42 protein-coding genes are annotated in these 41,620 nt (G+C 69.6%); 16 read left to right on the top strand and 26 right to left on the bottom strand.

Annotated features, from left to right (window positions below):
* Positions 1-41: 41 nt before the first annotated feature.
* The 5 genes from E1218_RS14370 to rarD all read right to left on the bottom strand — a co-directional run bounded on the left by E1218_RS14370 (position 42) and on the right by rarD (position 5,505).
* Positions 42-1,556 (bottom strand): phospholipase D-like domain-containing protein, encoded by a 1,515-nt coding sequence (locus E1218_RS14370; RefSeq protein WP_132320206.1) that lies wholly within the window; start codon positions 1,554-1,556, stop codon positions 42-44.
* A gap of 87 nt (positions 1,557-1,643) precedes the next feature.
* The gene (locus E1218_RS14365; protein ID WP_233712223.1) at positions 1,644-1,799 is read right to left on the bottom strand and encodes a cupin domain-containing protein; all 156 of its coding nucleotides are present in this window, start codon (positions 1,797-1,799) and stop codon (positions 1,644-1,646) included.
* Between the two features lie 34 nt (positions 1,800-1,833).
* Positions 1,834-2,316 (bottom strand): RrF2 family transcriptional regulator, encoded by a 483-nt coding sequence (locus tag E1218_RS14360; RefSeq protein WP_132320204.1) that lies wholly within the window; start codon positions 2,314-2,316, stop codon positions 1,834-1,836.
* An 80-nt stretch (positions 2,317-2,396) separates the two neighbouring features.
* Complete coding sequence (locus E1218_RS14355) at positions 2,397-4,451, bottom strand: PhoX family protein (RefSeq protein WP_132320202.1); 2,055 nt, start codon at positions 4,449-4,451, stop codon at positions 2,397-2,399.
* Positions 4,452-4,587: 136 nt separating this feature from the next.
* Positions 4,588-5,505, bottom strand: coding sequence for an EamA family transporter RarD (gene rarD, locus E1218_RS14350; RefSeq protein WP_132320200.1), 918 nt, complete (start codon positions 5,503-5,505; stop codon positions 4,588-4,590).
* Between the two features lie 108 nt (positions 5,506-5,613).
* On the opposite strand from rarD, the gene E1218_RS14345 reads away from it, so the two are divergent.
* Complete coding sequence (locus E1218_RS14345) at positions 5,614-6,366, top strand: sugar phosphate isomerase/epimerase family protein (protein WP_132320198.1); 753 nt, start codon at positions 5,614-5,616, stop codon at positions 6,364-6,366.
* A 122-nt stretch (positions 6,367-6,488) separates the two neighbouring features.
* The gene (locus E1218_RS14340) at positions 6,489-7,250 is read left to right on the top strand and encodes a D-Ala-D-Ala carboxypeptidase family metallohydrolase (RefSeq protein ID WP_233712222.1); all 762 of its coding nucleotides are present in this window, start codon (positions 6,489-6,491) and stop codon (positions 7,248-7,250) included.
* Here the strand turns inward: E1218_RS14340 and E1218_RS14335 are convergent.
* Together E1218_RS14335 and E1218_RS14330 are read right to left on the bottom strand one after the other, a co-directional pair.
* Entirely contained in the window at positions 7,234-7,890 is a 657-nt protein-coding gene (locus E1218_RS14335) for an HAD family hydrolase (RefSeq protein ID WP_132320196.1), read from the bottom strand. The two genes, E1218_RS14340 and E1218_RS14335, sit on opposite strands and share 17 nt — an antisense overlap.
* Entirely contained in the window at positions 7,887-9,038 is a 1,152-nt protein-coding gene (locus E1218_RS14330; RefSeq protein WP_132320194.1) for a lactate 2-monooxygenase, read from the bottom strand. Before E1218_RS14330 ends, E1218_RS14335 begins: the two co-directional genes overlap by 4 nt.
* A 138-nt stretch (positions 9,039-9,176) precedes the next feature.
* Here E1218_RS14330 and E1218_RS14325 point away from each other — a divergent pair, with 138 nt between their 5' ends.
* Entirely contained in the window at positions 9,177-10,370 is a 1,194-nt protein-coding gene (locus tag E1218_RS14325) for an MFS transporter (RefSeq protein ID WP_132320192.1), read from the top strand.
* A gap of 27 nt (positions 10,371-10,397) precedes the next feature.
* Positions 10,398-11,645, top strand: a complete 1,248-nt coding sequence (locus E1218_RS14320) for a DUF445 domain-containing protein (protein WP_132320190.1) — start codon at positions 10,398-10,400, stop codon at positions 11,643-11,645.
* Between the two features lie 21 nt (positions 11,646-11,666).
* Here the strand turns inward: E1218_RS14320 and E1218_RS14315 are convergent, their stop codons facing one another.
* The 4 genes from E1218_RS14315 to E1218_RS14300 form a co-directional block, all read right to left on the bottom strand.
* The gene (locus E1218_RS14315; protein ID WP_132320188.1) at positions 11,667-12,233 is read right to left on the bottom strand and encodes a hypothetical protein; all 567 of its coding nucleotides are present in this window, start codon (positions 12,231-12,233) and stop codon (positions 11,667-11,669) included.
* A gap of 90 nt (positions 12,234-12,323) precedes the next feature.
* Complete coding sequence (locus E1218_RS14310; protein ID WP_132320186.1) at positions 12,324-13,283, bottom strand: GlxA family transcriptional regulator; 960 nt, start codon at positions 13,281-13,283, stop codon at positions 12,324-12,326.
* 83 nt (positions 13,284-13,366) lie between these two features.
* The gene (locus tag E1218_RS14305) at positions 13,367-14,446 is read right to left on the bottom strand and encodes a 2-oxoacid:ferredoxin oxidoreductase subunit beta (RefSeq protein WP_132320184.1); all 1,080 of its coding nucleotides are present in this window, start codon (positions 14,444-14,446) and stop codon (positions 13,367-13,369) included.
* A complete protein-coding gene (locus E1218_RS14300) occupies positions 14,443-16,437 on the bottom strand; it encodes a 2-oxoacid:acceptor oxidoreductase subunit alpha (protein WP_233712221.1) in 1,995 nt (664 codons plus the stop codon). The genes E1218_RS14305 and E1218_RS14300 overlap by 4 nt, the downstream gene beginning before the upstream one ends.
* A gap of 272 nt (positions 16,438-16,709) precedes the next feature.
* Between E1218_RS14300 and E1218_RS14295 the strand changes: the two genes are divergently transcribed.
* Together E1218_RS14295 and E1218_RS14290 are read left to right on the top strand one after the other, a co-directional pair.
* Positions 16,710-17,534, top strand: coding sequence for a hypothetical protein (locus tag E1218_RS14295; protein ID WP_132320182.1), 825 nt, complete (start codon positions 16,710-16,712; stop codon positions 17,532-17,534).
* A 10-nt stretch (positions 17,535-17,544) separates the two neighbouring features.
* On the top strand, positions 17,545-17,901 hold the full coding sequence (locus tag E1218_RS14290) for an NADH-quinone oxidoreductase subunit A (protein WP_132320180.1): 357 nt from the start codon (positions 17,545-17,547) through the stop codon (positions 17,899-17,901).
* A gap of 5 nt (positions 17,902-17,906) precedes the next feature.
* On the opposite strand, the gene E1218_RS14285 is transcribed toward E1218_RS14290, so the two are convergent.
* Positions 17,907-18,800, bottom strand: coding sequence for an ornithine cyclodeaminase family protein (locus tag E1218_RS14285; RefSeq protein WP_202866007.1), 894 nt, complete (start codon positions 18,798-18,800; stop codon positions 17,907-17,909).
* A 43-nt stretch (positions 18,801-18,843) separates the two neighbouring features.
* On the opposite strand from E1218_RS14285, the gene E1218_RS14280 reads away from it, so the two are divergent.
* From E1218_RS14280 to E1218_RS14270, 3 genes are all read left to right on the top strand, one after another.
* Complete coding sequence (locus tag E1218_RS14280; protein WP_202866006.1) at positions 18,844-19,854, top strand: dipeptidase; 1,011 nt, start codon at positions 18,844-18,846, stop codon at positions 19,852-19,854.
* 4 nt (positions 19,855-19,858) lie between these two features.
* Positions 19,859-20,293, top strand: coding sequence for a serine hydrolase (locus E1218_RS14275; protein WP_202866003.1), 435 nt, complete (start codon positions 19,859-19,861; stop codon positions 20,291-20,293).
* A 761-nt stretch (positions 20,294-21,054) separates the two neighbouring features.
* Entirely contained in the window at positions 21,055-22,464 is a 1,410-nt protein-coding gene (locus tag E1218_RS14270) for a S8 family peptidase (RefSeq protein WP_165949267.1), read from the top strand.
* A 544-nt stretch (positions 22,465-23,008) separates the two neighbouring features.
* Here the strand turns inward: E1218_RS14270 and E1218_RS14265 are convergent.
* The 3 genes from E1218_RS14265 to E1218_RS14255 all read right to left on the bottom strand — a co-directional run bounded on the left by E1218_RS14265 (position 23,009) and on the right by E1218_RS14255 (position 25,215).
* Entirely contained in the window at positions 23,009-23,491 is a 483-nt protein-coding gene (locus E1218_RS14265) for a GNAT family N-acetyltransferase (protein ID WP_165949266.1), read from the bottom strand.
* Between the two features lie 179 nt (positions 23,492-23,670).
* Positions 23,671-24,441, bottom strand: a complete 771-nt coding sequence (locus E1218_RS14260; RefSeq protein ID WP_132320170.1) for a GntR family transcriptional regulator — start codon at positions 24,439-24,441, stop codon at positions 23,671-23,673.
* 198 nt (positions 24,442-24,639) lie between these two features.
* Positions 24,640-25,215 (bottom strand): hypothetical protein, encoded by a 576-nt coding sequence (locus E1218_RS14255; protein WP_132320168.1) that lies wholly within the window; start codon positions 25,213-25,215, stop codon positions 24,640-24,642.
* Positions 25,216-25,559: 344 nt separating this feature from the next.
* On the opposite strand from E1218_RS14255, the gene E1218_RS14250 reads away from it, so the two are divergent.
* Positions 25,560-25,796 carry a hypothetical protein gene (locus E1218_RS14250; protein WP_132320166.1) on the top strand — a complete coding sequence of 79 codons (237 nt, stop codon included), beginning with the start codon at positions 25,560-25,562 and terminating at the stop codon, positions 25,794-25,796.
* A gap of 214 nt (positions 25,797-26,010) precedes the next feature.
* Here E1218_RS14250 and E1218_RS37950 read toward each other — a convergent pair whose 3' ends face one another.
* From E1218_RS37950 to E1218_RS14225, 7 genes are all read right to left on the bottom strand, one after another.
* Positions 26,011-28,926, bottom strand: coding sequence for a helix-turn-helix transcriptional regulator (locus E1218_RS37950; RefSeq protein ID WP_132320164.1), 2,916 nt, complete (start codon positions 28,924-28,926; stop codon positions 26,011-26,013).
* Positions 28,927-29,039: 113 nt separating this feature from the next.
* Positions 29,040-29,201, bottom strand: a complete 162-nt coding sequence (locus E1218_RS36070; protein ID WP_165949265.1) for a hypothetical protein — start codon at positions 29,199-29,201, stop codon at positions 29,040-29,042.
* A 15-nt stretch (positions 29,202-29,216) separates the two neighbouring features.
* A complete protein-coding gene (locus tag E1218_RS37760; protein ID WP_267900302.1) occupies positions 29,217-29,345 on the bottom strand; it encodes a hypothetical protein in 129 nt (42 codons plus the stop codon).
* A gap of 238 nt (positions 29,346-29,583) precedes the next feature.
* A complete protein-coding gene (locus E1218_RS14240) occupies positions 29,584-29,802 on the bottom strand; it encodes a hypothetical protein (RefSeq protein ID WP_132320162.1) in 219 nt (72 codons plus the stop codon).
* A gap of 215 nt (positions 29,803-30,017) precedes the next feature.
* The gene (locus E1218_RS14235) at positions 30,018-30,725 is read right to left on the bottom strand and encodes a GntR family transcriptional regulator (protein WP_132320160.1); all 708 of its coding nucleotides are present in this window, start codon (positions 30,723-30,725) and stop codon (positions 30,018-30,020) included.
* A 7-nt stretch (positions 30,726-30,732) separates the two neighbouring features.
* Positions 30,733-31,272 (bottom strand): cysteine hydrolase family protein, encoded by a 540-nt coding sequence (locus E1218_RS14230; protein WP_132320158.1) that lies wholly within the window; start codon positions 31,270-31,272, stop codon positions 30,733-30,735.
* Positions 31,272-32,735, bottom strand: a complete 1,464-nt coding sequence (locus E1218_RS14225) for a purine-cytosine permease family protein (protein WP_132320156.1) — start codon at positions 32,733-32,735, stop codon at positions 31,272-31,274. The genes E1218_RS14230 and E1218_RS14225 overlap by 1 nt, the downstream gene beginning before the upstream one ends.
* 82 nt (positions 32,736-32,817) lie before the next feature.
* Between E1218_RS14225 and E1218_RS14220 the strand changes: the two genes are divergently transcribed.
* From E1218_RS14220 to E1218_RS14205, 4 genes are all read left to right on the top strand, one after another.
* Positions 32,818-33,663, top strand: a complete 846-nt coding sequence (locus E1218_RS14220) for an alpha/beta fold hydrolase (RefSeq protein ID WP_202866001.1) — start codon at positions 32,818-32,820, stop codon at positions 33,661-33,663.
* A 4-nt stretch (positions 33,664-33,667) separates the two neighbouring features.
* Positions 33,668-34,228: an NADH-quinone oxidoreductase subunit B gene (locus E1218_RS14215; RefSeq protein ID WP_233712220.1), complete on the top strand. Its 561-nt coding sequence runs from the start codon at positions 33,668-33,670 to the stop codon at positions 34,226-34,228.
* On the top strand, positions 34,225-34,980 hold the full coding sequence (locus E1218_RS14210) for an NADH-quinone oxidoreductase subunit C (RefSeq protein WP_132320152.1): 756 nt from the start codon (positions 34,225-34,227) through the stop codon (positions 34,978-34,980). The genes E1218_RS14215 and E1218_RS14210 overlap by 4 nt, the downstream gene beginning before the upstream one ends.
* 276 nt (positions 34,981-35,256) lie before the next feature.
* On the top strand, positions 35,257-36,207 hold the full coding sequence (locus E1218_RS14205; protein WP_132320150.1) for a complex I subunit 1/NuoH family protein: 951 nt from the start codon (positions 35,257-35,259) through the stop codon (positions 36,205-36,207).
* Here E1218_RS14205 and E1218_RS14200 read toward each other — a convergent pair.
* The 4 genes from E1218_RS14200 to E1218_RS14185 are packed head-to-tail and all read right to left on the bottom strand — an operon-like array spanning position 36,204 to position 39,649.
* A complete protein-coding gene (locus tag E1218_RS14200; RefSeq protein WP_132320148.1) occupies positions 36,204-37,421 on the bottom strand; it encodes an ABC transporter permease in 1,218 nt (405 codons plus the stop codon). The two genes, E1218_RS14205 and E1218_RS14200, sit on opposite strands and share 4 nt — an antisense overlap.
* A complete protein-coding gene (locus E1218_RS14195) occupies positions 37,418-38,083 on the bottom strand; it encodes an ABC transporter ATP-binding protein (RefSeq protein ID WP_132320146.1) in 666 nt (221 codons plus the stop codon). The genes E1218_RS14200 and E1218_RS14195 overlap by 4 nt, the downstream gene beginning before the upstream one ends.
* On the bottom strand, positions 38,080-39,111 hold the full coding sequence (locus E1218_RS14190; protein WP_132320144.1) for a peptidoglycan-binding protein: 1,032 nt from the start codon (positions 39,109-39,111) through the stop codon (positions 38,080-38,082). Before E1218_RS14190 ends, E1218_RS14195 begins: the two co-directional genes overlap by 4 nt.
* A 19-nt stretch (positions 39,112-39,130) precedes the next feature.
* Positions 39,131-39,649, bottom strand: coding sequence for a hypothetical protein (locus E1218_RS14185; RefSeq protein WP_132320142.1), 519 nt, complete (start codon positions 39,647-39,649; stop codon positions 39,131-39,133).
* 111 nt (positions 39,650-39,760) lie between these two features.
* Here E1218_RS14185 and E1218_RS14180 point away from each other — a divergent pair, with 111 nt between their 5' ends.
* Both E1218_RS14180 and E1218_RS14175 read left to right on the top strand, forming a co-directional pair.
* On the top strand, positions 39,761-40,417 hold the full coding sequence (locus E1218_RS14180) for a response regulator transcription factor (RefSeq protein WP_132320140.1): 657 nt from the start codon (positions 39,761-39,763) through the stop codon (positions 40,415-40,417).
* Positions 40,414-41,620 (top strand): sensor histidine kinase (locus E1218_RS14175; RefSeq protein ID WP_165949264.1); only part of this gene is annotated, 1,207 nt, incomplete at its 3' end. The genes E1218_RS14180 and E1218_RS14175, both read left to right, overlap by 4 nt.

Here is a 41,620-nt window from a genome sequence, read left to right as displayed (position 1 = left end):
GCCCTCGACGCCCTCTGCGACCTGGTGGCCACCCGCTCGGTCTAGAACTCGTTCTGTTTGCGCATGGCGCGGGGGCGGCCGTCGGGGTCGTAGAGGTGGCGGGCCATCCAGCCGGCCCAAACGGACTGGAGGCGGGTGACCGGTTCTGGGTGGTGGGCGCGGATCCGGCCCAGGGGCCGGGGGGTTTGGTGGCCGGAGGCGTGCCACTTGTCGAGCGCGGCGGCGGTTCGGTGCCACTGGGCGAACCCGGTGACGGGGTCCAGGTCCGGTGTGTCGGCGCAGAGGTGTTCGGACCAGAGTTCCCTGCGGAGGGCGCGGGCCAGGGACTCGGAGTCGACGGCGCAGGTGAGTTCGCTGTCGTTCGTCCAGGAACGGCGGTTGAAGTTGTCCGAGCCGACGGTCAGCCACTGGTCGTCGATGATGCAGACCTTCGCGTGCACGTAGATCGGTACGCCGTCCTCGTTCTCCAGGTCGTAGACCGCTACGCGGTCCGACTCCAGCAATCGCAACGCCTCCAGTTGGGCGAACCGGGCCGGCGGACCGCTGATCCGGCCGTCCTGGTCCGGGTACCGCGGTACGACGGCGATCACCCGCAGTTCCGGTGATCGCTCCAAGGCCTTCCGCACCCCGTCAGTGACAGCAGACGACCACAGATACTGGTCTTCCACGTAGATCAGCGACCGAGCCCGCGAGAGCGCCTTCAGGTAACCCCGCGCCACGCTGTGCTCCCCGCGCGGGGCGAACGGGAACCCAGGATGCTTGTGCGCGTACGTCCGCAGCACCTGCACCGTCTGCGGCCCGGCCGGCGGCGGATCGGGAAAGGACTCCGGCAGTTGCTCCGGGTGCCGCGGCATCCGGGACAGCCGCTGGATCAGCATCCGGTACGGCGTCCGCCGATCGAGCGGATGCGGATCGTCCCAGCGCTCGACGAAGCACCGGAGCAGATCGCCGACCGCGGGTCCACGCACCTCGAGCATCACGTCGTGCCACGGCGCCCGGGACCCGTATCGCGGATCCATCGGGGCCGTCTGCGGATCACCCCGGTGCCGGGCGTCGTCGCGCCGGCCGTGACAGAGATCGATCCCGCCGACGAACGCCACGTCGGCCTCGGGCCGGTCGCGGTGCCGGATCACGAACAGCTTCTGGTGATGCGACGCCAGCCGGCGGACCCGCTGGTCGAGCAGGACCTCGCCGCCGGCCTCGTTCAACTCCGTCCCGAACCGCTGGTTCTCCTGCGAACTGAAGTTCAGGTGGTCCGAGTGGGACCGCCACAACAGCGCCCGCACCTCGACACCCTTCCGGGCCAGATCGCACAACATCGACCCGATGCCGGGCCCGTCCTCGATCAGCGCCTCGTCCGGATCACCGCGCCAGTCGGTGAAGTAGATCCGGTCGCCGGACCGCAGTACGCGCAGTTCGTCGTACAGCCGCTGGAAGTAGGTCGCACCGTGCACCAGCGGCCGGACCAGGTTGCCCTCGATCCACGGCCCGCCGACGTCGATGTCCGTCGCCGGGTTGCCGCGCTCCTCCGCGGTCAGGAACCAGTCGTGCCCCATGACCGCACTGTTCCCGGAATCCGGAAGGTCATGAGGTGCGACGACGCCCAGCCCGGCGACGTGCGACGGACCGGGCACACTCGGTGGTCAACGCGCCTGCCAGGCCGCGCTTTCGACGTAGTGGTTGTCGTAGAGGTCGCTGGTCCGGCCGAGCTCGGCGGCGTCGGTCTCGCCGGCGGCCTCTAACGCGTGCGGCGTGTTCGGCGGTACGACGAGGAAGTCGCCCTGGGCCGGCGTGATCACGTCCGGCGGAAAGGTTGAGGTGGCAGCGAAGCGGTCAGGACCTGAGGTTGGCGAACCGGTTGCGCGCGTTGGCGGGCGCCTCGGGAGTCGTCTCCACCACGCGTCCGGCGATGTCCGCGATGGTCTGGCCCGCCAGCTCGCGGCGGTAGGCGAGCTCCGCGCTCCGCATCGCCTGGGAGACCAGGCAGGTCTTGGTGTAGTCCGCCTTCGGGTCGGCGCCAGGGCCGGCCTTGAGGATCTGCGTGCACCGGAACGCCTCGTCGGGCCCGTCGATGGCGACGACGATGTCGAGCAGGGTGATGTTGCGCGGGTCGCGGGCGAGCTGGAAGCCGCCCTTCGGCCCGGAGACCGAGGTGAGGATGCCGGCCCGGGTGAGCGCCTGGAGCTGCTTGTTCAGGTACGCCGTGGGCAGGTCGTAGAAGGCGGCGAGGTGTCTGGCGGTCACCGGCTGACCCGGCATCCAGCTGAGGTTCACGCAGCTGTGCATCGCCCACTCGACGCCCTCGTTCATCCTCATAATCTGGATACTAAACGTCCAGGATAAACAGCGCAAGAGGGCCCGGCACCTACTCGGTGCCGGGCCCGCTCAGCGGTTGGTCAGCTGCCGACGCGGCCGCCGTCCTTGCGCCAGACGCAGGAGATCGCCGGACGCGGGTACTTGTGGGTGTGCGGCCAGGTCGAGGTCGGCTTCTCGAAGGTCGCGTCGTCGGTCTCGCCCGGGTGCTGGACGGCGACGAACGCGGTCCTGTCGTCGTCGGAGATGAGCGGGCCACAGGCCTCGGCGGCGAACGGGACGGACAGGAACTGCTTGACCTGACCGCGGTTCGGGCCGGCCACCGGGACGGTGAAGATGCCGTCGTTGGAACCGAGCACGTTGCCGTCGGTGGAGATCCACAGGTTGCCGGAGCCGTCGAAGGCGACGTTGTCCGGGCAGGAGATCGGGCTCACCTTGGTCTTGTCGAAGCCGCCGAAGTACGTCTCCTGCGCGGCCGGGTCGCCGCAGACCAGGAACAGGTTCCAGAAGAAGCCGGTCTTGGCCGCGTCGTCGCCCTCCTCGCTGAGCTCCAGCACGTAGCCGTTCCGGTTGCCCGACTTCTCCACCAGCGGTCCGTCCAAGGTGTCGCGGACGAACGACTTGGCCAGCGGGTTGGCCTCGTCGACCCCGAAGATGCCGCCCCGATTCGAGTTGTTGGTCAGCGCGGCGTAGACCTTGCCGTTGACCGGGTTGCGCTCGATGTCCTCGGGCCGGTCCATCCGGGTCGGGCTGACCTTGTCGGCCGCGAGCCGGGTGTTGATCAGCACGTCGGCGACGCTCATCCCGGGGACGAACGACTCCTTGTCCGAGGTCAGCGGGATCCACTGGCCGGTGCCGTCGTACAGGCCGTCGGCGGAGCCGTCGCCGGTGAACCTGGCGACGTACAGCGTGCCCTCGTCGAGCAGGCCGAAGTTCGCCTTCCGGTTCTTCTCGTCGTACCTGCCGGTCGAGACGAACTTGTAGATGTACTCGCCGCGCTCGTCGTCACCGGTGTACGCCGCGATCCGGCCGTCGGCGGTGATGGTGACGGTGGCGCCCTCGTGCTTGAGGCGGCCGAGCATGCTGCGCTTCTTCGGCGTCGACTTCGGGTCGTAGGGGTCGACCTCGACGATCCAGCCGAACCGGTACGCCTCGGTCGGGGTCTTGGCCAGGTCGAACCTCGCGTCGACCGTGCTCCAGCCCTTCTGCGTCGTCTTCGTGGTCGGTACGCCGTACCGCTTGAAGCTGGTGGTGTGCTCGGCGGCGACAGCGCCGGAGACGTCGAAGTAGCCCTGGAAGTTCTCCTCGCCGGACAGGATCGTGCCCCACGGGGTGATACCGCCGGCGCAGTTGCCGATCGTGCCGAACGCCTTCTTGCCGACCCGGGCGTCGGCCGCCGCCGGGCCGGTGACCTCGAACTCGGTGTCCACGGTGATCCGGCGGTTGTACTTCGGCAGCTGCTTGTCCCGGCGCCATTCGCCGCTGCGGCCGACCCGCTCGATGCCGACCACGGCCATGCCGTGCGCGGCCATCGCGATCTTCTTGGTGGTGGCGTCGTCGTACCTGCCGGTCGGGAACATCAAGTACTCGTCGGTGTACTCGTGGTTGCAGACGAGCAGCGCCTTCCGCTCGTCGCGAAGCGGCACGATCATCGTGTAGTCGTTGTTGTAGCCGAACTGCTTGGCCTGCGCCTCAGGCGTCTGCTTGTTGACGTCGAACTTCGGCGCGCCGGGCAGGACGGGGTCGCCCCAGCCGATGATGACGGCCTGCTCGTAACCCCGCGGGATGACGATGTCGTCCTTGCGGTTCGGCGGTACGACGCTGTGCGTCAGCCCACCACGCGGGCCGAAGCCGGGGAGCGTGCCGTCCGGGCCGGCGGCGGAGGCCGGCTGCTCGGCGGCGGCCGGGAGGTTCACGGCCAGCGTGCCGATCCCGGCGGCGGCGACACCGGCCGCACCGACCTTGAGCACCTTGCGCCGCGAGAAGGCCGACCGCATCACGGTCTGGATGTGCTCGTTGCCGGAGGTGTTCGGCTCGGCGTGGTCACACTGGTTGGCGCACTTGAGCGCGCAGGTGCGGAAGCTGCGGGATCCGTGGCGGGTGCCGATCTGACTGATCAGCGGCAGGAACTTGGTCACTCGAAGGCTCCGGCTTTCTCACGTGAAGAATGCTGTGGACGCCGTGAGGCTAAGGAACCGAAGCGGGAACGGGGTGAAGGTCAGATGAACGTCACACGGCGTAGGTTGACCTCAGTAGCAAGGAGACATCGAACAGTCACACTGCGGAGGCAGTCAGCGCCGCCCGTTCCAGCGACTGGATCCGGCGCCGGTGCGCCATGCTGTCCCAGGTGAAGATCGCCAGCGCGAGCCACACCAGCCCGAAGCCGGCCCAGCGCATCGGCGACATCGCCTCGTGGAAGAGCAGCACCGCCAGCGCGAACTGCATGCTCGGCGTGATGTAGTTCAGCAGCCCGAGCGTGGTCATCGACACCCGGGTCGAGGCCGCGCCGAACAACATCAGCGGGACCGAGGTGATCGGCCCGGCCAGCAGCAGCACGACCAGGTACCAGACGCCGTGGTCGGTGACCGTCGACTGGCCCTGCACTCCGAGGACGACGATCGCCGCGAGCGCGACCGGTGCGACGGTGGCCGTCTCGATCGCCATCCCCTCGATCGCCCCGGCGCCGGCCTGCTTCTTCGCCAGCCCGTACAACCCGAACGAGAAGGTCAGGATGAGCGCCACCCACGGCGGCCGGCCGTTCTCGAACGTCAGCCCGATCACCGCGACGAAGGCGATCGCCAGCGCCGTCCACTGCACGGTCCGCAGCCGCTCCTTGAGCACCAGGACGCCGAGCAGGACGGTGAACAGCGGCGTGATGAAGTAGCCGAGCGAGGTCTCCACGATCCGGTCGTTGTGCACACCCCAGATGTAGGTGCCCCAGTTCACCGAGATCAGCGCCGCGGCCGCGATCAGCCGCCACCGCCGCCGTGGATCCCGCAGGACCGTCTTCACACGCCCGAACTTCCGCAGTACGACGACCAGCAGGGCGATCGTCACCATCGACCAGAGGACGCGGTGGGCGAGCACCTCGATCGCGCCGGAGTTGTCCAGCAACTTCCAGTACAGCGGGAAGAGACCCCAGACCAGGTACGCGGCGAGGCCGTAGACGAACCCTCTCCGCTGCTCTGGCACAACCACACACTATGCCTCCGGAACAGTGGCATCCAAGCTGTTTGCTCATGACGTGAGATGCGCTGGCGTGATGCGGTTGGATAGAGGGGTGGACACGAGGAGGCGCACGTGGGTGTGAGGACCGGTCTGGTCTCGGTGACGTTCCGCCAGTTGACGGCCGACGAGGTGGTGGACGTCGCTGTCGGGGCCGGGCTCGCGGCGGTCGAGTGGGGCGGCGACGTGCACGTGCCGCTCGGGAACCTGAACACCGCGAAGCGGGTGAAAGCCCTGTGTGACGACCGTGGACTGTCGATCGCGGCGTACGGGTCGTACCTGCGGGCCGGCAGTGTCGACCGCGAGGAGATGCGCTCCGCCGTCGCCACCGCCGCCGCCCTCGGCGCGCCCAGGATCCGCGTCTGGGCCGGCAACGTCGGTACGGCGGACGCCGGGGTGGGGGACCGGATGGCGGTCACCCGCGGCCTGGCCGAGCTCGCCGACGTGGCGGCCGGCTCCGGGATCGAGATCGCGATGGAGTACCACCGGAACACGCTGACCGACGAGGTCGACTCGACCATCACCCTGCTGCTCGACGTCGGTGCACCGAATCTCAAGACCTACTGGCAGCCGCCGGTCGACCTGAGCGACGCCGAGTGCCTCGACCAGCTCGAGGCGCTGATGCCCTGGCTGACCACCGTTCACGTGTTCTCCTGGTGGCCGGCCAGCAACCGGCTTCCCCTGGCCGGGCGGGAGTCCCTGTGGCGCCCGGTGCTCAAGCGCCTGGCGGCCGAGGACCGCGAGATCAATGCCCTCCTGGAGTTCGTCGCCGACGACTCCCCGGAACGCCTGGCCAAGGACGCGGCCGACCTGCACTCCTGGATCTGACCCCGGCCGGCACCGTCCGCTCGCCTGCCGTTGTCAGAAAGTTTCGCTGAAGGCTGGTCAAGGGGTGGATTGTGCCGCAATGCTGACTCGGACAGGTTCCTTCACCGCCCCGGAGGTGTCCGATGTCCCGACTGTTCAGCAAACCTCTTCCCAGAATCCTCGCGATCCTCGCGTTGTTCGCGGCCATGCTGGGCGCGACCGTGACCACCCAAGTGGTCACCGCGACCAAGGCCCACGCCGACGGCTGCTACACGTGGGGCCGCACGCTCTCCCAAGGCGCCAGCGGCGAGGACGTCCGGCAGTTGCAGATCCGGGTGGCCGGTTGGCCCGGGTACGGCGGTCACCTCGCGACGGACGGTGCGTTCGGGCCGGCCACCAAGGCGGCTGTCCAGCGGTTCCAGTCGGCGTACGGGCTGGCGGCCGACGGAATCGCCGGGCCGGCCACCTTCAGCAAGATCTACGCGCTGCAGGACGACGACTGCACGCCGATCCACTTCACCTACAGTGAGTTGGACGACGGCTGTGGCGGCTCCGGGTTCGACGGCGGGCCACTGAGCGAGGCGGCCACGAAGGCCAACGCCTTGCAGACCATGTGGCAGCTGGAGGCGATGCGGCACGCGCTCGGCGACCAGCCGCTGATCGTCACCAGCGGGTTCCGCAGCATCTCCTGCAACAACGCTGTCGGTGGTGCGAGCAACAGCCAGCACCTGTACGGCCGGTCGGCCGACCTGGTCGGCTCGCACTCGCTCTGCACGCTGGCCAAGCAGGCCCGGAACCACGGTTTCGGTGGCATCTTCGGTCCCGGCTACCCGGGCCACAACGACCACACGCACGTGGACATCCGGACGAGCAACGTCTGGGACGCGCCTAGCTGCGGGGTCTGACCAGGTCGGGCAAGGTGACTCCGGCGGCCCGGTCCAGGTGGTGCGCGGTCAGTCCCGCCTGCCGGGCCGCCAGGACGTCGAGCTCGAGGTTGTCGCCGATCATCAGCGTGTCGGCCGGGTCCGCACCGAGTGCCTCGCAGGTCCTGAGGTACACCTGCGGATCCGGCTTGCTCGCGCCCAGCGACTCCGACGTGCAGACGACGTCGACCTCGTCGGCGAGACCGATCGCGGTCAGCTTGGCGTTCTGCTGCAGAGTGCTCCCGTTGGTCAGCACGCCGATCCGCCAACCGTTGCTATGAGCAATGTCCAGGGCAGGGCGGGCGTCCGCGAACGCGATCCAGTTCTCCTGGTAGTGCCGGAGGTACCCGGTGTAGATCTCGTCCAGCTCGGCGTCGCCTTCGGGGACCGGGTGGTCGATCAGCGGCAGGAAGCTACGCAGCCGCTCGCGGCGCTGACCCTGGTGCGTGGTGTCCCCGTTCAGCCAGCGGTCGAAGCAGTGTTGCTCGATGATGAACCACCGCGCGACCAGCTCGTCCGACGGCGTACCGCCCAGCTCCGGGATCCAGCTGTGGATCCCGGCCGTCGCGGAGCCGACGTGGTCGAAAAGGGTGTCGTCCAGGTCGAAGATGACGGCTTTCATGCGCGGACCAGCGAGTCGCGGTTCAGCTCCCGGTGGTTCGCGTACCCGGACAGGGCCAGGGTGAGGTCCAGCTCGGCCAGGAAGCAGCGCAGTACGTGCTCGACGCCGGCCTGACCGGCGAGCGCGAGACCGTACAGCAGCGGGCGCCCGAGCAGCACCGCCTCGGCCCCCAGCGCCAGCGCCTTGGCCGCGTCCGAGCCGGTGCGGACGCCCGAGTCGAAGAGCACGGTCAGCTGCTCGCCGACCGCCTCGGCGATCGCGGGCAACGCGTCCAGGGACGCGATCGCGCCGTCCACCTGGCGGCCGCCGTGGTTCGACACCACGATGCCGTCGACCCCGTGCTCGGCCGCGAGCTTGGCGTCGTCGACCGCGGTGATCCCCTTGAGCACGATCGGACCGTCCCAGTTGTCGCGCAGGAACGACAGTTCGTCCCAGCCCAGGCCGATGTTCGGGAACATTTGCGCCCAGTGCATCACCGCCGCGGCCGGGTCCTCCGTGACCGGCTTGACCAGCTTCGCCTGGAACGCCGGGTCGCTGAAATAGTTCGCCAGCCCGTCGCCGTTGAGGAACGGCAGGAAGCCGCGGTCCAGGTCGGCCGGCCGCCAGCCGAGGGTGCCGGTGTCGAGGGTGACGACCAGGACGCCGTACCCGCTGGCCGTCGCGCGCTGCAGGAAGCTCAGGCAGACGTCGCGGTCGGTCGGCCAGTAGAGCTGGAACCACTTGCTGGCGGCCTCGATCTGCTCGAAGGCGTGGCTCGCCTGCGTCGAGTGCGTGTAGGTCAGCCCGAGAGCGTCGGCGGCCCGGGCGGTCGCCAGTTCGCCGTCGGGGTGCGCCAGCGTCTGCACGCCGATCGGCGCGATCAGCACGGGCGCGGGCATCGGCGTACCGAGGACGGTGCAGGACAGGTCGCGGTCGGTGCTGCCCCGCAGCATCCGCGGCACCAGTCGCCAACGGTCGAACGCGGCCAGGTTCGCCCGCGCGGTCGCACCACTGCCGGCGCTCGGCACGATGTATCCCATCGCCTCCGCCGACAGCTTCCCGGCCGCCTGGGACTCCAGCCGGGCCAGGTCGGTGGTGATCTCCGGCCTGGTCCCTTGCAACATGCCCTGCAGGTAGATGCCCAGCTGGTGGTCTCCGAAGTTGCCCATGCCGGATCCTTGCATGGTGGCGATCCGCCAGGCCATCACAACCGGGCCGGTCGCGCGGCGCCTACGCTCAACGCCCGCAGCGGCAGCGGATTGTGATGGCCTGGCGGACCGATGTGACAATCAGGTGTGACAACTTCGGTGACTCCTGACAGTGGTCTGACGGCGCGGCACGTCGGGCTCGCGTTGTTCGCGCTGGCGACCGGCGGGTTCGCGATCGGCACCACCGAGTTCGTCACCATGGGCCTGCTGCCGCAGATCGCCGACGGGGTGGACATCTCGATCCCGACCGCCGGTCACGTCATCTCGGCGTACGCGATCGGGGTGGTGGTCGGGGCGCCGGTGATCGCGGCGCTCGGGGCGCGGACCGGGCGGAAGCGGCTGCTGCTCGGGCTGATGGCGGTGTTCGTGCTCGGCAACGTGCTGTCGGCCGTTGCCGACGGCTACGAGTTCCTGATGGCCGCGCGCTTCCTGACCGGGGTGCCGCACGGCGCGTTCTTCGGGATCGGTGCGGTGGTCGCCGCCTCGATGGTACCGGCCGGCCGGCGTGCCTGGGCGGTCTCGATGAGCATGGTCGGGCTGCCGGTCTCCAACATCATCGGCGTCCCGGTGACCACCCTGCTCGGCCAGAGGCTCGGCTGGCAGGTGCCGTTCCTGGCCGTCGGCGGGCTCGGGCTGCTGACGCTGGTGGCGGTCTGGTTCTGGGTGGCGCCGCAGCCGGTGGGCAGCGACGTGAACGTCCGCAGCGAGTTGAGCGCGCTGTCCCGGCCGCAGGTGTGGATGGCGCTGCTGGTCGGCATGGTCGGCTTCGGCGGCATGTTCGCGACGTACTCCTACATCACCCCGACGATGACGGAACTGGCCGGTTTCTCCGAGGCCGCGGTCACTGTCGTGCTGGCCGTGTACGGCGTCGGCATGACCTGCGGCACCGTCGTCGGCGGCCGGCTCGCCGACCGGGCCCTGATGCCGAGCCTGTACGGCGGCCTGATCGCGATCGCCGTCGTCCTGGCTACGTTCGGGTGGCTCGCGCAGACGAAGCCGGGTGCGCTCGCCGCGGTGTTCGCGATGGGATTGTCGGCGAGCATCCTGGTCCCGGCGCTGCAGACCCGGCTGATGGACGTCGCCCACGAGGGCCAGTCGCTGGCCGCGTCGCTGAACCACTCGACGCTGAACGTCGCGAACGCCCTCGGCGCCTGGCTCGGCAGCGTCGTACTCGCCGCCGGCTACGGCTACGAGTGGCCCAGCCGCGTCGGCGCCGCGCTCGCCGTCGCCGGCCTGGCCCTCGCCCTGATCTCCGGACTCATGGACCGCCGAGGTACTCGCCTCACAGCCTGATCACCGGTCACTTGGTTAGATCGGTGTATGGCGACCTTGACGTTGAGCGCTGCTGACGAGGTACGGCGGCGCGGGCTGCGGCAGATGCGGTCGGTGGCGTTGTCGTTGCTGGTCCTCGCGGCCGTCGTCTACGTGGTCACGCTGCACCGCGACGGTGGCTGGGGGTACCTGAACGCGGCCGCCGAGGCCGCGATGGTAGGTGCGCTGGCGGACTGGTTCGCGGTCACCGCGCTGTTCCGCCGGCCACTCGGCCTGCCGATCCCGCACACCGCGATCGTGCCGACCCGCAAGGACAGCCTGGCCGAGAGCCTGGAGCAGTTCGTCACCGAGAACTTCCTCTCCGAGCAGGTGGTGGCCGGGAAGATGGCGACCGCCGAGGTCAGCCGCCGGGCCGGCGAGTGGCTTGCCTCCGGCAACCATGCCGAGCGGATCGTGGCCGAGGGCGCTCGGACGATCGGCGCGGCCCTGCCGAAGCTCGGTGACGAGGACGTGACCGCGTTCGTCCGCGGGTCGCTGCTGCCGCGGTTCGTGCAGGAGCCGCTGAGCCCGATCGCCGGCCACTTCCTGCGGTCGGTCGTCGACGACGGTGCGCACCACGCGCTGTTCGACCTGCTCATGGTCGAGGCCCACGACTGGCTGCGCGACAACCGGGACCTGCTGGCCGAGGTCGTCGGTCCGCGCGCGCCGCGGTGGTCACCGCAGTGGGTCGACCGGCTGGTGATCGACCGGATCCACCGGGAGGCGCTGGCCTGGCTGGCCGACGTCCGGGACGACCAGTCGCACGCGGCCCGGAAGGCGATCGACCGGCTGCTCGGGCAGTTGGCCGAGGACCTCCAGCACGATCCCGAGGTGATGGACCGGTTCGAGGCGTTCAAGGCCCGGATGCTGACGCATCCCGACATGGGCTCCAGCCTGACCGCGGTGTGGGACGCCGTCCGGACCGCGCTGATCGACTCGATCAACGACCCGGCCAGCACGCTGCGGGTGCGCGGGACCAAGGCGCTGCAGGATCTGGGGCAGCGGCTCCAGGACGACGAAGACCTGCGGTCGAAGGTGGACGCCCGTGCCGCCGAGGCGGTCGGCTACGTCATCCGCACCTACGGCAGCGAGATCGTCTCGGTCATCTCCGACACCATCGAACGCTGGGACGGCCGCGAGGCCGCGGCCCGGATCGAACTTCACGTCGGCCGCGACCTGCAGTTCATCCGGATCAACGGCACGGTCGTCGGTGCCCTCGTCGGCCTGATCATCCACACGGTCAGCGAACTGCTCTGACGTTGCGGTCCTCGGTGTCGGTCATCGGGTCACCGCCGTCACGAGGAGGGCCGTGCCGACGGCCAGGTCGATGACGCCGCAGTACTCCGCCCAGGAGCGGGCGACGACCGTGTTCGCGCGGAAGTGGTAGGAGTCCCACGCGCCGTGGAGCAACCAGCCCAGGCCCGCGACGGCGATCGCGGTCCCCGACTCGGTGGCGACGACGACGATCGTGAGCGCACCGAAGAAGACCGTCCCGGCGGTCTCCAGCGTGAAGGCCGGCTCGGCGTACCGGCGCCGGACGACCGCCCACACCCACAGCACGACCAGCACCGCGACCATCCCGACGCCGGGCTCGACGGACCACACGCCGGCGGCGTCGAGACCGTGGAACGCCGACGCGACCGCGCTGAGGACGGCGAACGCGACCCACGCCGTCCAAGGCCTCCCGATCGCGTACGCCATCACGTAGATCCCGGCCATCGTCGCGACCGCCGGGCCGAAGAACTCGGCCTCCCGGTCGAGCGCGACGATCAGCGCGAGCGCGGCCGCGACGGTGACCAGGGCCAGTCCGGTCGGCCACCTGGCCGCCAACCCCCTGTTCGTCATGGCCCCGATCCTGCGGAATACCGGCGCGGAGGTAGCTGCGCAGCCGTGATCGCGTCCGGATCCGTGGGGAAACGGACCGGATTCCTGCGGTCAGCCGGCCTGTTGCCGCCGGTACGTCGACGGCGGCACGCCGTACCGGTCGAGGAACGCCTGCCGCAGCGACTCGGTCGACCCGAACCCGCACTGTCGCGCGACCGCCGCGAGTGGCGCCTCGGCCGACACCAGCAGTTGCGCGGCCGCCTCGGTCCGGACGCCGCGGACGTACTGCGCCGGCGTCGACTGCACGTGGGTCAGGAACAACCGCGACAGGTGCCGCTCGCTGACTCCGGCGAACCGGGCCAGCGCGGGCGTGGTCAGGTCGGTGGCCAGGTGGCTGTGGATGTGGTCGCGGATCCGGCGGACGAGCAGGTCGCCGCTCAGCCGGGTCGCCACGAACATGCTCATCTGGGACTGACCGCCCGGCCGCTGCAGGTAGGCGACCGTGCCCATCGCGACCCCGCGGGCCAGCGCCTCGCCGTGGTCCTCCTCGATGAACGACAGCGTCAGGTCGAGCGCGCTGGTGACTCCGCCCGACGTCGCGACCCGGCCGTCCCGGATGTAGATCGGGTCGGCGTCGACCTGGATCTCCGGGTAGTTCGCCGCGAGCCGGTCGGCGTACATCCAGTGCGTCGTCGCGCGCCGGCCGTTGAGCAGACCGCTCTCCGCGAGGACGGTCGCTCCCGTGCACGCCGACGTGACCCGGCGGGCCAACGCGGCGAGACGCCGTACGTGGCCGACCAGTCGCGGGTCCGCCGCGGCCCTCTCGTGCCCGAGTCCGCCGGACACCACCAACGTGTCGAACGGCTCGTTGAACCGCTCGAGCGCGTCGTGCGCCTGTAGTTGCAGGCCCGAGTCACAGGTGACGGCGTGCGCGCCCAACGACAGCAGCACGACCTTGTACGGCGGACTCGCGCCGATCCGGTTGGCGATGTCCAGACACGAGGTCACACAGGCGACGTCCAGCAACTCGACACCGTCGTACGCCACCACCAGGACCACCCGGTCGTCCATCCGCTCACGATAGACGCACTACCCGTAGGCGGAGGACCCGGACGCCTTCGAGAAGGTCGTCCGGGTCTACCTGAGCTGAGAACTCAGTCGACGGTCCAGGTGTCGGAGCCGGTGACCAGGGCCTGCAGGTCGCCGGTGCCCTGGGCTTCCTGGGCGGTGGTGATCTGCTGACGGACCAGGTCGTCGTACGCCGGCCGGTCGACCTTCCGGAAGACGCCGATCGGGGCCTGGTGCAGGACGCCGCCGTCGGTCAGCCGGGACAGCGCGAACGCGTACGCCGGGTCGTCGGTGTGCGCGTCGTGAACGACCAGGTCGGCCTCGCCGTTCGGGAGGTCCGCGACCTCACGCACGGCCAGCGAGGCGAAGCCGTCGCGGACCACGCCGAGGTGGCCGTCCTTGCCGAAACGGATCGGCTCGCCGTGCACCAGCGGGATGATCGCGTCGTCCCGGGTCTCCGGGTTCTTGAACGCGTCGAACGCGTTGTCGTTGAAGATCGGGCAGTTCTGGTAGATCTCCACGAACGCCGTGCCGCGGTGCTCCGCGGCCTCCCGCAGGACCTGGGTCAGGTGCTTGCGGTCGGAGTCGACCGTCCGGGCCACAAACGTCGCCTCGGCCCCGAGCGCCAGCGACACCGGGTTGAACGGGTTGTCGACCGAGCCCATCGGCGTCGACTTGGTCACCTTGCCCGGCTCCGACGTCGGCGAGTACTGGCCCTTGGTCAGGCCGTAGATCCGGTTGTTGAACAGCAGGATCTTCAGGTTCACGTTCCGCCGGAGCGTGTGGATCAGGTGGTTGCCGCCGATCGACAGCGCGTCGCCGTCACCGGTCACCACCCAGACGCTCAGGTCCGGCCGGGCCACCGCGAGACCGGTCGCGATCGCCGGCGCGCGCCCGTGGATCGAGTGCATGCCGTACGTCGACAGGTAGTACGGGAACCGCGACGAGCAGCCGATCCCGGACACCATCGCCACGTTCTCGCGCTTGATCCCGAGCTCCGGCAGGAACCCCTGGAAGGCGGCGAGTACGGCGTAGTCCCCGCAGCCGGGGCACCAGCGGACCTCCTGGTCCGACACGTACTCCTTGCGGTTCTGCGGCTCGGTCGCGGCCGGGACGCCGTGCAGACCGTTCGGCAGGCTCGGCATGCCGAGCTCGACCGTGCTCATCGTGTTCCCCTTGTCTTCAGCTCCGTCGTGAGGTGGCCGTTCGAGTCGACCAGTGCCTCGCCGTGCTTCAACGCCGCCGCGGCCTCACCGAGGTGGCGGGCGTCGTCGTCGATGCCCTCGGTCTCCTCGACCAGGTTGCCGATCACCTCGGCCAGCTCGGCCGCCCCCAGCGGCATCCCGCGGACCTGGGCGTAGGACACCACGTCGACCAGGTACTTGGCCCGCAGCAGCATCGCCAGCTGGCCCAGGTTCATCTCCGGGACCAGGACCTTCTCGTACCGGCCGAGCACGTCACCGAGGTTCGGCGGGAACGGGTTCAAGTACCGCAGGTGGGCCTGCGCGACCTTGCCGCCGACCTTGCGGACCCGGCGGACACCGGCGCCGATCGGACCGTACGTCGACCCCCAGCCGAGCACCAGCACCTTCGCCGCGCCGTCCGGGTCGTCGACCTCGAGCGGCTCGATCGAGCGGGCGATGCCGTCCACCTTCGCCTGCCGGGTGCGGATCATCAGGTCGTGGTTGGCCGGGTCGTAGGAGATGTTGCCGGTCTTGTCCTCCTTCTCCAGGCCACCGATCCGGTGGTCCAGTCCCGCCGTTCCCGGAATGGCCCAGGCGCGGGCCAGGGTCTCCGGGTCGCGCAGGTAAGGGAGGTACGCCGGCTCGCCCTTGTCGTTGGTCGCGTTCGGCTCGAGGGTGAAGTCCGGGTCGATCGTCGGCAGGTCCTCGATCACCGGGATCTGCCACGGCTCCGAGCCGTTCGCCAGGTAGCCGTCGGACAGCACGATCACCGGCGTCCGGTAGGTCACCGCGATCCGGGCGGCCTCGACCGCGATCGCGAAGCAGTCCGCGGGGGACCGGGCCGCGAGCACCGGCAGCGGGGCCTCGCCGTTGCGGCCGAACATCACCTGCAGCAGGTCGGCCTGCTCGGTCTTGGTCGGCATGCCGGTCGACGGGCCGGCGCGCTGGATGTCGCAGATCACCAGCGGCAGCTCGAGCATCACGCCGAGGCCGATCGTCTCCGACTTCAGGCTGATGCCCGGGCCGGACGACGTGGTCACGCCGAGCGCGCCGCCGAACGACGCACCGAGGGCGGCGCCGACACCGGCGATCTCGTCCTCGGCCTGGATCGTCGTGACGTTGAACCGCTTGAGCTTCGACAGCTCGTGCAGCACGTCCGAGGCCGGGGTGATCGGGTAGGCACCGAGCACCAGCGGCAGGCCTGAGCGCTGGGCGCCCGCCACCAGGCCGTACGCGAGCGCGAGGTTGCCGGAGATGTTGCGGTAGGTGCCGGTGTCCATGCTGGCCGGCTTCACCTCGTACCGGACCGAGAACTCCTCGGCGGTCTCACCGAAGTTGTAGCCGGCCCGGAAGGCCGCGATGTTCGCGTCCCGGATGTCCGGCTTGCCGGCGAACTTGGTCTTCAGGAACGTGATCGTCGACTCGACCGGCCGCTGGAACAGCCAGGACACCAGGCCGAGGGCGTACATGTTCTTCGCCCGGGAGGCGTCCTTGCGGGACAGCCCGAACTCCTTGACCGACTCCACCGTCATCCCGGTGAGGTTCAGCGGTACGACGTGGTAGGCCTCGAGCTCACCGGTCTCCAGCGGGTTCTCGTCGTACCCGATCCGCTTCAGGTTCCGTGCGGTGAAGTCGGCGGTGTCGACGATCAGGGTGGCGCCGCGCGGCACGTCGCGCAGGTTCGCCTTGAGTGCGGCGGGGTTCATCGCGATCAGCACATCGGGCGCATCACCGGGCGTCAGGATGTCGTGGTCGGCGAAGTGGAGCTGGAACGACGACACTCCCGGCAGTGTTCCGGCTGGTGCCCGGATCTCTGCTGGGAAGTTGGGCAACGTCGACAGGTCATTGCCGAACGAAGCCGTTTCCGCTGTGAACCTGTCCCCCGTGAGCTGCATCCCGTCGCCGGAGTCGCCGGCGAAGCGGATCACCACGCGGTCGAGCTGCTTGACCTCGATGGTCACTGTTCTGTTCATCTCCAAGTCGAAGCTTGGGTCGGCCGGCCGCTTTCGTGGACGACAGGTCGATCCCCCCAGTTCAGGGCGACAACCCCAATATTAGTTCGCCCTTAGTACGGAACCATGCGGAAGCCCCGGTGGTCCACAGCCTGGGACGCTGTGTTGAAACGTGGACGTCCTCGGCTAGGGGAAACCCTCAGGTGTCACCCTCCGCAGCAGTGCGCTTGCGATCCGCAATCAGAACCGGCAGGGTGTCGTGAGCACGCTGTGATCCACTGGTTGGAGTTCTCATGGGCCTTCGCCCGCTGCTGCGTTCCGCTGTCGGATTGTCGGCCCTCGCGCTGACCGGATGTGCCGCTCCGGTCGCCCCGGCGGACAGTGCCCTGAGACTCGGCGGTACGACGGAAGCGGCCGTGGCGCCGAGCTCGGTCACAGCACCGGCGCGAACGGTGAAGATCCACAGCATCCGCACCACCGACGCGACCAAGGGCGTCATCACGGTGGTCGGCACGCTGTCGCCGGCGCCGAAGACGGGCACCCGCGTGCCGCTGCATCAGTGGATCCCGTCCGCGCGCCGCTGGCAGGAGGTCGCCCACGGGTACTCGTCCGGGACCAGCGTGACGATCAGGACCGTGCAGCCGGGATCGGTCCGGACCTACCGGATCGCGGTCGGGCCGCAGGCGCCGTACGCGACGGCGATCTCGCCGATGATCAGCTTCGAGCACTACGTCTGGCGCGGCATCTTCAGGAAAGGTCTGCTGGCGGCCGGCGGGAGTCGTGGGCCGCAGTTCACGGTCATCCCGCCGGGCGAGGGCCCACGGCGGGCGGAGGCGGACCTGTTGGCGAACAAGGGTGGGTCCGTCTGGGGCGAGGTGGACTCGACCGGCTGCAGCCACGTACGGAACTGGCTGGGCAACCTGACCGACGGGACCGTGCGGACCTCGCTGCACGACGGGACCAAGGCCGTCACCTCGGTGCTGCAGAAGCAGGAGACCGAGACCTGGCTGAACCACAAGATCCTCGGCGTCAGCCGGCTGCGGTTGCAGGTCGCGGACGTGAGGTCCGGCTACGGACCGTACGTCGCGGTCGACTCGATCATGCTCTGCACGAACTAGACTCTCGACCGTGTCGGAGAGCTATGGCGTCATCGCGGCGGTCGTCGTCCTCGGCCTGGCCGGACTGCTCGGCGCGTTCGCGCTGAACAAGGCACTCACCGTCACCTACCCGACCGAGGGCAAGCTCAAGACGTACGAGTCCGGCGTCGACCCGGTCGGCGAGGGGTGGGCCCAGGTTCACATCCGGTACTACCTGTTCGCGTACCTCTACGTGATTTTCGCCGTCGACGCGATCTACCTGTTCCCGTGGGCCACCATCTTCGCCACCCTCGGCTTCGCCACCCTGGTCGAGATGTTCATCTTCCTCGCGTTCGTCGCGGTAGGCCTCCTGTACGCCTACCGCAAGGGCATCCTCCGCTGGACCTGAGGTGTTCAGGCGCGCGCCAGGGCTGCGGCGATGGCCCAGTCCTGGGCGCCGATGCCTACGGACTTGAAGACCGTGCGGCCGGTGGGGGCGGGCGGTCGGGAGAGGGCCGGGCCCAGTTCGAGCAGGTCGGTGAGGGCTCCTGAGCAGACGGCGTCGATGATCTCGCCGGACTCCTCGAGGGCGGCTTCCTCCTGGTCGACCATGACGACCGAAGCGGTGGCGAGGAGTTCGCGGGGGAGTTCGCGCATGGTGGGGCGGAAGGCGCCGATGGCGTTGACGTGGACACGCTCGGGGAGTGCGTCGGCATCGAAGAGCGGGGTGGACGACGACGTCGCGCAGCAGACGATGTCGGCGTCCGCGATCGCGTCGTCGATCGACGTACTGGGGGTGAACTCGACGCCGGGGAACTCGTCGGCGAGCGCCGTGCCCAGGGCCGCGGCGCGATCGGCCGAGCGGCCGGTGACGGTGACCGCGGCGATCCGGCGTACGGCGAGAACCGCGCGGACCTGGTCGGGGGCTTGAGCGCCGGTCCCGATCAGCGTGAGCCGGGAGGCGTCGGCGGGTGCGAGCAGGTCGGTCGCGACGCCGACGACCGCGCCGGTGCGCAGGGTGGTGATCGAGGTGCCATCGGCGACGAGTTGCCGGCCGCCGCCGGTCCAGATCACCGTGGCCCGGATCGCCGGCACCTGGTCGAGCGCGATCCCGATCTTCTTCACCACCGCGGTCCCGGTCGGCGAGTGGTAGGCCGACATCACCAGCACCGCGCCGTCGCCGAAGATCTGCCGCGCGGGCAGGACGAAGTGGCCCGCGGCCACCTCCCGGAAGGCGTCGCGGACGGCGTCGACCGCCGTACTCATCGGCACGGCACGACGGACGTCCTCGGATCTCAGCACTCTCACCGCCCCGACATTACGCTGGACACCGCCGACCGAAAGGGAACCGATGGACGACCTGCACCGGGACGCGGTGGTGGCGGATGCGCACAACGACCTGCTGATGCTGGTCGCCCGGCGTCCGAAGGAGGTCTGGCCGGAATACTTCCGGGAGCGGTGGATCCCGCAGTTGCGCGCGGGCGGCATCGACGTCCAGGTGCTGCCGGTGTTCATCGACGACGAGTTCCGGCCGGAGCGATCGTTGCGCGAGACGCTGCGGATGATCGAGGCCGCCCATCGCGTCGCCGAGGCCAACGCCGACGAAGTGGTCCTCTGTACGACCCCCGGCGACCTCGCCGGACGCGGAGACCGGATCGCGCTGGTTCTCGCTCTGGAAGGCTGTCCGCAGATCGACAACGACCTCGAGCTCCTGCAGACCCTGCACCGGCTCGGCGTGCGCATGGTGTCGTTCACACACTTCGGCCGGAGCGCGCTCGGCGACGGATCGGGTGAGGACGCCGCCGGCAGCCGGCTCACCCACGCCGGGGTCGAGGCAGTCGGCCTGCTCGAGGAGCTCGGCGTACTGATCGACGTCTCGCACGTCGGCCGCGGTGGTGTCGAGCACATCCTCGAGCTGGCGACCAAGCCGGTCGTCGCCTCGCACTCCAGCGCGTTCGCCCTCCGCGAGCACCACCGCAACCTGACCGACGAGCAGCTGCGCGGGATCGCCGCGACCGGCGGGGTCGTCTGCGTGAACTTCTTCGCCGGCTTCCTGACCGACGCCGAGAAGCCGACGGTCGACCACCTGGCCGACCACCTCGAGTACGTCGTCGACGTCGCCGGCCAGGACCACGTCGGCCTGGGCAGCGACTTCGTCGCGGAGGTGTTCGGGGAGAAGATCCCGGCCTGCGACCGCCCGCTGGTCATCCAGGGCCTGGACGCCGAGGTGTACGTCCCCGGCCTGGAGGGACCGGCAGGCATGCCGCTGGTCACCGAGGCGCTGCTCCGCCGCGGCCTGCCGGAGGCGACCGTCCGCAAAATCCTCGGCGAGAACCTGATCCGCGTCCTCTCGAAGGAGTGACACCGTGCAGACCTGGCTCGACGGCGACCTTGCCCGCCTGATCGGGAAGTACGACGTACCGGCCGCGTCGGTCGCGGTGTTCGCCGACGGAGAGGTGAGCGCGGGGGCAGCCGGCGTGCTGAACCTGAATACCGGCGTGGAGGCGACCACCGACGCGATCCTCCGGATCGGGTCGGTCACCAAGCTGTGGACGACCACGCTGATCATGCAGTTGGTTGCCGAGGGCAAGGTTGACCCGGCGACTCCCCGGGCCCGTACGACGAGCTCGTCGGCCACCTCCTGCGCGAGGCGGCCGGGATCGGGTTGCCGAAGCGACCGGTGCCGCCGGCCGAACCGGCCGAGATCTCGCGGACCTGGTCGCCGGCCGGTACGACGGGGTGCTGACGAGCACCGCGGCCGCCCCGGAGCACGGGGTGCACGAGGTGCTCTCGTTCCGTGAACCGGCCAACGGCCGGGCGGCATACCTCTTCCACGGGGGGCGATCAGTACGAACTGTTTGTCCCGGCCCGGCGGGTTGGGGGCCAAACAGTTGAGGGCGACCAGTCGCCGGGGTGACGCCCAAGCTGGGGATGAGCTCCGAACGCGACGACTTGTCGCGGGGGATCGCCGGCCGCCCTCATGCGCAGGTTTCGCCGATCGGCAGGGTGGAATTCTGGCTCGATCGGCCACACGGCGGTCACCCCTTTTCCCAGTGCACGACCGTGATAGCGACGGGTCAAGCGCTCGATCTCGGGAGCCGAAGGCGGCGTCCCGGGTGCCGCCGTGCCGGGGGCCGGCCGCCCAGGAGGTGAACAGGGCGGCGAGCTCGCCAGCGTCGACGTGCCGGCCCGCGTCGGCGCCGGTCAGCGTGGTGCCGTCGACGGTGCACGAGTCAGTGGTGCGCTCGTAGTCGTCGCGACTGATCAGCTGCAGCCGCCAGCACGGCTGCAGCACCCGGGCCAGCGCGGACAACGTCTTGCGGGCGGTCGACGGCGCGTAGTCCGCCAGCAGCCGGGCCCGGATCGTGGTGGTGCCTACGGCCCGGCACTGCGCAAAAAGGCGTACGCATCTCGGCCAGAGGATGGGACATTTGCCCGATGCGAGCGGCCGGTCGCTCTTCCTACCGTCCTACGTAACTCAGGTAATGGGAGGTGCGGCATGACCAATCGGGTCGAGATCGGCCGGCTCTTACGTCTCGCGGTTGGCATCGCGCTGGCTGGGGTGCTGGCGGCGGTGATGATCACACCGCGTGCTGGTGCTGCGTGGGCGGCCGCCGAGGGGCCGATTCGCAATGCCGGCGGCCCCGGCGTCATCGAGGATCGCTACATCGTGGTGTTCACCGACGCGGTACGGCGCGGCGCGGTTGGGGAGGCGGCGCGCGGGCTTGCGTCCCGCCATGGAGCTCGCGTCACACAGACGTACAGCGCGGCCCTGTCCGGATTCGCCGCCACCATGACCGAGCAGCAGGCGCGCCGTATCGCCGCCGATCCCGCGGTCGCCTATGTCGAACCGGACCGGGTGATGCGGATCGCGTCCGACCAGCCGGATCCGCCGTGGGGACTGGACCGCATCGATGAGCGCTATCTGCCCATGAACCAGAACTACAAGTACGACACGACAGCAGGCTGGGTCAACGTCTACGTGATCGACACCGGCATCCGGATCAGTCACAACGAGTTCGGCGGCCGCGCCAGCTACGGCCGCGACACCGTCAACGAGGACAACATCGCCAGCGACTGCAACGGCCATGGCACCCACGTCGCCGGCACGGTCGGGGGCACGACTTACGGAGTCGCCAAGGCCGCACGACTGATCGCGGTCAAGGTGATGAACTGCGCGGGCGACGGGACGGTCTCCAACATCGTGCAAGGCATCGACTGGGTCACCGCGAACCACGTTAGACCGGCAGTGGCGACCATGAGCCTGGGCGGCTCGGGCTCCGGCAGCATCGACGATGCCGTCAAGCGATCGTCGGACCAGGGAGTCACCTACGTTGTGGCCGCCGGCAACGACAACGACGACGCCTGCGACTACTCGCCTGCCAGAGTGCTCGACGCGATCACCGTAGGCGCGACCGAACAGGACGACGACCGGTGGCCCGACTCCAACAAGGGCAGATGCCTCGACCTGTTTGCTCCCGGGCGCGGCGTCCTGTCCGCGCTGAAAACCAGCGACACCGCGACCGGGACGAAGAGCGGCACCTCCATGGCAGTTCCACACGTCGCCGGCGCAGCAGCGCTCTACCTGTCCAAGAGCCCAACCGCCTCGCCGCTCCAGGTGGCCTACAGCCTGCGCTACAACGTGACCAAGAACCAGATCGATGACGTCGGCACCGGGTCCCCGAACCGGCTCCTGTACCGAGTGCACGGTCCGACGGTCCGCACCATGACCTGCACCGGAGGCACCTCCATCGCCTGCTCGATGACGACGTCGCCCGGCACCGTGGAGTCGCTCTGGTGGACGTTCAACGGCACCAGCGGCTGGTACGGCCAACGGTCGATCAGCGCGGGCTGCCCATCCGGGCCACAGGGTCCCGGCGGCTGGGTCATCGTCGAGCTCACAGTCACCGTGACAGATGCCAACAGCAACTCGGCAGACCAGCGGTACGCGCGGGTCGCATGCAGACCCTAGGCGTGCCAGAACCAGGCTTCCGGATGGGGGAAGGGTGGGCCACGCTCATCGGGACTGTCCTCCGCACCAGGAGATCCTGATGGGCGTGGTCGACGATCTGATCCGAACGCGGCAGCCCGAAAGTGCCGGAACTGGGTCGCCGCATACGACGCATCCTCGATGCGCTGCCCCTCGGCGATCAGGGCACCCCAACTACATCTCGGAATTCCCGCTCACGATGAACGCTGCGCGACCCGCGCGATGAGGACACATTGGCGCATCGTCGACCAAGAGATCACGATCGGCACGATGTACTACTCGGACACGCCGGAGACCGCCACCGAGTCAGGCGCTACGAATCTGATCACGCGACCGGATGGGACCAGAGCGGACGAGGGAACGCCTGACGAAGGATCGGCTGCGCGCGTTCAGGTCTCAGCAAGCGGCCGCGCGGGAGAGGTCAAGCATCTAACAACCTAACGGCAACTAAAATACTTCACGAGAAGTGCACCATCGGCGCGCAAAGGAGGAATCAGCGCGCCTCAGCCGCCGGACAGTTTGTCCTTCAGTGCATGGCGGCGCGCCACGCCTGAAGTGTGATCGCGTATGTGAGCACGCCCGGCGCCGGCTCATCGATACAGCGCAGGCCGAGTTTCGTCAGAGTCGCGCGTGAGGCGGCATTGCTCGCAACAGTGCCAGCCCAGATAAGCCGGACACCTACGGTGGAGAAGCCGTGGTCGATGACGCACCGCGCCCCCTCGAATCCGAAGCCGCGCCGCCAGTGCTCACTCTTGATCCGGAAGCCGAGTTCGCCAGCATCCAACTGGCCCGTCGGGACTCCGAGACCCCACCAGCCGATGAAGCGAGCGTCGGAGTATCCGACCCAGTATCCCAGACCGCGGCTCTCGTCGGTGCGTGGCCCAAAGCGCCGTGACCACTCCTCTTCGACCTCGGCCCGCGACGACGATCGTCCGGTGACATATCGCATCACATCCGGGTCACAGTTGAGCTCGGCGAACAAGTCGATGTGCTCCAAGGTCGCTGGCACAAGGCGCAGTCTGGGCCCAAACAGCGCGGGTCTCATCCGTCAAGTGTGTCAGAGACGCCACCAACTCCCGGCTCATCAACTCCCGTTCATGCCAGTTTCAGACGTTCGGATGTCACGTCGGATGATCGCGTTGTGGTCTGGAACCCATCAGGTCGGCTTGTGGGCGAGGGAGCGCGCCGTCAACCCCTCATTGAGATGGGGAGGTCGGCTTGTTTGAGGTGGTAGACCAACTGGTTGCGGCCTCCGATCAGAACCGACTGGGTGTAGCTGACGGGCCGGGGTGGCCCGTCGTTTTTCTTCGCGTAGCGGACTCGGGTGCGCTCGATGATGGGACTGGGGTCGGTGAGCTCTAGGTGTGCTGCTTCGGCATCTGTAGGACAGCGAGCCGTGATCGCGTCCTGCCATCCCACTCGTGTCCAGCCGAACCTGTGAAGGAACTCATCGGGGATGCTGTCCGCCGCGGCGGGACCGGTGCCGACCAGGTCGCAGGGGTAGTAGGTGTCCTCCAGTTCGACCGGCACAGCATCGGCGAGTCGGACGGTCCGTAGATGAAGCACTTGCTGCCCGAGCTTGATGTCGAGCCGATCCGCGATCTGGGCGGACGCAGGCGCTTGATCGGTCTCGACCCGCTGGGTCGCGGCCAGACCGAGTTGGCTTGCTGATTCGTGGAACTGGTCGTCGTGTCTCGGAAGCGGCTTCAGGTAGCTGGTTGATGCCGATGTGACATGGCTCTGGGTCGGCGGGTCGCTCACCGCTGCTTCGCCGGCGTCGTCCACTGTGATCAGGCCGCTGTTGCTCAGATGGGCGATCGCCAGCCGCAACTCTTCGATCGGGGCTTTGTATTTGCGCGCCAGTTCCTCATCGGTTGGCAGGGCTTGGCCGGGAGTGAGAGTCCCGGCCGCTATGTCGCGCTGGATGAGGCGGGCGATGACCTTGTGTCTGGCTGGCATGGCCGGCTCCTAGGCTGCTGTCCGACCACGATATCCGCATTTGACAAGCGCAATCTCGTCCTGAGTGATTCGGCCGCCCGCGACGGTCGCCGCCGTTATAGCAGGCCAGGTTCGCCTTCCGAAGGAGCTCCAGTGCTGGTCTGTTCTCGCGGACGAGGATTTCCTGGTACGACGCTTCGACGGCGGCCCATGTCCCGATCACGTTGGGTTCCCGCTTACAGGAGGCATCGGCGACTGCCGTCTTGATCTGGAGAGGGTCAGCTTCTTGACGAGCTCCCGGTCGCGACTGGAACCCAGCGGAGTCCTGTGGTTCAGGCCGTTCTTCTTCATACAGTCTGACCAGCGCACGAAGACCTCCTGGACTCGAGGGTCGGCGCGGGATTGGTCCCAGCTCTTCATTCCCATCGGCTCGGCGATGTCTTCCGGCCCCGCGGTCCCGCCGGCGAGAAACCGTTGTGCCTCGCCGGCGCAGCCGTCCTTGGGAAGCGGCCGGCCAGCAACGCTAGGGGCGCCTGTACCGGTGAGGAGTGCGTCGATCCTCGGGTCATAGGGTCGTGCGGATGGCGCCGGTTTCTTGTCTCTGCCGGGCATGCGGTAGCCGAAGTGGCCGGCCTCAGCCGGATCCGTGATGCCGTAGCGGCCCTGGTTCCTGGTTTCAGCTCCGCCGTCTTGAAAGGGCCGGACCGGGTAGTTGGCGCCGTACCGCTGCATGCAGCGATGCACGAGGATCCCGTGAGCCTCGCTCAGGAGGCGGTAGTCCTTGACCGAGAACATGTACTGGTCGAGGGGAAGCTGCAGGGTTCTTGGTGTCTGTCAGCACTGTGATCCGAGGCGGAGGGTAGTACCTGGCCGGGTCGTTCGTTGTCCTCAACGGAGCAGCCGATGACGGTGGCGGTGAGCGCTGCACACGCCAGCAGGCGGGCGCAGCGGTGACTGAACGTAGTCTTCGCTCAGGCGGCGAGATCGTTGCCTGGTCACCCTTTGTGATTGCATTTGGCAACGAACGTCACGAACTCACGCACCGGAATAACGGATTGCGTACAGGCCGTCGCCAATCGCTGAAATCGCAGCTATGGTGACTACGCGGGGAAACGGGGTGCACACAGGGCGGTGAGGCGATGTCGTGGCAACTCTGGGTGGTGATCGCGCTGGTCGCGACCGGAGTCGTGGTACTGACTGTGACCAGAATGCGGCACGCGCAGCACGTGTTCGACGACATCGTCCAGCCGGACCGACCGATGGACAGTGACCGGCGGGGGCACACCGGTGACGAGATCGCCCGCGCCGGAGCACGCGCCCAGGACAGGGCCCGGCGGAACGAGACGGAGAGCAGTCCTCGCCGCGGCCACGGCTGATTCACAGCACGATCCCGAGACACCCGGGCCCCACACCCGGGTTCCGCCCGGCATACCGATCGCTCGCGTTCGGCGGACACGCACAGCGCCGAACGTGAGCGACCCGGTCGTCGGGCCCCAGGCCGACCCGGCGCCCTGCCCGGGTCGAGCCTGAGGGCGTGCTGTGCGCTTTCGTGGGGCGCGGGGGCGTCCGGTGGTGGTGGACGTCGGCGGGCTAGTTGTCCAGGAGGCCGTCTCGGCGGGCTACCGCGGCGGCTTCGGTGCGGGAGCGGACGCCGAGCTTCGCCAGGATGTTGGAGACGTGCACGCTGACCGTCTTCTCGCTGATGTACAGCTCCCGCGCCAACTGCCGGTTGGTGCGCCCCTCGGCGAGCAGCGCGAGCACCTCGGTCTCCCGCGACGTCAGGCTGCTCGCCCCGCCACCTTCCACTCCGCCGACTTCGTCGAGCAGCGGCTTCGACGCCAGCTCACGCCCGACCTCAGCGGCCAGCGCAGCCTGCTCGTTCGCCTCCGCGACCCGCCCCGCCGCCCGCAGCGCGGCGGACAGCCGCACCCGCGACCACGCCTGCTCGAAGATGTAGCCGTACCCGAACGCGTCCACCGTCCGCTCCCACACGGACACGTGCTCCTCGGGCGTCGGTGGATCGATCCCGGTCAGCCAGCGCAGCCGCTCCCACTCCGCCTCGAGCCGCGTGAGCCACGCCAGCCCCTCGACACCCATCAGCCGCCCGGGCGGAAGGCCCTTCTCCGCCGTCGCGTGCCCGGCCGCGAGCAGCTCCGACCCCTTGTCCACCAGCTCCTCGGCCGCGGACGGCTCACCCACGGCCCGGTGGCACAGCACCTGCAGCCCGAGGGTCGAGAACCGGATCCGCGCCATGTACCACTCGCTCTGGAACACGTCCTCGAGCAGCGCGGACACGTCGGCGATCAGCTTCTCCGCCTCCGCCGGCTGATCGAGCTGCCGGTAGGCGTCCACCGCCGGCTGCAGACCGATGATCGGCAGCATCACGTCGAGGTCCCACCACTTGCGCAGCCGCTCCAGCTCGTCCGCGACCGAGGTGTCACCGCGCCCGCTGCGGACTGCGAACTCCACCGCCCGCAGCGCCGCCGCGGACGCGTTCGGCGTCATCGAGTCGGTCCGGGCGGTCGCCGCCGCGTCGTCCCACTCGCCGAGGACGAACTGCGTCAGCCCGAGCATTCGCCGCGCGTCGAATCCGTACGCGGCCCACTGGCGTCCGAGCTCCCCGGCTCGCCTCATCGCGAGCGCCAGCGCGGACTTCGCGTTCTGCAGGTCGCCCTGCTCGTAATGCGTCGAGCCGAGCAGGAAGCGGCTCCGGATCTCCGCCGCCGCGTCGCCCGCCAGTTGCGCCCGGACCGCGGCCTCCTCCAGCTGCCGGACCGCGCCGACCGGATCGCCGGCCCGACGACGCAGCACGGCGAGGGTGATGCCGGCGTCGCCCATCGCGGACTCCTGACCGGCCTCGCGAGCGATCTCGAGCGCCCGCAACGCCCAGCGCTCGGCCTCCATCGGCCGGCCCAGCGCATCCGAGACCCGGGCGTAGAGCGAGGCGACGTGGGCCTTGAACACGCTGGCCGGCTCGTCGTTGACCAGCTTGAGCGCCTGCGAGATCGCCTCGAGCGCCTCCTGGTCCTGGTCGATCACCAGCGCGATGTCGGCCAGCGGCAGCAGCAGCTGGGCCCGGTCCATCCCGGACGCGTCCGCGGGCAGCTCGGCCAGCGCCTTACGGAGGATCTTCAGCGCCCGCAGGTGCTGCGAGGACAGTGTCGCGGCGGTCGCGGTCTGCACGGTCAGCCAGATCTTGTCGATCGTGCTCTCGGGCGACCGGTTCGGGAACAGCTCCATCGCCAGCTCGTAGTGCTTGAGTGCTTCCTGCGGCGCGGCCACCGAGATGGCCTCTTCGCCGGCCCGCACCCGGGCCTCGAAGGCCTCGGCCAGGTTGTGCGACCGGGTGGCGTGCCCGGCGAGCTCGGCCGCCGTCCCCGCGACGGTCTGGTCCTTCAGCGCCTGCACGTACGCCGAGTGCTGCCGGACGCGCTCGCCCGGCAGCAAGTCGTCGTACACCGCCTCGGCCAGCAGGGCGTGGCGGAAGTAATACCGGTCGTTGGCCGGTACGTCGATGATGTGGGCGTCGATGAGCTCGCGCAGGGCGTCGTCCAGCTCGCGGTCCGGCAGCCCGGCGACCGCGGTGAGCAGGTTGTGCGGGACCCGACGGCCCGCGACCGCGATCACCCGGGCGACCTGCCGGGCGTCGTCCGACAGCGGATCGAGCCGGACCAGCAGCAGATCGGCCAGATCCGGCGGTACCGCCTCCCCGTCGCCCATCGAGGCGGCCGCGACCAGCTCCTCGGTGAAGAACGCGTTCCCGCCGGCCCGGTCGAGGATCCGCCGTACCTCGGACTCCGGCAGCGGCTCGGTGAGGAGCGAGTTCAGCAGGACGCGGGACTCGTCGGCGTCCAGGGGCAGCAGGCTGACCCGGCGGACCCGCGGGTTGCGGGACCACTCGGCGATCGGGCGGCGGAGCGGATGCCGGCGGTGCAGGTCGTCGCTGCGGTAGGACACCACCAGGGTCAGGCGCTGGGAGGTGAGCCGGGTGATCAGGAAACCGATCAGGTCCCGGGTCGAGTCGTCGGCCCAGTGCGCGTCCTCGATGATCACCAGCAGCGGCTCGCTGGTCGACAGCGCGGTGAACGCGCCCAGGACCGCGTCGAACAGGGCGGCCCGGTCCAGCTGGCCGTCCTGCGGCACGGGCTGGGCGCCGATCAGGCGGTGCGTGGGCAGCAGCCGGCCGATCGCCGGGAAGTTGGTGAGCACGCTCTCGACCAGGTCGGGCCGGTCGCCCGCCAGCCGGCCGAAGATCTCGGTGAACGGCAGGTACGGCAGACCGGCGTCGCCGAAGTCGGTGCAGTGTCCGACCAGGACGCCGAACCCGCGTTCGTGCGCGCCGGTGGCCACCTCGTCCAGCAGCCGGGTCTTGCCGACGCCGGCGTCACCGGACAGCAGGACGGCGCCGGCCCGACGCGTCTTGGCGTCGTCGACGGCGCTGAGCAGGGCGGCCATCTCGGCAGAGCGGCCGACGAGAGGTGTCGAGGTCCAGGGCACGTCGTCCATCTTCGCCCCTGGAGCCGACACAAATCGACGGCAGCCCTTCCGGTGGTCGCCGGTGGCAACGAAAACGCCGTCCCTGACCGGTGCTTCCAGGTCAGGGACGGCGGTCCCGGCGGTCATGCCGCCGTCGTGGGTCGGAGGACCCGGCGGGCGTGCCGCGGCTCGGTCCGCGCGGTCCGCTCGGCGCGCTTCCGGCGGTTCGCCGCGCGGTACTCGCGGGTGATCCGCTCCCGGCGGTAGTCGGTCTCCGCCTTCACGTAGTCAGGTGTGAGATACATGCTGTCTGCCTCCCCTCAGGCTTTCCGGCCGAACAGGTGGACGAGGTGCCGGCGGCCCCGGGTGCTCCGGTGCTGCCGGAAGTCGCGGCTGAGGCGCTCCCTGCGGTAGTCGACCTCTGCCTTGACCGATTCGTTCGTGAACATCTGGTGCTCCTTGGACGTGGTGTCTCCGGCTCCCTGCCGATGCCTCGAATCTGCTCCTCTGAGGTAGGCCCGCACATCGGAACTCCTCCCTATCCACCGCGCCCGGTGACTCATAGGCGGTCCTAGGGACCTCAGGTACGGCGTAGGGACCGCCCGCGGACCCCGGAACGACGAGGCGCGGCCGGGCTCCGAAGAGCCGGCCGCGCCGGTGGACGTGGGACAGGCGGCGATCTGGCGTTCACATCGCCGGACGGGCCCGCAGCTCGGGCGCGTGGGGTGCGGGAGCCACCGGCCTGGGCTTGCGCCAGAACCAGAACGGCCGCTGGAAGTCGCGCTTGATCCGGTCCTGGCGGTACTTGACCTCTGCCTGGACGGAACTGGTCGAGTAGATGAGCATGCTCTCCTCCGCGAACTCGTCGATGCCTGAACGGTGCTCGCCTGAGGTGGATTTCCGCATCGGCACAACTCCCTATGCCGGAGCCCGCGACGCCTTAGTCAGCTTGTGATCGCCCCCGCCGCACTCAACCGCGTCGTGGTGACGTGTCCACCGGCGGCCGTCATCGCGTTCGGCCGAACTGCCCGGTCTCGAGTCGGGGCGACGCCGACCGCACGCACGTCGGCGGTAGCCGATGAGCGCAGAGACGAGGAAGTGGCTGCGGAGCGAGCGTCGGGTCAACTGCTGTAGGACAAGCTGAGCTCGAAGTGCTCAGGATCCAGCAAACTCTCGGCGTACTCGGCGAAACGATCGTCGGCCGTCCAGCTGGTGCGCTCCGTGTGCAGGAACCACGTGCCGGTTGCCCGACCGAGCAGACCGGCCTCGGTGGGATCCAGCGGGCGGCCGCGGAGGCGTTGGTCGCAGTGGTCGAGGTGCAGGCCGGCGCTGTGCAGGGTGGCGGTGATCGAGCCGTTGTCGAGGCCCCGCGCGGGCAGGTCGCGCAAGGACGCCAGCGCGGGGAGCCGACTGCGTTCGATCGAGATGGCCTCGCCGCCGGCGAGCTGCCGCAGGCGCTCGATCACGATCATGTCCGGTGAGCCGAGCCCGAGCCGGTCGGCCAGGTCCGGGTCCCGTTCGAGGGCGATCTTGACCGTCCGCATCCGGGTCTGGACGCCCTGCTCGGCGAGCGCGTGCGTCCACCCGAGCCGGCCGTCCAGTGGCCGCCCGTCGAACAGCACGAACGAGCCCTTCCCGGTGCGGGTGGTGATCAGCCCGTCCTCGGACAGTACGGCGAGCGCCGAGCGGACCGTGTTCCGGCTGACCGAGAACCGCTTGGCCAGCTCCACCTCGCCGGGCAGTTGGGCGCCCCGCCGTACCAGGCCGGAACGGATCTCCCGGGCCAGCACGGCCGCGATGCGCTCGTGCTTCAGCGAGATCTCGGACATCGGCGGCTCACTGGTTCAGGGCGCGGACCTGATCGACGGTGACGATCTCCAGCATCGGCGAGTAGAGCCGCATGATGTCGATCGCCTTCTGGTGGCTCGCGTCGTCGGCACCGGCGCAGGCGTCCTCGACCACCTGGACGTAGACACCGGCGTCGACCGCGGCCAGTGCGGTCGTGATGACGCAGCAGTCGGTGGTCACGCCCGACAGGACCAGGTGACCGCCGGTGCCGACGCGGTCGGCGAGCTCGGGTCCCCAGGCGCCGAACGTGGTCTTGTCGAGCGTCGGGGCTCCCTTGAACTCGTCCACGAGCTGGTAGTCGTCCGAGTCCGGTGACTGCAGCGCGAACGGGTACAGCTCGTAGTACGTCGCCCAGGAGCCGACCGGCTTCTCGGGGGCGACGAACCGGGTGAAGACCACCTCGGGCGAGAGGATCTCGATCAGCTCCTTGGTCGGCTTCACGACCCGCTGGAAGTCCGGCGCGGCCCAGCCCGAGTCCGGATCCGCGAAGATCCGCTGCAGGTCGATCAGCGCGAGTACCGGAGCCATCAGCCCACTTCTTCCTGCTTACGTACGGCGGACGTCCCGCCGGCCAGTTGCACCACGAACCCGGCGACCAGCGCGAACAGCACGCCGAGGTTCGCGTAGGCCCAGGCACCTTCCTTGCCGCCGAGACCGAGCGGATCGAGCAGGTAGCCCTGCCAGGTCAGCCAGCTCGCCAGCGAGTTCGTGACCAGTCCCCAGCCGATGGCGGTCGCAATCACCATGGTGACCACCGGCAGCCAGCGGACGTCGCCGTACCGGCCGCGGTGGTCGTAGAGGTCGGCCTCGGCGTAGTCGCGCCGGCGGGTGAAGATGTCGGCCAGCACGATGCCGCACCAGGCCGCGACCGGGACGCCGAGTGTGATCAGGAAGCCCTGGAACTCGCCGAGGAACTCGTCACCGTAGAAGACCACGTAGATGGTCCCGGCGATCATCACCAGGCCGTCGATGAACGCGGCGACGTACCGGGGCGCGGGCAGGCCGATCGACAGCAGGGCCAGGCCGGAGGAGTAGATGTCGAGGACCGCCCCGCCGACCAGGCCGAGGACGGCGACGATCACGAACGGCACCAGGAACCACATCGGCAGCGCGGCCGCCAGCGCACCGATCGGGTCGGCGGCGATCGCCTCGCTCAGGTCGGTCGACGACCCGGCCAGCAGCAGACCGAAGCTGAACAGGATCAGTGGTGCGACGGACGCCCCGAACGTGGTCCAGCCGACCACGCCCGCGCCGGACGACCGCCGCGGGAGGTAGCGCGAGTAGTCGGCGGCCAGGTTCACCCAGCCGAGGCCGAAGCCGGTCATCAGGAAGACCAGCGCGCCGATCAACTGCTGGCCCGACCCGCTCGGCAGGCCGGAGACCGTGCTCCAGCTGATCCGGTCCGCGACCAGGGCGATGTAGACGACCGTGAGCACGCCGGTGACGATCGTGATCACCGCCTGCGCGCGCATGATCAGGTCGAACCCGAGGACACCGCAGACGACGACGAGTACGCCGACCACGATCAGTGCGATCACCTTCGTCATCGCGCCGCCGCCCCAGCCGAGGCGCTCGAACACGGTCGCGGTCGCGAGCGTCGCCAGGATCGTCAGCACGGTCTCCCAGCCGACGGTCAGCAACCAGGACACCAACGACGGCAGTTTGTTGCCCCGGACACCGAACGCGGCCCGGCTGAGCACCATCGTCGGCGCCGACCCGCGCTTGCCGGCCAGCGAGATCAGCCCGCACAGCAGGAACGAGAACACGATCCCGATCACGCCGGCGATCAGCGCCTGCCAGAAGGAGATGCCGAACCCGAGCGCGAACGCGCCGTAACTCAGGCCGAGGACCGAGACGTTCGCCCCGAACCACGGCCAGAACAGCTGACTCGGCCGGCCCTTCCGCTCCTCGTCCGCGATCACGTTCAGCCCGTTGCTCTCCACCGCGAGCGCCCGCGACTCCGGTCCCCGCACCTCAAGCTGATCGGCCATGCCGTCTCCAACCCGAATGAACCTGTCCAGTCCTGTTCAATCACGGTAGGCCGGGACCTCAGGGTGGTCAAGAATGTGGTGCATGCTGAGTAGCGCGGTGGACAGGTTCTCGCTGGCGTACGACCGAGACGGCGAAGGGCCGGCGGTCGTCCTGCTGCACGGCTGGCCGGGGGACCGGACGGACTACCGCCTGCTGGCGCCGATGCTCGTCGAGCGCGGGCTGGAGGTCGTGGTGCCCGATCTGCGCGGGTTCGGCGAGTCGGACAGGCTGTCGACGGATCCCTCGCAGTACGGCGTTGAAGCGCAAGGGCGGAGCGTTGTCGGGCTGATCGAGGAGCTCGGGCTCGACCGGCCGGTGCTCGCCGGGTACGACATCGGCAGCCGGGTCGCGCAGTGGATCGCCCGGAACAGGCCAGACCTGGTGCGCGGCATGGTGCTGGCACCGCCGCTGCCGGGGATCGGGAAGCGGGTGTTCTCCGAGCATGCGCAAGCGGAGTTCTGGTACCAGGCGTTCCACCGGTTGCCGGTGATCGAGGAGCTGATCGACGGGAACCCCGAGGCGGTCCGGTCGTACCTGCGGCACTTCTGGACGCACTGGTCCGGGCCCGGGTTCGAGCCGGAACTGGATCACCTGGTGGAGGTGTACTCGCGGCCGGGTGCATTCACGGCGTCGATCAACTGGTACCGGGCCGGTGCGGGTTCGGTCGCCACCTCGGCCGCCGAGACGGCGCCGGCGTCGTACGACCGGATCGCCGTACCGACGGTGGTTCTGTGGCCGCAGTTCGACCCGCTGTTCCCGCGCGCCTGGTCGGACCGGCTGGACGACTTCTTCAGCGACGAACGGCTGCGGTTCGTCGACGGCGTCGGCCACTACGCGCCGCTGGAGTACCCGGAGGTCCTCGCCGAGGAGATTGTCGGACTAGGCTGAGGGCATGGCCCAGACCGAGCTGCCGATGCCGACCGTGCGGCCGGACGTGGGTGCGCTGGCGAAGCTCGCGCCCGAGCCGGTCCGGTATCTGCTGAACTGGGGCCGCAAGTACTCCCTCTGGGTGTTCAACTTCGGCCTCGCCTGCTGCGCGATCGAGTTCATCGCCGCGTCGATGGGCCGGCACGACTTCATCCGGCTGGGCGTGATCCCGTTCGCGCCCGGTCCCCGGCAGGCCGACCTGATGGTCGTGTCCGGCACCGTGACGGACAAGATGGCGCCCGCGATCAAGCGGCTCTACGACCAGATGCCGGAGCCGAAGTACGTGATCTCGTTCGGTTCCTGCTCGAACTCCGGCGGCCCGTACTGGGACTCGTACTGCGTCACCAAGGGCGTCGACCAGGTCATTCCGGTCGACGTGTACGTGCCCGGCTGCCCGCCGCGGCCGGAGGCACTGCTGCAGGGCATCCTCAAGCTCCAGGAGAAGATCGCCGGCGAGGACATGACGAGCCGGTACGAGGAGCCGTCGGCCGCGGCCCTGACCCGCGGCCTGGTGACGCCGCCGTGAGCGCTGACGCCCTCGACGCGCTGACCGGCGCGGGGATCGCCGCGAAGCAGGCCGACAGCTTCGGCCCGGTGGCGATCGACGTACCGGCGGAGTCGTGGGTCGCCGCGCACGAGATACTGCGGGAAGCCGTCGGGCTGACGTTCTTCGACTTCCTGACCGCGAGCGACGAGCTCACCGACGGGTTCCGGGTGGTGTCGCACCTCGCCGACTTCTGGGGTGGCTCGCATGTCGAGCACGTGTTGGTGCGCACCCTGGTCCCGCGGGAGAACCCCTCGCTGCCGAGCCTGTCCGACGTGTACGCCGGGGCCAACTGGCACGAGCGCGAGACGCACGAGATGTTCGGCATCACTTTCGAGAACCACCCGAACCTCATCCCACTGCTGCTCCCTGACGGCTTCGAAGGCAACCCACTCCGCAAGGAGTTCATCCTCGCGTCCCGGGTCGCCAAGCCCTGGCCCGGCGCGAAAGAGCCGGGCGAGTCGGACCAGGCTCCCGCTCACGGCGCGCCCAGCCGGCGGCGCACGCTGCCGCCTGGCGTGCCGGATCCGGACACCTGGGGTCCGCGGCCGCCCGGCGCAGCCGACCCGGACCCGTTGGCGCCTGCTCAGGCGGCGTCCACCCCGGCCCGTCCCCGCCGAGCCGGTGCTGAACGCCGTACCCGCAAACAAGCCGAAGCGCCGCCGGCCGAGCCCCAGGCGCCTGCTGAGCCAGCGCCCACCGACCAGCAGCCGCCGGTGGACCCGCCTTCGTGATCCCGACGGCACCGGGGCTGGCCCGCCCGTACTCTCGAACGTCCGTGAGTTCGCCTTCGCGAGAACCTGTGGTCGCCGGCTGCACGTTTCTTTCCGATGATCGGGATGAGCTCAGGCGTGCGGAGGGGTGTAGTAGAAGACCTCTTCGCGGGTGACCTGGCCGTTTGTGACGGTGCAGAGGGAACCCCGCGCCGTACGACGGGGCGTGATCGATGGAGTACCAGCCTTCGCCCTCAACGTTGGTTGAGGTCAAGCCGGAGTCGGTAGGGTGCGGTCATGGTCGAGTTCGTGGTGCGGGTGGTCGGCGTGATCGTCGCCTTCCTGGTGGCGCCCTTGCTGGTCGGTCAGGCCGAGCACAAGGTGATGGCCCACATGCAGTCGCGACTCGGCCCGATGTACGCCGGGGCGTTCCACGGCTGGGCGCAGCTCGTCGCGGACGGCGTGAAGTTCGTGCAGAAGGAGAGCGTGGTCCCGGCCGCCGCGGACCGGCGGGTGTTCGAGTGGGCCCCCATCGTCGCGATCCTGCCGTACCTGGCCGCGATCGCCGCGATCCCGCTGGCGCCGGGCATCGTCGGTGCGGACCTGGACTCCGGTCTGTTCTTCGTGCTCGCGGTGATGAGCATCGGCGTTCTCGGCTCGCTGATGGCGGGCTGGGGCAGCGGCAACAAGTACAGCCTGCTCGGCGGGCTCCGGGTCGCCGCCCAGTTGATGAGCTACGAGCTCCCGTTCGTGCTGTCGGCGGCGAGTGTCGCGGTCGCGGCCGGGACGCTGAGCCTGACCGGGATCGCCGAGGCGTGGAACCCGTGGTGGTTGCTCTGGCAGCTGCCCGGGCTGGTGGTGTTCTTCATCGCCGGACTCGCCGAGCTCCAGCGGCCGCCGTTCGACATGCCGGTCGCGGACTCCGAGGTGATCTTCGGGCCCTACACCGAGTACACCGGTCTCCGGTTCGCCATGTTCCTGCTCGCCGAGTACGCCGGCATCGTCGTCCTCGCCGGACTCACGTCGGTCCTGTTCCTCGGCGGCTGGAGCGGCCCCGGGCCGGACTCCATCGGGTGGATCTGGTCCATCCTGAAGATCGCGTTCGTGTCCCTGGTCGTGATCTGGGTCCGAGTCTCCTTCCCGAGGCTGCGCGCCGACCAACTCCAGAAGCTCGCCTGGCAGGCCCTCGTGCCGGTGGCGCTGCTCCAGCTCGCGCTCACCGGCATCGGGGTCACCGTCTTCCTCTAAGGAGTTGCCAGCGCTTCCGTGGGGGAGAGGCGGGAGGCTCGGATGGCTGGGTAGAGGCCGGCCAGGGCTCCGATGACAAGGGTGGCGCCTACCCCGCCGGCCAGGGACCACACAGGGATGACCGTGAGCCAGTTCTGGTACGAGGCGTAGGCGGCGCTGACCGCGGAGCCCAGGAGCGCGCCGCCTGCACCGCCCAGGGCGGACAGGAGGAGGGACTCGGTCAGGAACTGCGTGCGGATCTGGCCCCGGGTTGCTCCCAGGGAACGGCGCAGACCGATCTCGGCCCGGCGTTCCAGGACGGAGATGACCATGATGTTGGCGACTCCGACCCCGCCGACGAGCAGCGCGACCGCGCCCAGGCCGAGGAGCAGGCCGGTGAAGGCCTCACCCGCGGCCTGTTTGGCGGCGAGCGCGTCCGACGGGCGGGAGACGTCGACCTCGTTCGGCGCCTCCGGGTTGGCCGTCGCCCCGAGCACCGAACGGACCGCCTCCACCTGGGAGTCGTCCGAGCGGGTGTAGATCGTCGTCGGGTGCCCGTCGAAGTCCAGCGTGCTGTCCGCCGCGGGCCAGCCCATCAGCGCGGCGCTGTCCAGCTCCGGAGCCAGCGCTGCGGGCTCCAGGATCCCCAGCACCGTGAACCACCTGTCCCCGATCAGCACCTGCGTGTCCGGGCCGGCGCGAGTGATGCCGAGTCGCTCGGCGGCGCTCGCCCCGAGCACGGTCGCCGGGTAACGGCCGGTCGCCGCGTCGATCCACTTGCCGCTGCGGACCACGCCGCCGATCGTGTCCAGGAGGTTCGGCCGGGCGGCGTACGCGATGATGCCGTTGGTCTCGACGACCGGGATCTTGTCGCTCCGGTACACCGACGCGTCGTCGACCCGGCCGACCGCGGACTGCGCCCGCACCGGACCGATCCGGCCGACCATCGCCTCCGCGGTGAGCGGGAGCTGGGCCTCCTCGCCGGTCAGCCGGGTGCCCGGTGCGACCGTCAGCAGATTGGTGCCCAGGGCATCGAGTTGCCCGTCGAGCTCGGCCCGTGACGACGACGAGATGCCGACCACGGCGACCATCGCGGCGATCCCGATCGCGATCCCCAGCGCGGACAGGAACGCCCGCATCGGGCGGGTCCGCAACCCGATCGCCCCGACCCGGACCACGTCGCGCGGCCACAACTTCGCCGGCTTCGGCTCGGCGTTCGCGCGGGATCCACTCATGCGTACACCTCCTCGAGGATCCGGCCGTCGCGCATCCGGACCTGCCGCGGCAGCGACGCCGCGATGTCCCGGTCGTGCGTGATGATGACGACCGTCGTACCGCTCGCGTGCAGGTCGCGCAGCAACTGCATCACCCCCGCGCCGGACGCCGAATCCAGCGCCCCGGTCGGCTCATCGGCCAGCAGTACGGCGGGCTCGCCCGCGACCGCCCGTGCCACGGCGACCCGCTGCCGCTCGCCACCGGACAGTTCATGCGGTTCGTGGTCCATGCGGTGTTCGAGGCCGACCCGCTCCAGCGCGGCCGCCGCCCGCTTGCGCCGTACCGACGGCCGCAGACCGGAGTACAGGAGGCCGTCGGCCACGTTGTCCAGCGCCCGTACGCCGGCCGCCAGGTGGAACTGCTGGAACACGAAGCCGATCCGGGTCGCCCGCAGCGCGGACAGACCCGAGTCGGACAGCCGCGCGACGTCGTACCGGTCGATCCGGACCGTGCCGGACGTCGGCCGGTCCAGGGTGCCGAGGACGTTGAGCATCGTCGACTTGCCCGAGCCCGACGGCCCGACGATCGCGACCAGTTCGCCGCGGTCGATCCGCAGGCTCACGCCGCCGAGGGCGGTGACGCCGCCCGGGTAGACCTTCGTCACCTCGGTCAGTTCGATCACTTCGGGATCCCCACCTCGGTGCCCGGCTTGATCCCGGCGCCGCTGATCTCGACCTGGCCGCCGGCGAACAGTCCGGTCTTCACCGGCACGTAGCGCGACGCCGTACCGTCGGAGACCTCGACGCCGAACCCGCCCTCGCGCAGAGCGACCAGGGCGGCCACCGGGACGGTCAGTACGTTCTTCCGCTCGGACGCGGTGAAGGTGACGTCGACCGAGGCCAGCGACCACGCAGCCACCGCCTTCTGGTTGTCGATCGCGACGATGACCTCGACCTTGGTCTCCGGGTCGTTGTCCGGGCTCTCGGCCGGGATGATCACCGTCGACACCTTCTCCACCCGGCCCGGCACGGTGGCGCCGTCCGGGAGGGTGACGTCGACCTTCGCGTTCGGCTTCGCGAGCCGCTGGTCGGCGGCGTCCAGCTGGACCGTGACCGCCTTCGTCGTACCCGTGTAGGTGAGGACGTTCTGGTTCGGCCCGATCGGTGCGCCCTCCTGCGCCTCCACGCTCTCCACCCGGATGTGACCCGGTGCGAACAGCACACTGCCGAGCTCGACGGCCCCTGTCTCGTCCTGGCCCAGGTCCTCCTGCCACTCCTGGACCGCCTCGGCCGTGGCCTCGGTGAACTCGTCGTCGACGGTGAATCCGGTGTAGCCCATCGCACTGAGGTTCTGCTCGAGCTGCAGGACGTCCGTACCTTCACTGCCGTCGGAGAGCCTCCGGTAGGCCGGAAGAGTGCCGTACATCAGCGTGGTCGGCTTGTTGTCCACGCTGTACACCGTGTGGCCGCGCCGGAACTCCTGTCCGCTGTCGGGGACGCCGGTGATCGTCCCGGCCGCGCGGTTGACGGCGGCGGACGTCGTACCGAAGCCGAGCTCGCCGTCCGCGCTCTCGGTGTCCTTGAGCGTCTGCTGTGTGACCTCGGCGGTGTTGACGGGTACCGCGGCGGCGGTCTGGTCTGCTGCCTGGCTGGTGTCGCCCCGGTTCACCAGGAACGCGCTCGCGGCGCCTCCGGCGGCCAGGACGACCACGGCGGTCAGTGTCGGCGCATCACTTCTGCTTTCCGGCCATGATCGGCTGGCAGGTCTCCTGCGCCTGCTGGAAGTCCGGGTCGTCAGCGACCCCCGGGCCGATCATGATGCCGCGCTGGCCCGGCTTGGGGTCCGGGAACTTCTCCACGCCGTTCTCCCGCATGCACTCGGCGAACTTCCGGCCGTTCTCCTCCTGCTGCGGGTTCGGCCCGCCCTCGCCCTGCGGGTTGAACTCCTTGCAGGCGTCCATCGCCTGCTGCACCTTCTCCCGGGTGACGCCCGAGTTGCGGTCGAACTTGAGCATCGGACCCTTGCCGGGCTCCGGGTCTGGCACGTCGAGGCCCTGCTCCCGCAGACACTGGGTGAACTTGATCGCCTTCTCGTCCCGGCTCAGGCCGTCCGGCGCGCTGGTGGGTGCGGTTGCCTGCGCCTGCGCCCCGGTGCCCGACGCGACCTGCGCGTCGGGCACCTCCGAGGCGCAGCCGGTCAGCAGTGCGGCGGTCGCCAGCAGTGCCGCGGCCAGAGTGGTCTTGCGCATCACATCTCCTTGGGTCGGTTCTGGCGCCAAGCCTTGGCCGCGAGCCGTTTCCGCACCGTTTCCGAGGGCGATAACACGCAGGAAACACGCGCATCGGGGATCATGGAGTGCGTGCGAGTGCTTGTGGTCGAGGACGAACCGTTGCTGGCGGCAGCGATCGCGGAGTGGTTGCGGGACGAGTCCCACGCGGTCGACGTCACCGGCGACGGCGGTACCGCGCTCGAGCGTTTGGCGGTGCACGAGTACGACGTACTCGTGCTGGACCGTGACATCCCCGTCGTCCACGGCGACGAAGTGTGCCGTCGACTGGTGGAGTCCGGGTCGGACACCCGGGTGCTGATGCTGACCGCCGCGGCCGCGGTGACCGACCGGGTCTTCGGGCTCGGGCTGGGCGCGGACGACTACCTGACCAAGCCGTTCGCGTTCGCCGAGCTGGCTGCGCGGGTGCTGGCCCTGGGGCGCCGGAGCCGTCCAGCGGATCCGCCGGTACTGCGCCGGGCCGGGGTGACCCTGGATCCGGCCCGGCACGAGGTGTTCCGGGACGGGCGGTACGTACCGCTGTCGAAGAAGGAGTTCGCCGTCCTGGCCGAACTGCTGCGAGCCGACGGTGCGACCGTCTCGGCCGAACAACTGCTGGAGAAGGCATGGGACGAACACGTGGATCCGTTCACCGGGGCGGTGCGGCTGACCATCCTCAAGCTGCGGCGGAAGCTGGGGGAGCCGGGGCTGGTGGAGACCGTCACCGGGGTCGGCTACCGCATCCCGTGACACTGACACCGCGGCGGCTGACGCTGCGGGGGCGGCTGACCTTGATCTACGGCGGGTTGTTCATGGTGGCCGGCGTCCTGCTGCTGGGGCTGACGTACGTGCTGTTCGACAACAACCTCGGGACCGGGCATCGCGTGCTCGTGCAGGGCACGTACGTCAACACCCCCAGGCCCGGGGTGACCCCGACACCGAGGCCGCCGAATCAGCTCTTCGTGCTGAACAAGGACGGCGACGTGCTGACCGGACCGGCCGCCGACGAGGCCATCCAGAAGCAGCGGGAGCAGGTACGGCAGGCGGCGGTCAAGTCCTTGCTCACCCAGGGCAGCATCGCCCTGCTCGTCGTCGGCGGCCTGGCGGCGGGTTTCGGCTGGCTGGTCGCCGGGCGCGTGCTGGCGCCGCTGCACCGGGTCACCGACACCGCCCGGCGGATCGCCGCGTCACCGGCGGCGCTGCACGAGCGGATCGCCCTGCGGGGCCCTGACGACGAGGTGAAGAACCTCGCGGACGCCTTCGACACCATGGTCGAGCGGCTCGACCATTCGTTCGACGGCCAGCGCCGGTTCGTCGCCAACGCCTCCCACGAGTTGCGTACGCCGCTCACGCTCGGCCGGGCCCTGGTCGAGGTCGCGATGCACCGCCGCACGGCGTCCGCGGACGTGAAGGAACTCGGCGAGAGCCTGCTCACGATCAACGCCCGCCACGAGCAACTCATCGACGGCCTGCTCATCCTCGCCGACTCCGAGAAGCAACTCACCACCGTCTACCCGGTCAACCTCGGCGACATCGTCGACCACGTCGCCGGCCAACTCGCCGCCGAAGCGTCGACCGCCGGCGTCGAGATCATCCGCGGGCCTGGCGACGCACCCACCCGGGGCGACGCGTTGCTGCTCGAACGCCTCGTCCACAACCTGGTCGAGAACGGCATCCGCCACAACCTGCCCGCCGGTGACCGCTGGGTCCGCGTCGTCAGCAAGACCGTCGGCGACCACGTCGAGGTCGTCGTCACCAACACCGGCCCCGACATCCCGCCGTACGAGGTCGAGGCGCTCTTCAAGCCCTTCTACCGCCTGGGCGCCGAACGCCTCGTCGGCGGCAAGGGCGCCGGCCTCGGCCTCTCCATCGTCCGCTCGGTCGCCGAAGCCCACGCCGGCACGGTCGCCGCCGTCCCCCGCCCCGGCGGCGGCCTGGAAATCGCCGTGACCC

Origin of the sequence: Kribbella turkmenica, assembly GCF_004348725.1 — a bacterium.
GTDB classification, from domain to species: Bacteria; Actinomycetota; Actinomycetes; order Propionibacteriales; family Kribbellaceae; genus Kribbella; species Kribbella turkmenica.
This window is presented reverse-complemented; position numbering and strand designations above follow the sequence as displayed.

What these genes read in the sequence shown, in the direction of transcription:
- E1218_RS14310 (WP_132320186.1), bottom strand. Translation starts at nt 13,283, where the DNA reads ATGGACGACCGGGTGGTCCTGGTGGTGGCGTACGACGGTGTCGAGTTG.
- E1218_RS37760 (WP_267900302.1), bottom strand. Translation starts at nt 29,345, where the DNA reads ATGTTCACGAACGAATCGGTCAAGGCAGAGGTCGACTACCGCAGGGAG.
- E1218_RS14220 (WP_202866001.1), top strand. Translation starts at nt 32,818, where the DNA reads ATGCTGAGTAGCGCGGTGGACAGGTTCTCGCTGGCGTACGACCGAGAC.
- E1218_RS14305 (WP_132320184.1), bottom strand. Translation starts at nt 14,446, where the DNA reads ATGAGCACGGTCGAGCTCGGCATGCCGAGCCTGCCGAACGGTCTGCAC.
- E1218_RS14250 (WP_132320166.1), top strand. Translation starts at nt 25,560, where the DNA reads ATGTCGTGGCAACTCTGGGTGGTGATCGCGCTGGTCGCGACCGGAGTC.
- E1218_RS14215 (WP_233712220.1), top strand. Translation starts at nt 33,668, where the DNA reads ATGGCCCAGACCGAGCTGCCGATGCCGACCGTGCGGCCGGACGTGGGT.
- E1218_RS14300 (WP_233712221.1), bottom strand. Translation starts at nt 16,437, where the DNA reads ATGAACAGAACAGTGACCATCGAGGTCAAGCAGCTCGACCGCGTGGTG.
- E1218_RS14225 (WP_132320156.1), bottom strand. Translation starts at nt 32,735, where the DNA reads ATGGCCGATCAGCTTGAGGTGCGGGGACCGGAGTCGCGGGCGCTCGCG.
- E1218_RS14370 (WP_132320206.1), bottom strand. Translation starts at nt 1,556, where the DNA reads ATGGGGCACGACTGGTTCCTGACCGCGGAGGAGCGCGGCAACCCGGCG.
- E1218_RS14330 (WP_132320194.1), bottom strand. Translation starts at nt 9,038, where the DNA reads ATGGGCAACTTCGGAGACCACCAGCTGGGCATCTACCTGCAGGGCATG.
- E1218_RS14235 (WP_132320160.1), bottom strand. Translation starts at nt 30,725, where the DNA reads ATGTCCGAGATCTCGCTGAAGCACGAGCGCATCGCGGCCGTGCTGGCC.
- E1218_RS14280 (WP_202866006.1), top strand. Translation starts at nt 18,844, where the DNA reads ATGGACGACCTGCACCGGGACGCGGTGGTGGCGGATGCGCACAACGAC.
- E1218_RS14295 (WP_132320182.1), top strand. Translation starts at nt 16,710, where the DNA reads ATGGGCCTTCGCCCGCTGCTGCGTTCCGCTGTCGGATTGTCGGCCCTC.
- E1218_RS14240 (WP_132320162.1), bottom strand. Translation starts at nt 29,802, where the DNA reads ATGCGGAAATCCACCTCAGGCGAGCACCGTTCAGGCATCGACGAGTTC.
- E1218_RS14320 (WP_132320190.1), top strand. Translation starts at nt 10,398, where the DNA reads ATGGCGACCTTGACGTTGAGCGCTGCTGACGAGGTACGGCGGCGCGGG.
- E1218_RS37950 (WP_132320164.1), bottom strand. Translation starts at nt 28,926, where the DNA reads ATGGACGACGTGCCCTGGACCTCGACACCTCTCGTCGGCCGCTCTGCC.
- E1218_RS14205 (WP_132320150.1), top strand. Translation starts at nt 35,257, where the DNA reads ATGGTCGAGTTCGTGGTGCGGGTGGTCGGCGTGATCGTCGCCTTCCTG.
- E1218_RS14360 (WP_132320204.1), bottom strand. Translation starts at nt 2,316, where the DNA reads ATGAGGATGAACGAGGGCGTCGAGTGGGCGATGCACAGCTGCGTGAAC.
- E1218_RS14230 (WP_132320158.1), bottom strand. Translation starts at nt 31,272, where the DNA reads ATGGCTCCGGTACTCGCGCTGATCGACCTGCAGCGGATCTTCGCGGAT.
- E1218_RS36070 (WP_165949265.1), bottom strand. Translation starts at nt 29,201, where the DNA reads ATGTATCTCACACCTGACTACGTGAAGGCGGAGACCGACTACCGCCGG.
- E1218_RS14335 (WP_132320196.1), bottom strand. Translation starts at nt 7,890, where the DNA reads ATGAAAGCCGTCATCTTCGACCTGGACGACACCCTTTTCGACCACGTC.
- E1218_RS14255 (WP_132320168.1), bottom strand. Translation starts at nt 25,215, where the DNA reads ATGTTCTCGGTCAAGGACTACCGCCTCCTGAGCGAGGCTCACGGGATC.
- E1218_RS14200 (WP_132320148.1), bottom strand. Translation starts at nt 37,421, where the DNA reads ATGAGTGGATCCCGCGCGAACGCCGAGCCGAAGCCGGCGAAGTTGTGG.
- E1218_RS14340 (WP_233712222.1), top strand. Translation starts at nt 6,489, where the DNA reads ATGTCCCGACTGTTCAGCAAACCTCTTCCCAGAATCCTCGCGATCCTC.
- E1218_RS14185 (WP_132320142.1), bottom strand. Translation starts at nt 39,649, where the DNA reads ATGCGCAAGACCACTCTGGCCGCGGCACTGCTGGCGACCGCCGCACTG.
- E1218_RS14260 (WP_132320170.1), bottom strand. Translation starts at nt 24,441, where the DNA reads ATGCCAGCCAGACACAAGGTCATCGCCCGCCTCATCCAGCGCGACATA.
- E1218_RS14315 (WP_132320188.1), bottom strand. Translation starts at nt 12,233, where the DNA reads ATGACGAACAGGGGGTTGGCGGCCAGGTGGCCGACCGGACTGGCCCTG.